The following is a 42,837-nucleotide window of genomic DNA, read 5'->3' on the forward strand; positions in this document are numbered from 1 at the left end:
TATATAAATACAAGTTGACTTTTTAACATCTAAGTCGCTGCTATGCAGAACAAAACATGGCCGCTACTTGCTGTCTATCTTTGTTTTAAACTTTGCACGTGGCAGGAAAAGAAACTGACCGCCTCTATGCATGGCCAGTTGCTCTGGTCTCCTCCCCTAAAAAATTGGTTTTTATGTCATTTTTTCAATTTGTATTTATATATCATTTGAATAATGGAGTGATAAATATGAAAAATGAACTGACAAAAGAAATGAATCTAGAAAAAATAAATTTATTAGAGGTCACGAAACATATTACAGAAAATCATAAAAATTTTGTTGTTTCCAATGTAAATAACCATTGTTTGCGCATTGCTGTTTTTACAGGAGAATATGAATGGCATTTTCATTCAAATTCAGATGAGTTATTTATGGTAGTAGAAGGAGAGCTATTGATTGATTTTCAAAATCAAGAAACGATTACTTTGAAGCCAAATGATACGTTACGAATTCCAGCGGGAACGATTCACCGGACAAGAGCATTAAAACGTACTGTAAATCTTTGTTTTGAAGATTTGGGGGCGGATACAGTTATTGTGGAATAGATCTCAACTTTCAGATCACTGATATGCAATGAAGTGATTGAAAAATATAAATACTAATTTAGAGAAAAATTTAGGGAAATTGTTAATTGAGGAAGAAATTTACGTGGTATAATATGGATTTAGCGTTGCTGATTTCAATATATATAAATCCAAATTAAAAACCTGACATAAACCCCTTTTCTTTTTAGATGGCCCTGAGCGTCTGGCCATACTTGGAACGGTCATGGACCTTTTCTGCCATAGGCAATGTTAAAACAAAGCGAGCAAATGAGTGCAAGTTACTTTTTATAACAGCAACTTGGATGTTGAAAAATCAAAATGGATCTATATATAATTCATAATTAAGGATGACATATACAATGAGAGAAAATAGAATGGGCAGGACGTTTTTTAGATTTGCATTTACTGCTGCATGTACAGCTATGTTAAGTGCGTGTGGAAATGATGGGATAGACGGGACATGGGAACTGTCTCAAGAGAAACAAAAGCAATGTCCGGTATACTATAAATTTGAAACGGTTACAAAAAAGGAAGAGAAAAAGGACGTTATTTATCATTTGGTAGAGATGTATACAACTGACCAGAAAAAAGAAGATAAATATAAAGGGACATATAAACAAGAGAATAAAGGAGATTCATATATTCTTGACTACGGAAATTCCTTCATCTCAAAACAGCAAATGAAAAGAGACGGAAACGATTTAGAAGTGATTTTCAGCGATGTAAATAAACGATGTACATATAAGAAAAGTGCATGATAAAGGCGAGGGAACGAAAGGAAGTTGAATGAACTCGATTTAAAGTACAGTAAGGAAAGAGTAATCACGTTGGATTATATGAAAGACGTTCTGTTGACATGAAACGACGAGAAAATGTACGTAGAGACAATTTTCCGGGAAATAGGTAATAGAGAAGAATACTTATATTGGTACTCTGTTCAAGGAGAAATGGCGCCTTCTGTTGATGTGAGGACAGAAGTAGTGATGATTCTGGAAAATGTACAAGCTGCTATGAAATAAGGGAGCAGAATGTAGAGAAAAGCACATCGACTTTTGATGTGCTTTTCTTTATGAATCCATTTAAATTTTTCGACATATAGATTGCGACTATGGAGAAAAAAGGAGTCTACACTTGCTTTCTCCCTTTGTGTTACTTTGCATGTGGCAGGGAAGGGCACTAACCGCTTCTATGCATAGCCAGATGCTCTCGCCCACCGAAAAAGAATAGTTTTATGTCGGTTTTTAATTTAGATTTATATATTTGAAAAAATTTTTATAAAGTTTGTATACATTTTCCATGTTCGAACGTTAAGTATATAGAAAGGAGCGAATGATGAATTATGATACATACGAAGTACTGTTATTAGAAAAATCAAAAGTAGTATATCACTATTTACGAAAGCTTGGCGTTGAAACAAAAGAAGCTGAAGATATTGTGCAAGATACATTGTATAAGGCACTGCTATTTATGGAAGATATTCCGCTAGATCGATTGACTCCATGGCTGTTTCGCGTTGCTATTAATCACCACCGCGATATATATAGAAAAATAAAACATTTAAATCCGATTGCGCTTGAATCAGCTGTACTCATAGGTCAAAAATCACTAGAGGACGTCATGCTAACGAAAGAACTACAAGGGGAAGTACAAGAAATTTTAGAAACGATGAACCAAGATTACAAACACATGTTACTACTAAAGTATGAATACGAGCTCTCCTATAAAGAAATTGCAAATCTATTAGGAATGAAAGAAGATACGGTCAAAACAAATTTATATAGGGCGCGAAATCAATTTAAAGAATTGTATAGGAGGAAAGTAGATGGGGCGTAAAGATTTTGATTTAAATATGGATGATAAGCAGATGAAAGCTTTGATGAAAAAAGCGAAGCGGAAGCATTTGTTACGAAACTGGATTATATCGATTTGTGCTACGATTATTGTTCTTGTTGGGACTTTTAGTATTATAGTTTATTTTACACAAGAAAATTATACAAAAATGGGCCGGAAAGTAAATGCATTACATACTGTACAAGGACCGAATATGAGATTTTATGGACATACGAAATTAAGTATGGGGTTATTGAGTGGTACGATGCTGTATAGCTCTTACAAGAATATAGCTGGTCAACCGGTTAAATGGATTGATGAAATATATGAGTATTCTATATGGGGAGTTCGTGAGGTGAATCATAATGGCAATACAAGTTTAGATGAAGAAATTCCAAATAAGAAAGATGACTTTGAAACAATGCCAGACTATAACATACAAACGATGCAAAGAGAAATGCGCTTTTATTTACCGTTTATGCAATATATAAACTATGTAAATGACTTAGAGAAAATGGGAGAAATAAAAAATAAAGTCGCTGAAGTGGCATTGTCTTTTGATAAAGCGTATACAGCGGAGCAAGTTGTCCAAATGTTACCGAAGGATGTAAAACCAGTTTGGTTTTGGGTAGATACATACGATGAGAAAAAAAGAAATTCTTATGTAGGGATGATAGATTCGAAGAATAGAGTTGTAAATGCTGAAATGTCTACCGCCGTATTTGGATTTGAAGGAAGTCATGAAAAGAAGAGTGAAGAAATAGAAAGAGATTTAATGAGAAATAGTAAAGAGTTTCTTAGAGAAATGAAATGGTTAGCTGAGGATAATAGTGAAAGTGATTATTTTAGTAAATATTATAAAGAAGTAAAAAATATTCCTCAAAAAGACCTACCCATCTACGGTGTAGTCGTAACAGGAACAACGGAATCACTCAAACAACTGCAAGGAGCACCTTATGTGAAAGCGGCTGTGCGAGGCGTGATGGTTGATAAGCAATAAAGGAGAGAGCGTTATGATGAAAGGGATATATGGAATTGTTTGTACGATCATATGTTTAATTTGCCTGTCTTGGTATACAGAGCGGTATCATGAAGGAGTTATCAGTGAATTTATAAGTGGGTTTTGCATGTCGATAGCTGTTTTTATGAATTTCATATCAATCATTCTTGTACTAATCCAATTAAAAATAAGCGAAAGAAAAGAAGGTACTTTTTAAAGCACCTTCTTTTTGTATTATATAAATCTAACTTGACTTTTCAATACAAAAGTCGCCGCCATGCCAAACAAAAAGTAACCTGCTACTTTCGTTCTCTCTTTGTTTGAACATCGCATGTGGCAGGAAAGGACCCTGTCCGCTTCTATGCACGGCCAGATGCTCTCGCCCTCCTCTAAAAGACAGAGGTTTTATACTGTTTTTTTAACTTGCATATAGGACTATATTTATTTCACAAACTGCAATTCTTTCGGGAACTTCGTTAAAATTTCTACGCCCTCTTTTGTAACGTAAACATCATCTTCAATACGAACGCCGCCTATGTTTGGTACGTAAATACCTGGTTCGATTGTGAAGACCATGCCTTCTCGAAGCGGTGAGTTGTTACCTTCTTTTACGTCTGGGAATTCGTGAACGCTAATGCCAAGTCCATGACCAAGGCGGTGCGGGAAGAAGTCGCCGTAGCCAGCATCTGCGATCACAGAACGAGCTGCACGGTCGATTTCACTAAATGTTGCACCTGGTTTACATGATTCAACGGCATTTAATTGACCTTTTAATACAGTTTCATAAATGCGTTTTTGTTCGTCCGAAATTTCGCCAAATGCAACTGTACGTGTAATATCAGAGCAGTAACCGTCAATAATTACACCTAAGTCAAATAGGACGAAGTCACCGCGCTGCATTTTGTTTGCGCCAGGAACGCCATGCGGAAGTGCAGAGTTTGCACCTGTTAGTACCATTGTGTCAAATGACATTTTGTGAATGCCTTTTTTCTTTAATTCATGCTCGATTGTTGCAAGTACTTCAAGTTCACTGCGATTCTCTTGAATGGCATTTACCCCAATTTCAACTGCATAATCAGCCATCGCAGCAGCTTCGCGTAAAATCGCAAGCTCTTTTTCGTCTTTAATTAAGCGGAGTTCACGTACTTTTTCTTCAGCAGATCTGAAAGTTGCTTTTGGGAATAATTGTGATAAGAGCTCGTAGCGTTCTACGTTTAAATGTTCTTTTTCAATTGCTACTGCACCTGCATCAATGCCACGTGCTTCCATTGCTTTTGCGATCATATCCCATGGATTGTCTGTATCTGTATACCCAATGATTTCATGAGTCCAGCCAGCGCCTCTCGCATGTCCTTCTTCCATTTTTGGGCAAATTAACATTGGTTCTTTTTCTTGGAATACAAATAAGCCAAGTAGCCTTTCGTGCGGTTCACAGTGGAAATTCGTCATATAGAAGACGCTCGGTGTAGAAGTTAAGAATGCAGCTTCTGTATTTTGTTCTTGCAGCCATTCTGTTAATTTTTCTAATCTAGTATTCATAGATTGGCACCTCCGAAATTTTCATTACATGTATAACTTTACATCGAGTGAAAGGATCCTGACAAGCGAATCGATGTTTGAAAAGACAGGAAATTATGAAATCGTGTAGAATAAGAGGTGGAATGAAAACAAAGGAGGAATAGGCAGATGAAAGTATCCTATCACGGTCATTCTGTTGTAAAAATTGAAACGAATGGAAAGGTTATTTTAATCGATCCATTTATTACAGGAAATCCGAAAACAGATTTAAAAGTTGAGGATGTAACAGTAGATGCGATTATCCTATCTCATGGTCATGGCGATCATGTTGGAGATACAGTAACACTCGCGAAGAAACATAATGCGGTTGTCGTTGCACCGTTTGAACTTGCGACATTTTTAGGCTGGAAAGGTGTTCAAACACATCCAATGCATATCGGTGGTTCCCACACGTTTGATTTTGGAACAGTGAAGTTTACACAAGCATTTCACGGTTCTAGCTATGTGGATGAAGAGAATCAAACCATTACATATACAGGAATGCCAGCTGGAATAGTCTTTATGGCAGAAGGAAAAACAATTTATCACGCTGGAGACACAGCACTGTTTTCTGATATGAAATTAATTGGCTCTCGTCATGCGATTGACGTGGCATTTTTACCAATTGGCGATAACTTTACAATGGGACCAGAAGATGCCGCGCTCGCAGCTGAATGGATCGGAGCAAAAGTTGTTGTGCCGATGCACTATAATACATTCCCAGTTATCGAACAAGATCCGCATCAATTTGTCGAGAAACTAACCAGCAATGTAGGAAAAGTATTAGAAGCTGGGGAAGGCATTGAATTGTAAAAAAGAAACCTTCATTTTGCACGGCAAAGTGAAGGTTTTTATGTGTGAGAAGGGTATAATGTAAATGTTATATCATTTTTAGACTGTGGTGTGTCTGTTTCTATTTTTGTAGTTTCGTTTAACGCTATCGCTACTTTCTTCCCATCCACAAATGCTAATAATATCGCACCGATTAAATTTAAAGCTTTTTTCATATCATATCGCTCCGTTTCTCTTATTTCTTGATTTCATTGTACGATAAGGAAATTACATTATTGTAAGAAACTTGTATGGTTTTGTTATAAAAAAAATAGTACAGATATAGAAACATGCAGTGTAACAGTTTTGGAAATATAGTATACTAAAAATACAACACATGAAGAATTTAGGGAAAAGAAAGTATGGTGAAATTAGTTGGCTACGAAACACAACCAAATTTTGGAGTATATCAACAGTTTGCCAATTGGGCATAAAATTTCTGTGCGCCAAATTGCAAAAGAGCTCGGTGTGAGTGAAGGAACAGCGTATCGGGCAATTAAAGATGCGGAAAATAAAGGATACGTAAGTACAATTGAACGGGTCGGGACAATTCGTATTGAACAAAAAAAGAAAGAAAATATTGAAAAGCTAACATTTGCGGAAGTTGTTAACATTGTTGATGGTCAAGTACTTGGCGGAAGAGAAGGTTTACATAAAACGTTAAATAAATTCGTAATTGGGGCAATGAAGCTAGAAGCGATGATGCGCTATACAGAAGCCGGAAATTTACTTATTATCGGAAACCGTACACAAGCACATCAATTAGCGCTTGAAGAGGGAGCAGCTGTACTCATTACAGGTGGATTTGATACGGAAGAACATGTGAAGAAATTAGCAGACGAGCTAAAGCTTCCAATTATTTCAAGTAGCTATGATACATTTACAGTAGCCACGCTTATTAACCGTGCTATTTATGATCAGCTTATTAAAAAAGAAATTGTTCTTGCTGAAGATATTTTAACACCAATTGAAGAGACGATATGTTTACAGCCGAATGATACAGTAGAAAAATGGCATATGTATAATGAAGAAACGATGCATGGACGTTATCCGATTGTAGATGAGGCAAATAAAGTACTCGGCATTGTAACATCAAAAGATATGATTGGTGTAGCAAAAGACACACCAATTGAAAAAGTAATGACAAAACAGCCGATTACTGTAAACGGAAAAATGTCTGTTGCCGCAGCGGCGCGTATGATGGTGTGGGAAGGAATTGAACTTCTTCCTGTTGTTGACGATAGCAATACATTGCAAGGCATTATTAGTCGTCAAGATGTGCTTCAAGCGCTTCAAATGATTCAGCGTCAGCCGCAAGTTGGAGAAACGATTGATGATATTGTAACAAATCAATTTGTGAATCAGAAGGAAGCGAAACAAGATCACTCATATCATTTTTCCGTTACTCCGCAAATGACAAATTCGATTGGAACTTTGTCGTACGGCGTATTTACAACAATTGTGACAGAAGCGACCAATCGTGTCCTGCGCGCGCTGAAAAAAGGTGACATAATTGTTGAAAACTTAACCATTTACTTTGTAAAACCGGTTCAAATTGACAACATTGTATCCGTCCATCCAAAAGTATTAGAAATTGGACGTAAATTTGGCAAGGTTGAAATAGAAGTACGTTATGAAGGTAGTGTGGTTGGAAAAGCATTACTTATGGTGCAATTGATTGATCGGTAAGAAGAGGAAGCTGTCGTATAAATAAATTGCGACATCGTTAATCTATAGAAGAAAAGCGTTCATCCTTTCAGCAAATATTGCTGAAAGGATGAACGCTTTTTTACATCTCACCTCATCATTTTTGTAACTGCTCAGCTTCCTCAATCGCGAGCGGTAAGAAATATTTATATTGGCGAATGCCGTTGTAGATACTAGCACCCCCAACGATTACGAATAAAACGCCAACGATAATACGAGCTGTTGAAATTTCTAGAAAGAATTGATTTACGCCAAATAAGGCAACGAATACTCCAAGTGCAATGGAAGATTTTCCTGCAAGCCATCCTTTCTCCATCGAGCGGTTTGTACGAAAATATTTTGTTTTGTAGAAGAGATATAACATAAATGTAATGATAATACAAAAGACTAATACTGGCATGACCCCAATCCCCCATCTATTTGTATGTTCTTTCTTTATTGTAATCCAATTCTCCACCTGTATGAAGTGTTTTGAGCTATAATAGGAATAAATTGGCCGAAAAGGAGATTTTACATATGCATGAGAAAATTTTAGGAGCAATTAAGCAATTTGATACAATTATTATCCATCGCCACGTTCGTCCAGATCCAGATGCATTAGGTTCACAGTGCGGACTTGGTACGATGCTGCAAGAGTCATTCCCAGAGAAAAAGATTTATATGGTAGGGTACAATGAACCATCTTTAGCGTACTTACGTGTAATGGATGAAATTGATGATGCAACGTATGAAGAGGCACTTGTCATTGTTTGTGATACAGCAAACCAAGAGCGTGTTTGCGATCAGCGTTATGCAAAAGGAAAGCAGTTAATTAAAATTGACCATCATCCGAATGAAGATCCATACGGTGATATTGTTTGGGTAGATACAACATCTAGTTCTACAAGTGAACTGATTTATGAATTTTATTTATATGGTAAGGATAAAGGATTAACGTTATCAAAAGAAGCGACGCGTCTTATTTTAGCTGGTATAGTTGGTGATACAGGACGTTTCTTATTCCCAAGCACATCTGCAAAAACACTTCGTTATGCATCTGAGCTTGTAGGAATGGGCGTTGAATTCCCAGCATTATATGATGAAATGTATAAAACGAATGAGCGTATTGCACGTTTAAATGGTTACATCTTACAAAACTTTACGATGACTGAAGAAGGCGCAGCATACGTTAAGCTAACAAAAGAAGTATTAGAGCAATTTGGTGTGCTTCCGAATCAGGCTTCAGGAGTTGTTGGAGCTCTTGGAAATATTGAAGGATTAAAAGCGTGGGTTTTATTCTTAGAGGAAGAAGATGTGATTCGTGTTCGCCTTCGTTCAAAAGGTCCGGTTATTAATACGTTAGCAATGCGATATAACGGCGGTGGGCATCCGATGGCGTCCGGAGCAAAAGCTTTTTCTTGGGAAGAAGCAGATCGTATTTTTGCAGACTTACGTGAATTATGTAAATAAGAAGAAGAAAGGTAGAGGCAGCTCTACCTTTCTTGTTTTATTTTGACGCTAATTTCCAGGATGGTATCAAATGAAACAGTTTCGATTTCAAATCGATAGACACGGTCGTAATATTTATATACTTTATTTTCAATAACCTTCTTTAGTAGTTCTTTATTGTTTGCGACGCTTTGAATGTTTTGAGTAAGCAAGTGACGGAGATCATCGCGAATAGAAGTTTGTAATGTTTCCACTGTTAGCGTGTCTAAATTGTATTTTTCGTAATTTGCAATCTCAATTTCAATTTCTTGAATGGTTAACAGTTTTTTGTTTTTTTCATTTTCTTTTTTTTGATCTTCCGTGAGTACACGTAAATCTTCGGTTAGTTTTTCTATTTGTGCTTCTTGTGTTTCAAGTGTTTTAGTTTGCTCTTCTTGAAACACGCCATATATGTACAAAAAAATAATCCAACTTAAAATACCACCAACCGCCGCACCGCCTAAAAATAATTTCCAGCGATTAGAGAGTGAACTTGGAACTTTCATACGTGATCCTGTGTAATCCATTTAATAATCGTGAATCCAGTTTGCATACCGCCGGTGGCAAAGAAAATAAGGAGAATTTGTTTCACAATATCTTTTGTATCTCCTCCAAAAAAGCTGCGTTCAAAGCTATAAAATGTATCGAAAGTTCCGCCAATGGCAGCGACGAGAGCCCAAATTCGTAAATTCTCTGCAAATTGTGTAATCATTGTGAGCGGTGGTTTTCCCACTAAAAAAGCACCAATTCCGCCAATTAATGACCCGCCAATCATAACACCAAGAGCAATAAAATAACTTGTAATGAGAAGAGAGAAAAAGCTTTGGTTCACTTCCATCATCATTCCCCTTTCTTTTTCATCCCGCATTAACGCGCAGTAATACTCCCACCTCAAAATTCAGCGAAAGCATTGTCCAGCTCCAGCGGCTAGAATGTTCGGTGGCTTCGCTTCTTCCTACGAGGTAAAAAGCACCTCTGTGTCAGAAGCTCCATCCCCCTCACATTCTGAGCGAGCCGCTTCCGCTTTTCTAAAGAAGTTAGGTGGGAGATAAACTGCTGTCATGCGCCCGATTGGTGAGGGCTAATAATCAGTGGGGATGAAGGAAACTTCCCACGGATTAAAGTTTCACTGTATGTATATGGACAAAGAAGGGGAAGTATGTTTTGATTTCACGTATAATAGGAAGTAGTCAAATAGATAAAGAGAGGGTATAAAAGTGAAGTTTGTGCATTTACAATGTCAAACCGTTTATAGTTTATTGAAAAGTGCTTGTAAAATAGATGAGCTTGTTTATCAAGCGAAAGAACTTGGATTTTCAGCATTAGCAATTACAGATGAAAATACGATGTATGGTGTGATCCCGTTTTATAAGGCTTGTAAAAAAGCGGGGATTCAGCCGATTATTGGTTTAACAGCTTCCATATGGAATGAAGAAGAGGAGCAGTCTTATCCGCTTGTTTTACTGGCTGAAAACGAAACTGGGTATCGGAATTTACTTAAAATTTCTAGCAGCATTATGACAAAGTCAAAAGAGGGTATTCCAAAGAAATGGCTTACGCGTTATGCAGGGGGATTAATTGCGATTTCTCCAGGGAAAGGTGGGGAAATTGAAAAGCTTTTATTGCAAGGAAAACATGAGGCTGCTGCGGAAGTAGCAAATATATATAAAAATATATTTGCCAGCTTTTATATAAGTGTACAGCACCATGCCGTGCAAGAGGAATTGTTGCTTCAAGAAGAGCTTCTACCATTTGCGCAGCAACTTGAGATTCCGCTTGTAGCAACAAATGATATTCGTTATGTAAAACAAAATGATGCAATTGTGCAGGAGTGCTTATTATCTGTTCATAATGGGACAAAAATGACTGATTCGGACAGACCACGCCTGCAGACTGATCAATACTATATGAAATCAGCATCTGAAATGGAGGCGTTATTTGCTTCTATGCCAGAAGCGATTCAAAACACATTACGTATTGCGGAGTGCTGCCGTGTAGAAATACCGTTTCATACAAATCAATTGCCGAAGTTTCCAGTACCAACAAATGAATCGTCTGATCAATTTTTACGCCGCCTTTGTGAAGAAGGATTAAAGAAGCGTTATGAAACGGTGACAGATGTGCATAAAGTGCGTTTAAATCATGAGCTAAATACCATTTCTCGTATGGGATTTAGTGATTATTTTCTTATCGTATGGGACTTTATGAAATACGCTCACGAGCAGTGCATTTTAACAGGACCAGGCCGTGGTTCGGCAGCAGGTTCACTTGTATCTTACGTGCTGGAAATTACAGACATCGATCCGATTCAATATAATTTACTATTTGAACGTTTCTTAAATCCAGAGCGCGTTACACTCCCTGATATCGATATTGATTTTCCAGATATTCGCCGCGATGAAATGATTCGTTATGTGAAAAATAAGTACGGTGAACTACGCGTGGCTCAAATTGTAACGTTTGGAACACTTGCAGCAAAAGCGGCAATTCGTGATATTGCAAGAGTAATGGGACTGCCGCCAAATGAAATTGATATTTTTTCAAAACATATTCCATCTAAAGTTGGGATTACGTTGGAAGAAGCTTACGCAGAATCACCATCATTACAAAGTTATCTACAAAGTAACTTAATTTTTCAAAGGGTATTTGATATTGCAAAGCGTGTAGAAGGGTTGCCGCGTCATACGTCTATTCATGCAGCTGGAGTGATTATGAGTGAAGAGCCGCTTACAAATAGTGTTGCCGTTCAAGGCGGCCATGATGATGTATACGTCACGCAATATTCAGCGGAAGTATTAGAAGAACTTGGTCTGTTAAAAATGGACTTTCTTGGTCTGCGTAATTTAACATTGCTTGAAAATATTCGCATGTTTATTGCGAAGACAACAGGGACAAGTTTAGATATAAGGAAATTGCCTCTCCAAGATGCAAATACATTTGCACTCCTCGGGCGAGGTGATACGACAGGAATCTTTCAGCTCGAATCAAGTGGAATGCGGAATGTTCTGCGTTCGCTAAAACCAAATGAATTTGAAGATATTGTTGCGGTTAACGCATTATATCGCCCAGGACCGATGGAGCAAATACCAGTTTTTATTGATTCTAAACATGAAAAACGTGCCATTCATTATTTGCATCCTGATTTGAAACCAATTTTAGAAAATACGTATGGTGTTATCGTTTATCAAGAGCAAATTATGCAAATTGCCTCCCGTTTAGCAGGATTTTCTCTTGGCGAGGCGGACTTATTACGCCGCGCCGTAAGTAAGAAAAATCGTGATATTTTAGACGAAGAGCGCACGCACTTCGTGAAAGGGTGCTTGCAAAATGGATATAATGAAGAAACTGCCCAGCAAATTTATGATTTAATTGTTCGATTTGCCAATTATGGATTCAACCGAAGTCATGCAGTTGCTTATAGTATGATTGGATATCAGCTTGCTTATTTAAAAGCAAATTATCCGCTTCAGTTTATGACAGCATTATTATCAAGCGCAATTGGAAATGAAGAGAAGATTGTACAATATGTTCGGGAAACGAAGCGAAAAGGGTTCCGCGTTTTGCCACCGTCCCTTCATAAGAGCAGTCATGAGTTTCAAGTGGAAGGAAATGCAATTCGGTATAGTTTACTTGCGATTCGCAATGTAGGGATGGCGACGGTAAATGCTGTAATGGAAGAAAGAAATAAAAAGCCGTTTCAAGATTTATTTGAGTTTTGTTTGCGCATGCCGGCAAAATTTGTGACAGAGCGCAATTTAGAAACGATGATTTGGGCCGGTTGTTTTGATGATTTTAACGTTTCGCGTTCTGCCTTATTTAATAGTATTAAAGGTGCGTTAGAATACGCGAGCTTAGCAAGGGAAATTGGTGAGGAGCTTGTGCCAAAGTCAGAGTATGCCGGGGAAGCAGAGTTAACTTTTATCGAGCAGTTAAATAAGGAAAAAGAAGCGCTAGGCTTTTATTTAACAAGTTATCCAACTGCACAGTACGCAAAGCTTGTTAAGGAATTAGAAATCCCGACACTTGCAGGGGCGATGAAGCAGCAAAGAAAAGTGCAACGGGTCATTGTATATTTGACAAATATAAAAGTAATTCGGACGAAGAAATTACAAAAGATGGCGTTTATCACGTTCTGTGATCAAAATCATGAAATGGAAGGGGTTGTATTTCCTGAAACGTATATCCATTTTGCGGAGCGATTACAAGAAGGGAAAATTGTTTTAATAGAAGGGACAATTGAAAAGCGAAACAATAAGCTCCAATGGATTGTAAATGGATTGTATCCGTTAGAGGAGATGGATACTTACGAGGAAATGAAAGACGCTTCTATTTACGTGAAAATACCATCACAGTATGAAAAAAGGCTGTTAAGCAGTGTCACGAAAATATTGTTTAACTATTCAGGTTTTGCGAAAGTACTAATTTATTATGAAAAAGAGCATAAGATGGTACAATTATCTCGTAACTTATCCATTCATCCAAGTGAAGAATGTTTACAAGCGCTATATGACATAGTCGGCAAGGAAAATGTCGTTGTAAAAATATAATGGACAATTTCCTATCATTTCGATTATAGTAGTAATAGCGTTCGTGGTCAGACCACTTTGGAGAATGTATAATATAATGCAGCAAGAAAATATGAGGAGAGTGGATCGTTTGTCAACACTACGTGAAGAAGCACTTCACATGCATAGAGTGCATCAAGGAAAACTAGAAACAGTATCAAAAGTAAAGGTAGAAAATGCAAAAGATTTAAGTCTTGCGTATTCTCCAGGGGTTGCAGAACCATGTAAAGTTATTTATGACGATAAGAGCAAGGTATACGAATATACAATGAAGGGCAATATGGTAGCAGTTGTAACAGATGGAACGGCTGTATTAGGTCTTGGAAACATTGGACCGGAAGCATCACTTCCTGTTATGGAAGGTAAAGCTGTATTATTCAAGAGCTTTGCTGGTGTAGATGCATTTCCAATTGCTTTAAATACAAATGATGTAGATAAAATTGTTGAAACTGTAAAATTAATGGAGCCAACTTTTGGCGGCGTAAACTTAGAAGATATTGCAGCACCAAACTGCTTTATTATTGAAGAGCGTTTGAAAAAAGAAACAAATATTCCTGTATTCCACGATGACCAGCACGGAACAGCAATTGTAACAGTAGCGGGTCTTGTGAATGCATTAAAGCTAGTTGGGAAGAAAATGTCTGATATTAAAGTTGTTGCAAACGGTGCTGGAGCAGCGGGTATTGCAATTATTAAACTTTTATATCGCTACGGTGTACGCGACATGATTATGTGCGATACGAAAGGTGCGATTTTTGAAGGACGCTCTATCGGTATGAATCCTGTGAAAAATGAAGTTGCAAAATACACGAATAAAAATCGTGTAGAAGGTTCATTAGCAGAAGTGATTCAAGATGCAGATGTGTTCATCGGTGTATCTGCAGAAGGCGCATTAACAGAAGAAATGGTTCGTTCTATGAACAAAGATGCAATTATCTTTGCGATGGCGAATCCAAATCCAGAAATTATGCCAGACATGGCAAAAGCAGCTGGAGCGGCAGTTGTTGGTACGGGGCGTTCGGATTTCCCAAACCAAGTAAACAATGTGTTAGCTTTCCCAGGTATTTTCCGCGGTGCTCTTGATGTCCATGCAACGCAAATTAACGAAGAAATGAAAGTGGCAGCAGTACAAGCTATTGCTGAACTTGTATCAGAAGAAGAGTTAAATGCTAATTATATTATTCCAGCTCCATTCGATGCACGCGTAGCACCGCAAGTAGCAGCGTATGTTGCAAAGTCGGCGATGGAAACAGGTGTTGCTCGCCGTCAAGTTGATCCGCAGGAAATAGCTGAAAGAACGAGAAATCTAGCGATTATCGGCAAAGAATAAGCGAGGAATGTTCATTGACATCATCACAAACAAAAGTATATCTAGAAATAGTGAAAAAAATTCGTTTGATCATACAAGAAGATGGATTGAAGGCGGGCAACCGCCTTCCATCTGAACGTGAGCTAAGTGCACGTTTAAATGTCGGACGCTCATCTGTTCGTGAAGCGCTCAGATCGTTAGAACTAGTAGGTCTAATTGAAACGCGGCGCGGTGAAGGGACATTCATTCGAAACTTTTATGAAAACGGTCTGGTGCAATTAATTGCACCGTTCGTATTACAAGATGAAAAGACACGGCGGGATTTGTTACAAATGAAAGGATTGCTTGAGAAAGACGCGATTCGAGTCTTATGTCAAACACAGGCAGAAAGCAGCTTAAAGGCACTTCGGAAAATTTTTTCTGATGAACAATCATCGATCGCAGTATTTCATCAAACCTTTTTAAAAACGCTTGTAGAACAAGTCGATAATTATTTAATGTATCGTGTTTGGATGATTGTACGTGACTACGCTTCAACGCTTTCTTGTGATGTTCATTTAAACGCGCGAGAGTTACATGAAAAACTATATATAGCATTACAGAATAAACAAGAACAAATAGCATTAGAGTTTTACGATGAGATAATGGAAAATATACAGTTTCATTTGTGAGTTTATCTTGCTTAAACATGTATGAATAAGCAAGATAAATGTTTACTTTATACAAAATTTGTCGAAATAACCATGACACGTTCTGACACAAATTCTGCAAGATAACGTTTAAAGTTAAACGTAAAGAGACGGGTTATAAGGCAAATTGAGAAAATAAGGCTAACACCAATTGATTTAGGTGTTAGCCCCATTTTCTTACTCGTTAACCTTAGCTCTTTTATCACCTAAAGGAGGGTCAAACTTTGCTACGAGATTTATTCCTAAAGAAGAAAAAGTATGCTGCAATTCCTTCAGAGCAGGTACGAAAAGATGTACCGGACGGTGTCATGACAAAATGTCCGAAATGTAAAAAAATCATGTATACGAAAGAACTTCTGAAAAATTTAAAAGTATGTGTTAACTGTGGCTATCATCACCCGATGAATGCATGGGAGCGTCTTGAAAGTTTGTTAGATGAAAATTCATTTCGTGAATATGACAAAGAAATGATTTCGGCAAACCCGCTTCAATTCCCTGGCTACGAGGAGAAACTTGAAAGTGATCGTAAAAAAACCGGATTAAATGAAGCGGTTGTGACAGGAGAAGGAACAATCGAAGATATGCTTGTTGTTGTTGCGGTTATGGATTCAAGGTTTCGAATGGGAAGCATGGGCTCTGTTGTAGGTGAAAAAATTGCGCGTGCTGTTGAAAAAGCATATGAAATGAAAGCGCCGTTTCTTATTTTTACTGCATCAGGCGGAGCTCGTATGCAAGAGGGTATTTTAAGCTTAATGCAAATGGCGAAGACAAGTATAGCTTTGAAAAAACATAGCAATGCAGGTGGTTTATTCATTTCAATTATGACGCATCCAACGACAGGCGGGGTTTCCGCGAGCTTTGCTTCACTTGGTGATTATAATTTAGCGGAACCTGGTGCACTAATTGGATTTGCTGGTCGTCGTGTAATTGAACAGACGGTTCGCGAGAAATTGCCAGAGGATTTCCAAACGGCAGAGTTCTTATTGGACCATGGACAATTAGATGCAGTTGTGCATCGCGATGATATGAGAGACACGCTCCGTAAGATTTTAGAAGTTCATCAAGGGGAGGAAGTGGCGTCATGGCAGAATTAGAATTTGAAAAACCAGTTGTTGAGCTAAGAAGTAAAATTAGTGAGTTAAAAGAGTATACGAAAAACAGCCAGATGGACTTCAGTGAAGAGATTCGTATCTTGGAAGGGAAATTAGAGCACTTAGAAGAAGAAATATACGGTAACTTGAAAGTGTGGGACCGTGTTCAAATTGCTCGTCATGCCGAAAGGCCGACAACACTAGATTATATTCAGAGCTTATTTACTGATTTCTTTGAATGTCACGGAGATCGATTATTTGGTGATGACGCAGCAATTGTTGGCGGGATTGCGAAATATAACGGAATGCCTGTTACAGTAATCGGTCATCAACGCGGGAAAGATACGAAAGAAAATATTCGCCGTAATTTCGGAATGCCTCATCCAGAAGGATATCGTAAGGCATTGCGTCTTATGAAGCAAGCTGAAAAATTTAATCGTCCCATCATCTGTTTTGTTGACACAAAGGGTGCATATCCAGGAAAAGCAGCTGAAGAGCGTGGGCAAAGTGAAGCAATTGCACGCAATTTATTTGAAATGGCTGGACTCACTGTACCTGTTATTTGTATCGTAATTGGTGAAGGTGGAAGTGGCGGTGCGTTAGGACTCGGTGTAGGTAACTATGTACACATGCTAGAAAACTCCACATATTCGGTTATTTCGCCTGAAGGAGCAGCGACAATTCTTTGGAAAGATGCTACGAAATCAAAAGAAGCTGCAGAAACGATGAAAATTACAGCAGCTAATTTGAAAGAATTAGGTGTTATTGATGAAATTATTCCAGAGGCTCGCGGCGGTGCACATCGCGACGTAGTGAAGCAGGCGGAATATATAAGTCGTACATTGCAGAAGACATTCCAACAATTAGAAGGCATTTCGAAAGAGCAACTAGTCGAAAATCGCTACGAAAAATTTATGAAAATTGGACAAGTTTCGTTTTCAAACGCTTCCATTGGGGTAAAATAGAAAAAGCGTGCGTTCCATCTCGCGAATGCACGTTTTTCTTATGAAAAAGACACATCTTCTCCATTGTCATTTTGTATTTCTTCATGTTATTTTATTATAAGGCAAATAATCTTTATGAGGTGAGTACTAATGAAACGTATTGGTGTTTTAACAAGTGGTGGAGATTCACCTGGAATGAACGCTGCTATTCGTGCTGTTGTTCGTAAAGCAATATATCATGATTTAGAGGTGTATGGTATTTATCATGGATACGCAGGATTAATTTCTGGTCATATTGAGAAATTAGAATTAGGTTCTGTAGGTGATATTATTCATCGCGGTGGAACAAAATTATATACAGCAAGATGTCCTGAGTTTAAAGAACTAGAAGGACAATTAAAAGGGATTGAGCAATTAAAGAAATTTGGTATTGAAGGACTTGTTGTTATTGGTGGGGATGGTTCTTACCAAGGTGCGAAAAAATTAACAGAGCATGGTTTCCCATGTGTTGGTGTACCTGGTACAATCGATAATGATATTCCTGGTACGGATTTCACAATTGGTTTTGATACAGCTTTAAATACTGTTATCGATGCAATTGATAAAATTCGTGATACAGCTACATCCCATGAACGTACATATGTAATTGAAGTAATGGGTCGCCATGCAGGTGACATCGCATTATGGGCTGGTTTAGCAGACGGTGCAGAAACAATTTTAATTCCAGAAGAAACTTATGACATGGAAGATGTAATTGCTCGTCTAAAACGCGGTAGTGAACGCGGAAAGAAACATAGTATCATCGTCGTAGCTGAAGGTGTTGGCAGTGCGATTGAAATTGGTAAACAAATCGAAGAAGCGACTAATTTTGATACACGTGTTACAGTATTAGGTCACGTGCAACGCGGAGGATCTCCAAGTGCGATGGATCGCGTATTAGCGAGTCGTCTTGGTGCAAGAGCAGTTGAGCTTTTATTAAAAGGACAAGGTGGCCGCTGCGTAGGTATTCAAAAAAACCAACTTGTTGATCATGATATTATTGAAGCATTAGCGAAAAAACATGAAATTGATGCAGAAATGTATCAATTATCAAAAGAATTATCCATCTAATTGGTGTAATATAAAGTTAATGGTAACGTTTTCATAAATATTCGGAGGTGCGGTATGCGCAAAACTAAAATTGTATGTACAATCGGTCCCGCTAGTGAAAGTATTGAGAAGTTAGAACAATTAATCGGAGCAGGTATGAACGTTTGTCGTTTAAACTTCTCTCATGGTAGTCATGAGGAGCATGGATTACGCATTAAAACGATTCGTGAGGCTGCAAAGAAAACAGGGAAAACTGTAGCGATCTTACTTGATACAAAAGGTCCGGAAATTCGTACACATGACTTTGTAGACGGACAAGCTGAACTAAAAACAGGTGCAGAAGTTGTTATTTCTACAGAGCAAGTGTTAGGAACTGCTGAAAAGTTCTCTGTAACTTATGCAGGACTTTATGACGATGTAGACCCAGGTTCTCGCATTCTAATTGATGACGGTCTTATTGAGTTAGAAGTAATTGAAAAAGGAAACGGCGATATCCGCACAAAAGTGTTAAACAGCGGTATGGTAAAAAATAAAAAAGGTGTAAACGTACCAAACGTAAGTATTAAGCTTCCTGGTATTACGGAAAAAGATATTCAAGATATCGTCTTCGGTATCGAGCAAGGCGTTGACTTTATTGCAGCTTCTTTCGTACGTAAAGCATCTGACGTATTAGAAATTCGTGAGCTATTAGAAGCACACGGTGCAGGGTACATTCAAATTATTCCAAAAATCGAGAACCAAGAAGGTATCGATAATATCGACTCTATCTTAGAAGTTTCTGACGGTTTAATGGTAGCACGCGGTGACATGGGTGTAGAAATTCCACCAGAAGAAGTACCGTTAGTACAAAAGCGTCTAATCAAAAAATGTAATGTATTAGGAAAGCCAGTTATCACTGCAACGCAAATGTTAGACTCTATGCAACGTAACCCTCGTCCGACGCGTGCGGAAGCAAGTGACGTAGCAAACGCTATTTTCGATGGTACAGATGCAATCATGCTTTCTGGTGAAACAGCAGCAGGCTTATATCCAGTTGAAGCAGTGAAAATGATGGCGAATATTGCACTTCGTGTCGAAAAATCACTACAATATGAAGATATGTTCCAAAAACGTCTTAAAGAGCAATCTTACTCAATCACAGATGCAATTAGCCAATCTGTTGCACATACAGCGCTTGCACTTGATGTAGCGGCAATCGTAGCTCCTACAGAAAGTGGTTATACTGCAAAAATGATTTCTAAATATCGTCCGAAATCTCCAATTGTAGCTGTAACATCTAATGAGCAAGTATGTCGTCGTCTTGCCCTATCTTGGGGTGTACAAGCGTTTATGGCCGAGGAAAAAGCGAAATCTACAGATGAAATGTTAGAAACAGCGATTCAAACAGCTATGGATGCAGAGATGATCGGTCTTGGTGATACAGTTGTAATTACTGCTGGTGTACCACTTGCTGAAACTGGCACAACAAACTTAATGAAAATTCATGTTGTTGGCGAACAAATCGCTAAAGGACAAGGAATTGGTCGTAAAACGGCAAAAGGTAAAGTTGTTGTAGCTAAAACAGCTGAGGAAGCAATAGCGAACGTAACAGAAGGTTCTATTCTTGTTACAGTAAGCACTGATAAAGATATGATTCCTGCGATTGAAAAAGCAGCAGCACTTGTTGTAGAAGAAGGCGGATTAACAAGCCATGCAGCGGTTGTTGGTGTATCGATCGGCATTCCAGTTATCGTTGGTGTAACAACTGCAACTGCTACGCTAAAAAGTGGCCAAGAAGTAACAGTTGATGCAGCGCGTGGAATTGTATATAATGGACATGCGGAAGTGCTATAAGTAATAATATGAGGGGAAGGATGCGAATCCTTCTCTTTTTTTTACAAAAAAATAATATAAAAACCCCTTTCTTTATAGGGGGGGCGAGAGCGTCTGGTCATGCATAGAAGCGGTTAGGGCCTTTTTCTACCACATGCGAAGTTTAAAACAAAGGGAGAGAGCGAGAGTTGGTCCTGTTGTGTTCTGCATAGCAGCGGCTTATAAAGAAAGCGGAGTATACTGTTTAGACATGAGGGTCTACAGGTTGGAGCTAGACAAAGATGTTGAAAAATTAAAATGGATCTAGACCTCGCCGCCTTTCTTTGTTTTAAAACTTTGCGCGTGGCAGGATCGGGCCTTGACCGCTCTTGTACATAGCCAGTCCCTCTCGCCCGTTTTAAAAATGCTTTTAATGGATTTATATAGAGGGAGAGGTGAGTGGAATGAAGGTGTTTCTCTTTTTATTTATTTTAATTCCAGCATTAGAAATTACGGTGCTGATTGGATCGAGTCAGTGGATTGGGCTATGGTCGACATTTTGTGTTATTATGCTAACGAGTATAATTGGAGCATATATAGCAAAGCGGCAAGGATTAGCTGTATGGAGAGATATTCAATATCGGCTTAGTAGAGGTGAGCTTCCAGGAGATGCGGTATTGGATGCAATTTGTATTTTTGCTGGTGGTATACTTTTAATGATTCCTGGTTATATAACAGATTGTGTAGGAATGGTTTTACTGATTCCAGTAGCGAGGAAACCAGTGAAATATATGATTATCAAATGGATGGAACGAAAAATAAATCGAAACAATACAATTATTGTGCAAAAATAACGCTTGAGAGAGAAAAACTCTTCAAGCGTTATTTTTTGTCGGAAATACAGATGAATATTTATTCACTTGTAGGAAATGAAGAAAAGTAGAGTATTTTTATTCATTTTTATAAATAAAAAAACGAGGAGGGGCTTCTCCTTGTTTTAGGTGTTTTTTATATAGTGAGGATAACTAGTCAGCCAAACATTTCATTTAAAAGTTTTGTAGGAGGCATAATTTCAGTGGAAATATACCATTATCACCTCTAGAGAGTCTCAGTCTAGCAGGAAAAGGGACTGACCGCTTCTATGCACTGCCAGTCCCTCTCGCCCATTTTAAAAAATGCTTTTCTGCTTTTTTTCATAAAGCGACTAAGTAGTTACTAGTGAGTCCCTTTACCCCTTTATAAACTTCCAAAGGTCTTTAAATACATTTGCTTTATGCAATGTATTTAATAAAACGAGTGTGACAGGACCGATAATTAATCCTAAAAAACCAAATAGTTTAAATCCGATAAACAAAGAAAATAATGTTGGCAGTGGATCAAGTCCTATGTTAGATGATAATACTTTTGGTTCCATTAATTGACGCTGCACAATGACAACGATATATAAAATAAGTAAACCGAGTGCGAAGGCAGTATTTCCTGTAAAAAATACATAAATGATCCATGGAACGAAAACAGCACCTGTTCCTAAGTATGGAAGCAAATCCACAACGCCTGTAATAAGGGCAATCGTAATTGCATACGGTACACGTAAAATTAAAAGGCCAATTAGAACGATAATGGTCGTCATGGATATGAGAGTAAATTGTGCTTTTACAAATCCAAACAAAGCTTTTCGTAAATCAACAAAAATTGTTTTTCCATAACCGTGTAATCGATTAGGTAAAAATTTTTCTATTTTACGGGCAAGGTGGTGCCAGTCATAGCTAATAAAGAAAGTAGCTAACAAGACGAATACAAGAACAGTTAAGGTGGTCGGAAGAGCGCTAATGAAGTTTGTTAATCCGCTAATAATAGCTGTCAAAATGGATTTCATTTGTTGCGTTGCTTCTGCACCGAGATTTTGAATGTTTGTTGTAATTGTACTTTGTTGTGTTGCACCAAGATGGTTAAACTTAGCGATCAAATCGTTGTAGAGTGGCATAATATTGGTAAGCGCAAATTCCTGTAAATATTGAACGAGAGACGGGAATTTTTCTGGTACGATTTGTAACAAGTATGTTGCTGCGGAAATAGCTTCTGTTACGAGATACGTAACGAGCCCAACGATAGCACCAAACACAAGAATGAGGCTAATTAGGACAGATAAAGCACGAGGAAATCGCAGTTTTCGATCGAGAAAGTTTACAACTGGATTGATCAAATATGCAATTGCAAAAGCAATAATAAATGGATAGACAAGACCTGCTATATACAAAAGTGCACATATTCCTAATATAGTTGCTGCAATAACAAAGAGAAGTCGAAGTGCTATGTAGAGTGAATTTCGATTCAAAGGTGTTTTCCCTCCTCTATAAAAATGTTACGTATGAGCGAGGCTTGTGTAATTATTCACTTGAAAGTATACATCAAATGATGAGGTGCTTTCATGCCTCTTTTGTAAATGGTATGATGTAATATAGATTATTTCTTTCTTATTTTACCTTGTTCTTATAAGAAAGAAAAGGAAAGGACTCACTTTTGATATAATATGGAAACGATTCGCTATTTGAAGGGTAAATTCCTTTTTTATTTCAAAAAAGGGTCCCATATATAAATCCAACTTGACTTTCCAGCACACAAGACGCCGCCATGCCAAGCAAAAAGTAACTGGCTCCTTGTGTTTAAAACCTGGCACGTGGCAAAAAAGGCCTGACCGCTTCTATGTATGGCCAGACGCTCTTGACTATCTAAAAAAGAAAAGGTTTTTAATTTGGATTCGTATATTCAAATACCCTTCATTATTTTCAAAAAGGATGTGACATCATGATTAGTCAGTCGACTTTATTTTTATTCATACTTCTTCTTATTGGACTTATCGCAAAAAATCAATCTTTAACAGTAGCGGTTGGCGTTTTACTTTTGCTGAAGTGGACGTTTTTAGGAGATAAGATTTTCCCTTATTTGCAAACGAAAGGAATTAATCTCGGGGTTACCGTTATAACAATCGCGGTCCTTGTTCCAATTGCAACAGGAGAGATTGGATTTAAGCAGCTTGTAGAGGCGACAAAATCTTATTATGCTTGGATTGCTCTCGCTTCAGGTATTGCGGTGGCGCTTATTGCAAAAGGCGGCGTGCAACTTTTAGCCCATGATCCGCACATTACGACTGCTCTTGTATTTGGAACAATTCTTGCGGTAGCGCTATTTAATGGAGTGGCGGTAGGACCGTTAATTGGAGCAGGAATTGCCTATGCTGTGATGAACATTATACAGCTGTTTAAATAAAAAAATTTATTTTAATATAAATTTTTCGAATTCTATCCATTCACAAAAGTCAGATAATTGTTTATAATGTATTTAAGGCACTTCTTCGAGTTACATAACAGCATAGACCTACACCAGATAAAATAAAAATAACATGAAATAATTTTGTTAATATTGTTTTATGCTGTTTTTATAGGAAAGCTCTCCGAAATTATATTTCCACACTATGTGTCGTTTTAGGCGTGGGGGTTCGGGGAGAAGCTCACGCCCATGCTACAAAGTGTGGGAAGATAGATAGATGTAAAAATGGTAATGATTGTGCCATTGTGTATTTCACTTGTTTAAGAGGTGAACGGGTGCTCATTCACTTTTTTAAACAGTGGAACACACATTTAATTGAGAAAAAGGTATTAGGTTGGGGAGAAATTTCGCGGAAAAGGAGAGATTATAATGACTGTTATTCGAGGTTTAGAAGGGGTAGTAGCAACAACATCATCTGTAAGTTCTATTATTGATGATACATTAACTTATGTGGGATATAATATCGATGATTTAGCTGAAAATGCTACATTTGAAGAAGTTGTATATTTATTATGGCATCGTAAACTTCCAAATGAAGTAGAATTAGAGGAATTAAAAACACAGTTAGCCGAGCATGCGGCAGTGCCAAAAGATATTTTGGAATATTTACAACACACAAATTTAACAGTTGCGCATCCAATGTCAGTTTTACGTACAGCAATTTCCATGCTATCATTGTATGATGAAAGTGCTGAATTAATGGATGAGGCATCTAATTATTTGAAAGCGGTTAAATTACAGGCGCAAGTTGCAACTCTTGTTGCAGCATATGCGAGAATTCGCAAGGGGTTACCTGTTATTGAGCCTCGTAAAGATTTATCATTAGCTGCAAACTTTATATATATGTTAAATGACCGTGAGCCAAATGAAGTTGAAATTGAAGCGTTTGATAAAGCGCTTGTCCTTCATGCGGATCATGAGTTAAATGCATCTACTTTCACAGCACGTGTTTGTGTGGCTACACTTTCTGATATATATTCCGGTATTACAGCAGCAATTGGTGCTTTAAAAGGACCACTTCATGGCGGAGCGAATGAAAACGTAATGAAGATGCTAATGGAAATTGGGGAAGAAGAAAATGTAGAATCATATATTCATAATGCACTTGACAATAAAGTGAAAATTATGGGATTTGGTCATCGTGTATACCGGGGTGGTGATCCACGTGCAAAACATTTACGTGAAATGTCTAAGCGATTATGCGTGCTAACAGGACAAGAGAAGTGGTATAATATGTCTATTAAAATTGAAGAGCTTGTAACTTCAGCAAAACATCTTCCACCGAATGTAGATTTTTATTCTGCATCTGTGTACCACTGCTTAGGAATTGATCATGATCTATTTACACCAATCTTTGCAGTCAGCCGTATGTCTGGTTGGTTAGCTCATATTCTAGAACAATATGAAAATAACCGCTTAATTCGTCCACGCGCAGATTATACTGGTCCGATTAACCAACGCTATGTACCAATCGGACAAAGAATATAATGCGCTTTCATTAATCTGACTTTTTCGTAAAGATATAATGATTGAAATATTTAAACTTGAATTGTGGTTTGAACTGAGGGATTTATCCCTCAGTTTCATATATATGAAATTTCAAACATGGGGGTAATCACATTGACTACAGGAGAAAAAATTACCGTAACAAATGGCGTTATGAATGTACCTAACAATCCAATCATTCCGTTTATTGAGGGAGATGGAATTGGACCAGATATTTGGGCGGCAGCATCTCGCGTGTTAGAGGCGGCTGTTGAAAAAGCATATAATGGTGAGAAGAAAATTGTTTGGAAAGAAGTGCTTGCTGGAGAAAAAGCATTTAATCAAACAGGTGAGTGGTTACCAGAAGAAACATTAGAATTGATTCGCGAATATTTAATCGCAATTAAAGGACCGTTAACAACTCCTGTTGGTGGCGGAATTCGTTCTTTAAACGTAGCACTTCGTCAAGAATTAGACTTATACGTATGTTTACGTCCTGTTCGCTATTTTGATGGAGTTCCTTCTCCTATTAAGCGTCCAGAAGATACTGATATGGTTATTTTCCGTGAAAATACGGAAGATATCTACGCTGGTATTGAATATGCGCAAGGTTCTGAAGAAGTTCAAAAGCTTCTTGCATTTTTACAAAATGAAATGGGTGTGAAGAAAATCCGTTTCCCAGAAACTTCTGGACTTGGTATTAAACCAATTTCTGAAGAAGGTACAAAGCGTCTTGTTCGCGCTGCGATTCAATATGCAATTAATGAAAAACGTTCTTCTGTTACATTAGTTCATAAAGGTAACATTATGAAATTTACAGAAGGTGCTTTCAAAAACTGGGGTTATGAAGTAGCAGAACAAGAATTTGGTGACAAAGTATTTACTTGGGCTGAATATGATCGCATTGTTGAGAAAGAAGGAAAAGACGCTGCGAATAAAGCGATGGCAGACGCAGAAGCGGCTGGGAAAATCATCGTAAAGGATTCAATTGCAGATATTTTCTTACAACAAATCTTAACACGTCCACGCGAGTTCGACGTTGTAGCAACAATGAACTTAAATGGCGATTATATTTCTGATGCACTTGCAGCACAAGTTGGCGGCATCGGTATTGCACCTGGTGCTAACATTAACTATGTTACGGGACATGCTATTTTTGAAGCGACACACGGTACAGCTCCAAAATATGCAGGTTTAGATAAAGTAAATCCATCTTCAGTTCTTCTTTCAGGGGTATTAATGTTAGAACATTTAGGATGGAATGAAGCAGCGAATTTAATTACTAATTCTGTAGAAAAAACGATTGCTTCAAAAGTGGTAACATATGACTTCGCACGTCTAATGGAAGGTGCAACTGAAGTGAAATGTTCCGAATTTGCTGACGCTCTTATTAATAATATGGACGCAGCGGTTATTAAAAACGCATAATTCAAAGTGGGGGAGAAATTATGACAATCAAACGCAAAAAAGTTTCAGTCATCGGTGCAGGATTTACAGGGGCAACAGCAGCATTCTTATTAGCGCAAAAAGAATTAGCAGACGTTGTATTAGTGGACATTCCACAACTTGAAAATCCAACAAAAGGGAAAGCGTTAGATATGTTAGAAGCAAGCCCTGTACAAGGTTTCGATGCTAATATTATCGGTACATCCGATTACGCAGATACAGCTAATTCTGACGTTGTAATTATTACGGCTGGTATCGCTCGTAAGCCAGGTATGAGCCGTGATGATTTAGTAGCAACAAACTCTAAAATTATGAAAAGTGTAACGCAGGAAATTGCGAAATATTCCCCGAATACAATTATTATTGTATTAACAAATCCAGTTGATGCAATGACATATTCTGTATTTAAAGAAGCTGGATTCCCGAAAGAGCGCGTTATCGGTCAATCAGGTGTATTAGATACAGCTCGTTTCCGTACATTTATTGCACAAGAATTAAATCTATCTGTGAAAGATATTACAGGATTTGTTCTTGGTGGACACGGTGATGAGATGGTGCCGCTTGTTCGTTATTCTTATGCAGGTGGTATTCCGCTTGAAACATTAATTCCGAAAGAACGCCTAGATGCGATTGTTGAACGCACTCGTAAAGGCGGCGGTGAAATTGTAAATCTATTAGGAAACGGTAGTGCATACTATGCACCAGCTGCTTCTTTAGTAGAGATGGCTGAGGCGATTTTAAAAGACCAACGCCGCGTATTACCGGCTATTGCATATCTTGAAGGTGAATATGGCTATAGCGATCTTTACTTAGGTGTTCCAGTTATCCTTGGTGGTAACGGAATCGAAAAGATTATTGAATTAGATCTCCTTCCGGAAGAAAAAGAAGGATTAGATCGTTCTGTAGAATCTATACGCAGTGTAATGAAAGTTCTTGCATAAAAAGGAAAGAAAGAAAAAGATTCGGGAGCCCCGAATCTTTTTCCACTATTATAAGGATATTTTTGTAAAATAATTCGAAAGCGTTAACAAAGGGGTATCCTACACTATAAAACATAGACTTGTAGCAAATGTTCTCTTATCTTTATAAAGATTCGTATAATATACCACTTCGAGTAGGATAATGAAAATATCGATCGGAGGGATTGTATCATGTTAAAGAAAAGAAGCAAATTAGGTCGTAAAATGGATGAAATTACAGTAGGAGAAAAGTTATCCGTTACAGAGAAAATAGAAGACAAAGATTTGTTATTATATTTAGGATTAACGAATGATTCGAATCCGTTATATATTCAGCATGATTACGCATCCCAAACTCCGTATGAAAAACCAATTGTACCAACGATTATGTTAACGGGGATTGTTACAACTGCGGTTACAAAATACTTACCTGGCCCAGGAAGTCACGTCGTAAGACAAGAAATCGAATTTAAAAAGCCTGTGTATCACTACACAACGTTGCAAATTCATTTTGAAGTTGTTTCCGTTTACCCAGAAGATCATTTAATTGAAATGCAGATGGTTGCGTACAATGAACAGGAAGAAGAAGTAATAAAAGGGTTACTAAAAGTAGCACCGCCGCATCATTTAACGACGATATTTGAAAGATCTCTAGATAACTTTTAATGAAAAGTAACTACTTAGTCATTTTATGAAAAAAGGCCAAAAAGTATTTTTTAAAAATGGTCGAGAGGTACTGGCTGTGTATAGAGGCGGTCAGTTCCTTTTCCTGCCACGCGCAAAGTTTAAAACAAAGATAGACAGCAAGTAGCGGCCATGTTTTGTTCTGCATAGCAGCGACTTAGATGTTAAAAAGTCAACTTGTATTTATATATAGTACAAAAAGATAGATAGGGCATAAGATTTTGTGCCTTATCTATCTTTTTTCTTGTTATATTAATATGTATAACGCCTCTTTTATTAAGTTTTTCTTATTCTGTTTACACAATACTACGTAAAGAGGTAGGAATTTTATCCACGCGGCCATAACATAATAAATACGCCGACGATACAAACGGAAGTTCCAGCCCAGTCGAATAAGTCGGGAGTTTTCTTATCAACCCACAATCCCCAAAGCAAACTCATGACAATAAACACGCCACCGTAAGCTGCATACACTCTTCCGAAGCTTGAGAAAACTTGGAACGTAGCGATAACACCATATAAAAATAAAATAACTCCTCCGATGATCCCGATTCCAATAGAACCGCCTTCGCGCAGCCATTTCCAAATGAGGTAACCGCCGCCAATTTCAGCTAAACCTGCAAGGAAAAAGATAATAAATGCTTTAAACATAAAAGCTCCTTTCGATAAAACAAAATTAAAAAACGAAATAAAAGCCCTTTCTTTTTCGGAGGGCGAGAGCAACTGGCCATGCATAGAAGCGGTCAGTGCCTTTTTCTGCCACAGGCAAGGTTTAAAACAAAGGGAGAAAGCAAGTGCATATCACTTTTGTTTCACATAACAGCAACTTGGATGCTGAAAAAATCAAATGGATATATATAAATTAAATTTGAAACAACGACATAAAAGCCTTTTTTGGTGGGCGAGAGCATTTGGCCATGCACAGAAACCGGTCAGTGTCCTTTTCTGCACAGGCAATGTGAAAACAAAGGGAGCAAACGAGTAGCATATCACTTTTGTTTTACATAACAGTAACTTTGATGTTGAGAAACTAAAATGGACCTATATATAACTCATGTTCTTGTTTTCTTGTATAAGAGTAACATAAAGTGAGATGGCAGTCAGGAGGGACTGTTTATGGAGTGAGGAATAAAGTCGCATTTTTCACAGCACAATTGTATTGAGAGGGTTTTTGTTTTCTAGTATGATGGAAATATCGGGGAAGGATACTAGGATGAGGAAGGTTTAGAGCCTATAACTTGGAGGAATAGAATGAGCAATCGAATTTTGGTCGTAGATGATGAGGAGTTTATTTTAACTTTAATCGAATTTAATCTGCAGCAAGCGGGATTTGAGGTCATAACAGCGATGGATGGGGAAACAGCGCTGCATAAAGCGCAGACAGAACGCCCTGATCTCATTATATTAGATTTAATGCTTCCGAAGATGGATGGCATGGAAGTTTGTAAAGAACTTCGTCTAGGTCGTATCATGATTCCTATTTTAATGTTAACTGCAAAAGATGATGAATTTGATAAAGTACTAGGACTTGAGCTTGGAGCGGATGATTACATGACCAAGCCGTTTAGTCCAAGAGAAGTAGTTGCGCGTGTAAAAGCGATTTTGCGCCGTACGAAAATTAATGATGAACAAGCTCAGGAAGTAGAAGATGAAAATAGTATGATCATTGCTGAATTAAGAATTTTACCAGATTTTTATGAAGCCTATTTTAAAGGGGACAAGTTAGAACTTACGCCAAAAGAATTTGAATTACTCGTATATTTAGCGAAACATAAAGGTCGTGTGTTAACGCGTGATCAGCTGCTAAGTGCAGTGTGGAATTATGATTTTGCTGGTGATACACGTATTGTTGATGTTCACATTAGTCACTTGCGAGATAAAATCGAAAAAAACACAAAAAAACCAACTTATATTAAAACAATCCGTGGATTAGGTTATAAATTGGAGGAGCCAAAAGGAGATGAATAAATTTCGCTCAAGGCTTCTCCTTACTTTTATCGCTCTCATTGTTCTTATTATCGTTGGAACAGGGATATTGATTGAAAAAGTATTTGAAGGATTTTATGTTGATCATGTCCATGAGAGAATCGAGAAAGAAACAAAGTATATTGCTTCTGTCGTTGAGGCGGAAGGAATTGATCATGTTCTAAAGAACCCAAATGTATTTTTAAAAATAGAAGAGTATTTCGGTTTATACGTAACGTTTCTAGATGAACAAAAACAAGTTCAATATACTACTGTAAAAGAGCAGACGGTGCTACAGAAAGAAGTGATAGAAGAACTTCTTCCTGAAACGAGAAAACAAACGCATACAGTGGTGATGAAGGAAACAAATGATAAATATCCTTATTATTATGCGACTTTTATTCAAGATGCACAGGGGAAGAAAGGGTATCTCATTAGTAACGCTTCTATAGAATCTTTGAAAACTGTGCATCCGAAAATGTGGGGTTTGTTAATTGTTGGCTTTATTAGTTCTTGTCTCGTTGTTATATTTCTTGGGATGAAAATTACAGCGCACTATATTCGGCCGATTGAGTCTGTTACAAAAGTAGCTATCGAATTGGCGAAAGGGAACTATAAAGCGCGTGCGTATGAAAATCATTCGGACGAGACGGGAATGCTCAGTAAAGCAATGAACATTTTAGCGCGTAATTTACAAGAGATGACATTAGAGCAAGAAATGCAGCAGGATCGGTTGCATACACTTATTGAAAATATGGGAAGCGGTATGATTTTAATTGATAGCCGTGGTTATATTAGTCTTGTTAATCGCTCTTATAAAGAGATTTTTCATGTAACAGATGAAGAGTATTTGCAACGTTTATATTATCAAGCATTTATACATAAAGAAATTGTTGAACTCGTGGAAGAAATTTTTATGACAGAGGTTAAAGTGCGAAAACAAATGTTATTGCCTCTTGAAATTGAAAGAAAACACTTTGAAGTGTACGGTGCTCCTATTATTGGAACGAACCATGAATGGAAAGGTATTGTCCTTGTTTTTCATGATATTACCGAGCTTAAGAAGCTTGAGCAAATGCGTAAAGATTTCTTGGCGAATGTTTCGCATGAGCTGAAAACACCAATTACATCTATTAAAGGATTTTCAGAAACATTACTTGACGGAGCGATGGAAAACCAACAGTTTCGTGAGCACTTCTTACATATTATTTTGAAAGAAAGCGACCGAATGCAAGCGTTAATTGAAGACTTACTTGATTTATCGAAAATTGAGCAACAAGGGTTTCAATTAAATATGGGTGTTGTTGACTTGAAAGAGCTACTAGAAGAAGTTGGAATGATATTAAATAATAAAACTGTAGATAAAGACATTCGTTTGCATGTTGATGTGAATGAACATGTTTCTGTCATAGGTGATGCAGTGCGATTAAAACAAGTTTTTATTAATTTAATGAATAATGCAATTCTATATACGCCAGCTGGGGGAACTGTTTCTGCTAAGTTTGCTTATGATAGTGAAAACGTATATATAAAAGTGTCGGATACAGGTATTGGAATAGAAAAAGAAGAGATTCCTCGTATTTTTGAACGTTTTTACCGCGTTGATAAAGCACGCAGTCGTAATACGGGTGGTACAGGACTTGGGTTATCCATTGTGAAACATTTAGTTGAAGCGCACCATGGGATGATTACTGTAGAAAGTAAGATTGGGGTTGGAACGACATTTATTGTTACTCTTCAAAAGTATAATAAATAGACATTTACATTATATTAACAATAGCTTCATTTTATATTAATAAAGCCCTGTTACTATAATATATGAAAACCCCTTCATCCAAGGAGTAGTTTGGGACGAGGATAAGGAAACTTATTCTCGTCACTTCCCTTTTTTATGACAAAATAGTTTCTACTTATTATGTTAAATATAGTTATAAAGAAAGCCGTTGTTTTTCTTCTCTCTTTGAGTCGTGGTAATATAGAGAGAAGAAAAGGAACGGTTTTTTCTATTGTATTGAAAAATCGTTTTAACTTTTTACGGGGAGGTTGTTCCATTTGGAAAAGAAAGTTGTTTTAGTTGATGGAAATAACATTGCGTATCGCGCGTTCTTTGCGTTACCACTTTTAAATAACGATAAAGGTATACATACAAATGCCATTTATGGTTTCACGATGATGCTAATGAGAATTTTAGAAGAAGAAAAACCAACGCATATGCTCGTTGCGTTTGATGCGGGGAAAACAACGTTTCGTCATAAAACATTTAGTGAGTATAAAGGTGGCCGCCAAAAAACGCCACCAGAATTATCAGAGCAGTTTCCATTCATTCGTGAATTGTTAGATGCATTTCATGTGTCTCGCTACGAATTAGAGAACTACGAAGCGGATGACATTATGGGAACATTGGCTAAAGAAGCGAGTGAGCAAGGTATTGAAGTAAAAGTGATTTCAGGAGATAAAGATTTGCTTCAACTCGTTTCAGACAATACGCGCGTTTGTATTCCGCGTAAAGGAATTACAGAAGTAGATGAGTATACGAAAGAAACGTTATTTGAAAAATACAGCTTATCGCCACAGCAAATTATTGATATGAAAGGGTTAATGGGAGATCAATCAGATAATATCCCAGGTGTCCCTGGTGTTGGCGAGAAGACAGCTATTAAATTGTTAACACAATTTGAAACAGTAGAGGCTGTATATGAAAACTTAGACAAAGTGAGCGGTAAGAAATTAAAAGAGAAGCTTGAAGAGAATAAAGAACAAGCATTAATGAGTAAAGAGTTAGCAACAATTATTACCGATGTACCAGTTACAATTCATATAGAAGATATTGCTTATAACGGATATGAGAATAGCGATGTAATCCCGATGTTCGAGAACTTAGGGTTCCATTCTCTCTTAACGAAGCTCGGTGCACCAGTTGTAGAAACGCCTGCAGCTGAGCTAGATGATATTTCATTTGAAATGGTAGAAGAAGTAACTGAGGAAATATTGCAGCAGGATAGCGCAATCATTGTAGAAGTGCAAGAAGATAATTATCACGAAGCGGATATTCAAGGGTTTGGTATTCAAAACGAAAATGGATGTTACTTTGTTCCGGCTAATATTGCTTTATCATCACAAGCTTTTACGGACTGGTTAGCGAATCCAGAAATGAAGAAGTATACATTTGATGCAAAGCGTGCAATTGTTTCGTTAAAGTGGAAAGGCTATGAAATAAAGGGAATTGATTTTGATTTATTAATTGCAGCATATTTACTTGACCCAGCAGAGACAGATAAAGATTTCCGTGCTGTTGCGAAAATGAAAGATATGCATGCTGTGCAATCAGATGAGGAAGTATACGGAAAAGGTGCGAAACGTGCTGTACCAGAGCAGGAAGTTGTCGCGGAACACGTAGCACGAAAAGTGCATGTGTTATATGATGTACAGCAATCGTTTGTTGAAGAGTTAAAAAATAATGAGCAGTACGAATTATTTACTGAACTGGAAATGCCGCTTTGCCGTGTATTAGCTGATATGGAATGTAAGGGCGTTATGGTTGATACAAATCGTCTCCGCAGGATGGGGGATGAATTAGCTACGCAGTTAAAGCAAATGGAAGACGAAATTTATGAGCTGGCAGGAACAGAATTTAATATTAATTCGCCGAAGCAGCTTGGTGTCATCTTATTTGAAACTTTAAACTTGCCGGTTATTAAGAAGACAAAAACAGGTTATTCTACATCGGCTGATGTGTTAGAAAAATTAATGGAGCATCATGAAATTATTCCGAAAATCTTGCATTATCGCCAGTTAGGGAAATTAAATTCTACGTACATAGAAGGATTATTAAAAGTTGTGTATACAGATTCGTCTAAAATTCATACGCGCTTTAACCAAGTGTTAACACAAACAGGGCGTTTAAGCTCAACGGAACCTAACTTACAAAACATTCCGATTCGTTTAGAGGAAGGAAGAAAAATCCGTCAGGCGTTTATTCCGTCAGAAAAAGATTGGGTTATGTTTGCAGCGGATTATTCTCAAATCGAATTACGTGTATTAGCTCATATTTCGAAAGATCACGGTTTAATTGAAGCGTTCCAACACGATATGGATATTCACACAAAAACAGCGATGGATGTGTTTGGTGTTGAAAAAGGCGATGTAACCTCTAATATGAGACGTCAGGCGAAAGCGGTAAACTTCGGAATTGTATATGGAATTAGTGACTACGGTTTATCACAAAACCTAGGTATTACGCGAAAAGCAGCAGCTGATTTCATTCAAAAGTATTTAGAGAGTTTTCCAGGAGTCAAAGAATATATGAGTGATATTGTGCAAGATGCGAAACAAAAAGGCTATGTATCGACATTGCTAAATCGTCGTCGTTATATCCCGGAAATTACGAGTCGTAATTTTAATGTGCGTGGCTTTGCAGAGCGGACTGCAATGAATACACCGATTCAAGGAAGTGCTGCTGATATTATCAAAAAAGCAATGATTATTATGGCGGATCGATTAGAAGAAGAAGGGTTACAAGCACGTCTTCTTCTGCAAGTGCACGATGAACTTATTTTCGAAGTGCCGCAAGAAGAGGTAGAGAAGTTAGAGAAGCTTGTACCTGAAGTGATGGAGCATGCGATTGAGCTTTCCGTTCCATTAAAGGTTGATTATTCATACGGTCCAACGTGGTATGACGCAAAGTAAGGAAGTGATAGTATGCCAGAATTACCAGAGGTAGAAAATGTAAGGCGAACGCTAGAAGGGCTCGTCAAAGGAAAGACAATCGAAGAGGTGATTGTAACATATCCCAATTTGGTGAAAGAGCCAGATGATGCCGAACTTTTCAAAGAGATGCTGCGCGGCGAAACGATTGAAGAGGTCAGACGCCGCGGCAAGTTTCTTCTTATATATGTAACCCGTTATGTCATTGTGTCTCATTTACGAATGGAAGGGAAGTATATGCAATGCGATAGTGAGGATCCAGTTGATAAGCATACACACGTCCGTTTTCGTTTTACAGACGGTACAGAACTTCGTTACAAAGATGTACGGAAATTTGGCACGATGCATCTATTTGAAAAGGGTACAGAGTTTACAGTTATGCCGCTTGCAGACTTAGGGCCGGAGCCCTTTTCAACTGAATTAACCTCTGCATATTTACGAGGAAAATTGCAAAAAACGGCTCGGAAAGTAAAGGTTGCCTTACTGGATCAACGTATTTTAGTGGGTCTTGGTAATATATATGTAGATGAAGTGTTATTTCGTTCACGTATTCATCCAGAGCGAGAAGCGTCTTCTTTAACGAGTGAAGAACTTGAAACATTGTATAAAGAAATCGTTGCAACTTTATCGGAAGCAGTAGAGCGCGGTGGAAGTACAATTCGTACGTATGTGAATTCACAAGGGCAGATTGGTTCATTTCAAGAGCGTCTTTACGTATATGGAAGAAAAGGTGAGCCATGTGTAACATGTGGCACTTTACTTAAAAAAACAGTTGTTGGCGGGCGTGGTACACATTATTGCCCGGCTTGTCAGCCGAAAAGTTAAACAAACGAAACATTGGTAAAAAAATTTACTGCCCGTAAAAGTCCGATTGGGGAGGGTTTCCACCAGTGGAGGATAAAAACACCTCGCTGATGGAAGTTTCAATTTATTTTTCACAATAACATCGGATAGGCTTCTGTCATATATATAAGCAAAGCTATATATAGGGAAGGAGCTTATCGATGTATCATTATTTCTCTCTTATTTTATTAGCTTTTACGTTAAGTTTAGATAGCTGCAGTGTAGGGCTCACGTACGGGCTCCGGAATGTTCGTATTCCACTGAAATCAATTATCGTAATCGGGATTTGTTCAGCTGTTGTGATGATACTTTCAATGGGAATCGGACATATGATTGCTCAAATTTTTTCACCGGTGGTGGCGAAAAGAATTGGAGGATTCGTTCTTGTAGTAATCGGTGCGTGGGTGTTGTATCAATTTTTTCAAAGTGATAAAAAAGAGGATGCAATGCAAGAAGAAAAAGTATGGAACTTAGAAATTGCGTCTCTCGGTCTTGTCATTCAAATTTTACGAAAACCGACTGTTGCTGATTTTGATAAGTCTGGGATTATTTCGGGAATAGAAGCACTTCTCCTTGGTATGGCACTTTCATTAGATTCATTTGGAGCTGGGATTGGTGCCTCTTTACTTGGGTATTCCCAATTTCTGATGGCAGGATTAGTTGCGGTAATGAGCTCGCTATTTTTGTTCATCGGAATGAAAGTAGGGACCGTATTATCAAATATGCGATGGCTACAAAAATTCACGTTTTTACCAGGTGTATTACTTATTATTATTGGAATTTGGAAAATGTAAAAGACGTGAAACGATTGTTTCACGTCTTTTACTATAAGGGGGATTATGATGACAGTTGTAATTGGATTAACAGGCGGCATTGCTAGTGGAAAAAGTACGGTATCAAAAATGTTTCAAGGTTTTCACATTCCAGTCATTGATGCAGATATTATTGCAAGGGAAGTTGTGGAGCCTGGTAAGGAAGCGTATAACGAAATTGTAAAAGCATTTGGAAAAGAAGTGCTTGAGGAAAATGGAGAGTTAAATCGCCCAAAACTTGGCAGCATTGTATTCCATAATGAAGAAAAACGGTTGCTGTTAAATGGTATTGTGCATCCAGCTGTACGAAAGGAAATGAATGCACAAAAGGATAGATACATAAGAGAAAATGCGCAAGCGGTTGTGCTCGATATTCCACTCTTATTTGAGAGTAAATTAACAAGTCTTGTCGATCAAATTTTACTTGTTTATGTGGACGGTAAAACGCAAATGACAAGGTTAATGGAACGCAACAATTTTACAGAAGAAGAGGCAAAAGCAAGAATTGCTTCGCAAATGTCATTGCAAGAAAAAATAGCATTAGCAGATAAAATGATTAATAATAATGGCACAATAGAAGAGACGGAAGCGCAATTAAGGAATATTTTAATGGAATGGAACATTATTAAATAAAAAAATTGAAAATAATGAAATTGTTTAGTGACATATCTTCTTTTTGTGCTATACTATTATTGGGGTTAGAGATAAATAGTATAACGCAATCAAGGGGGACAACATATTATGATTCGTGTGGCAATTAATGGATTTGGACGTATTGGGAGAATGGTGTTTCGTCAGGCAGTAAAAGAAAGCGCATTCGAAATTGTAGCGATTAATGCGAGCTACCCATCTGAAACGTTAGCACATTTAATTAAATATGATACAGTTCACGGTAAATTTGATGGTACAGTAGAAGCGTTTGAAGATCATTTATTAGTAGATGGTAAAATGATTCGCCTTTTAAACAACCGCGATCCAAAAGAATTGCCTTGGAAAGAAATGGAAGTAGATGTTGTGATAGAAGCGACAGGCAAATTTAATTCTAAAGAAAAAGCAAGTCTTCACGTAGAAGCTGGTGCGAAAAACGTTATTTTAACTGCACCAGGAAAAAATGAAGACGTAACAATTGTTGTTGGTGTAAACGACGAACAACTTGATATTACAAAACATACCGTTATTTCAAATGCATCTTGTACAACAAACTGTTTAGCACCTGTTGTAAAGGTGTTAGATGAGCAGTTTGGAATTGAAAACGGTTTAATGACAACAGTTCATGCATATACAAATGACCAAAAAAATATTGATAATCCACATAAAGATTTACGTAGAGCACGCGCTTGCGGGCAGTCTATCATTCCAACAACGACAGGGGCTGCGAAAGCGTTAGCAAAAGTTCTTCCACATTTAAATGGAAAACTTCATGGTATGGCACTTCGCGTTCCGACGCCAAATGTATCTCTTGTTGACTTAGTTGTAGATGTAAAACGCGACGTAACAGTAGAAGAGATTAATGAAGCATTTATGAATGTTGCGAATGGTGCATTAAAAGGGATTGTTGCATTTAGCGATGAGCCGCTTGTTTCTATCGATTTTAATACAAATACTCATTCTGCGATTATTGATGGTTTATCTACAATGGTAATGGGCGATCGAAAAGTAAAAGTACTTGCTTGGTACGATAACGAATGGGGCTATTCTCGTCGTGTTGTAGACCTTGTAAAGCTTGTTGTAGATCAATTTGCGAAACAAGAAAACGTACAACATATTTAATAGGTGAGAAAAGGGCAGGCGTTAGCCTGTCCTTTTCTCTTTTCATAATAGAAAAATATTACATATTTTTTTAGTGTAAATCACCTAGAACAGCTGTGATTACTGTGATTTGGAATCGTTTCTACTTTTTTAGAAAAATAACAGGGAAAGATGTCATCTGAAAAAATAAAAAACTGTTGTTGCAAAATGAAAATAAACAAAGTATACTAACACTCGTAAACTTAAGAGCTGAGGTACGTAGTCACTACTTAAAGGGTTAGGACCTCTCTGGACTAACTTTCCCCCGTGGTAGTGGAGCAAGCCAAATTGCAAATTAGTTTTCAATTCGAACAGTTAGATTAAATTTATGAGGGGGAACTGTAGAATGGATACTATGGACACTATGGGTCGTCACGTAATCGCGGAACTTTGGGATTGCGATTTCGACAAACTTAATGATATGCCTTATATTGAAAGGTTATTTGTGGATGCAGCACTTCGAGCAGGCGCTGAAGTACGTGAGGTTGCTTTCCATAAATTTGCACCACAAGGTGTAAGTGGAGTTGTAATTATTTCTGAATCTCACTTAACAATTCATAGCTTTCCAGAGCATGGTTATGCAAGTATTGATGTATATACTTGTGGTGATCGTATTGATCCAAATGTTGCAGCGGAGTACATCGCTGAAGGTTTAGGAGCGAAGACGAGAGAAAGTATTGAACTTCCTCGTGGTACAGGTAGCTTCGAAATTAAGCAAAGAGAGACAAAAGCTCTTTAAAAAAGAAGATAATTGATTTAAAATGTAAAGAGGTGTATAATGCACCTCTTTTTAGTATTTCTATATCTATTTTATAAGAAGAAATTTATTGATACATAAGTATATTTGATTAAGTGTTTATAATATAGAAGAGAAAATTCTTGTTTATAATGTTTTAGTTTTGTTAAGATAAAATTAAATTGTAAAGGAGTGAATGGATTGCGTTGTCCATCCTGTTTTCACAATGGTACGAGAGTATTGGATTCGCGTCCGGTTGACGAAGGACGATCAATTCGCAGAAGAAGAGAGTGCGAAAGCTGTTTCAATCGCTTTACAACATTTGAACGCGTCGAAGAGCCGCCGCTTATTGTTGTAAAGAAAGAAGGGACGCGGGAAGAATTTAACAAAGAGAAAATTTTGCGCGGTTTAATTAAAGCGTGTGAAAAGCGGCCTGTAACGTTAAAACAATTAGAAGAAATCACGCAACATGTAGAACGGGAATTGCGTAATTTAGGAATGTCAGAAGTAAAAAGCGATATGATTGGTGAAATGGTCATGGAAGCGCTTCGTGATATTGATGATGTTGCATATGTGCGTTTTGCATCTGTTTACCGACAATTTAAAGATTTGAACGTATTTATTGAAGAGTTGAAAGATATTCTTCAAAAAGAACGAAAATAAAAGAGCTAGAAGCGTAAGCTATTAGCTCTTTTTTCACTAATATATAAATACAAATTGAAAAAAACGACATAAAGCCTCTTTCTTTTAGAGGAGGACGAGAGCATCTGGCCGTGCATAGAAGCAGTTAGGTCCTTTTCCTGCACATGCGAGGTTTACAAACAAATCAAGCAAGTAGCAGGCATGTTGTATTCAGCATAGCCGTGACTTATATGTTGAAAAATCAAAATGGATTTATCCCGCTATCTCCGCCTCGAAATTCAGAGAAAAACGAAGAAGATAAGAGGAACTAACCGTGAGAACGAATGACAGAAAGGATTTGCAAGGATGGAAAGACAGTTATGGATGGAACTGTTGCCAATTGATCGTTATAAAGTAAGTGCAAGAGGGCTGCTCAGCAACTATGATCGTAAAGTGCTGACAATGTTATATCAACCACTCATTGGTAGTAAAGCTTTTAGCCTATATATGACATTGTGGGGAGAGTTAGAGCAGGACCGTTTATTTGGAAAAGAAAATACACATCATTCTATTATGGTAACGATGCAAATGCAGCTCCCGGATATTTATGAAGAACGTCTAAAACTAGAGGCGATAGGACTTTTAAATGTGTATGTGAAAAAGGAAAAAGATATTCGCATGTTTATTTATGAGTTACAGCCACCGCTTATGCCCAAACAGTTTTTTGATGATATTGTATTAAGTATTTTTTTATATAACCGCTTAAGCAAGGCGAAATATAACCAAGTGAAGCAGTATTTCTTAGAAGAAGAATTTGACTTTGTTTCATATGAAAATGTAACACGATCCTTTAATGATGTGTTTGGTTCTTTTAATCCAGGACAAGTTGAGCATGTGAAAGAAGAATTGTTTATACCAAACAGAGCTGTAATGCCGAGCAGAGCAGAGGGGAATGTACCTCAAATTTGGAATGATTTCTTTGATTTTTCATTATTTGTAGAAGGATTATCAGCGCTTGTGCCGCGCAAAGCAATTACGGATCAAATGCGTGAATGTGTGATTATATTAGCTTATGTATACGGTATTGATCCGTTATCTATGCAAAATATTGTTCTTGGTGCTGTTACGGAGCATAATACAATTGATATGGAACGATTGCGAAAAGGTGCGCGTGATTGGTACCAATTTGAGAATGGACAGGCGCTTCCTAAGTTTAGTGAGCGGGCGCAGCCATTGCATGCGCGGACGATGAAGGAGAAAGAACCGACAACACAAGAAGAGATGCTTATTAAACAGTTAGAGGAAATTTCACCAAGAGAGTTATTAAAAGAAATTTCGGGCGGGGCTGAACCGACGAAGGCTGATTTGCAAATTATTGAAGATGTGATGTTGAAGCAGAAATTAACGCCAGGTGTTGTAAATGTGCTTATTTATTATGTAATGCTGCGTTCTGATATGAAGTTGGCGAAATCGTATGTAGAGAAAATTGCCGGACACTGGGCTCGTAAAAAAATTACAACCGTAATGGAAGCGATAGGGCTTGCGAAAGAGGAAAATCGTCAATATCAAGAATGGGCAGAAATAAAGAAAAAAGGAAAGACAACGAAGAAAACGGTTCGTAAAGAACTTGTACCAGACTGGTTAAAGGAACAAACAGAAGATAGCGAGCCATCGCATCGTAGTGAAGAGCAGGGAAAATTAGAAGAAGAGCGTAAAAAGTTAGAGGAAGAGCTGAAAAAGTATAAGCGAAACTAACAAAGGCGAGCTCCTTTTGAGGTGAAGAAATGGAACCAATTCAAAATACATTTGCGAAGTTAATGCAAAATAAAAATTTTAAGAATAGATATGAAGTATTAAAAGAAGAGGTAATGGCGCATCCTCGTGTGAAAGCATTTATAGAAGAACATCAAGGCGAAGTAACAATGTCAATGGTTGAGCGCAGCCTTGTGAAGCTATATGAGTACATTGGGCAAAGCGTTGGATGTAAAGATTGTCCAAACTTAGAATCATGTAAAAACATGATTCAAGGATACGAACCGAAGCTCATTATTCAAGGGAAGATGATTGATATTCAATACGATCGCTGCGTAAGAAAAGTGGCTTATGATGAACGGAAAAAGCATGAGAAACTGATTCAAAGTGTGTATATGCCAAGTGATATTTTGCAAGCTTCGATGGAAAATTTAGATCCATCTGATTTAGAACCGCGTATTCAAGCGATTCGTGCTGCAAATGAATTTTTAAGTGAATATGAGGTAGGGAAAAAAGTGCAAGCACTCTATTTCTACGGATCATTTGGAGTAGGGAAAACATATCTTTTAGGGGCGATTGCCAATGAACTAGCACTACGTAAAATTAGTTCTATGATTGTCTACTTGCCAGAATTTTTGCGTGAGATTAAAAGCTCATTGCAAAATAATACAATTAGCGAAAAAATTGATGCGGTAAAACGTGTTCCGGTACTCATGTTAGATGATATTGGGGCGGAAGCAATGTCAAGCTTTGTACGCGATGATGTACTTGGAGCGATTTTACAGTTCCGGATGCTGGAGAACTTACCAACGTTTTTCACATCTAACTTTGATTTTAAACAACTCGAGCATCATTTAACGTATACACAGCGCGGAGAAGAAGAAGAAATGAAAGCAGCTCGCATTATGGAGCGTATTAAATATTTAGCGAAGCCGATTCCGATTGGTGGAAAAAACCGTAGGCATACGTAAAGAGCAAGCAGTGAGGAGGCCACTGAAAAAGTCTTCATAGAAAAAACGAAAGCTTCCTCGATGAAATCGAGGAAGCTTTCGTTTTTTTCATGTATAATAGTTGTAATAATTCTAGGTGGTGTCTCGGATGATTTCAAAACAACAATCTCTTAACCTTAGCCCATTCATGGCGATTTACGATATCGTCATACCAAAAGATAATATGCTCCGTCAATTTAATGAAATGGTAGATTTTTCTTTTGTTTTAGAGGAACTGAAAAGTAAATATTGTCTCGATAATGGCCGCAACG

General features: G+C 37.6%; 39 protein-coding genes and 1 pseudogene. 33 read left to right on the forward strand and 7 right to left on the reverse strand.

The genetic code is table 11. From position 1 onward, the window contains the following. Positions 1 to 227 precede the first annotated feature (227 nt). From H280_RS0117335 to H280_RS0117355, 5 genes are all read left to right on the forward strand, one after another. Entirely contained in the window at positions 228 to 584 is a 357-nt protein-coding gene (locus H280_RS0117335) for a cupin domain-containing protein (RefSeq protein WP_020062399.1), read from the forward strand. Positions 585 to 1,006: 422 nt separating this feature from the next. Continuing rightward, positions 1,007 to 1,342, forward strand: coding sequence for a hypothetical protein (locus tag H280_RS23795; RefSeq protein WP_034303935.1), 336 nt, complete (start codon positions 1,007 to 1,009; stop codon positions 1,340 to 1,342). A 114-nt stretch (positions 1,343 to 1,456) separates the two neighbouring features. Further along, complete coding sequence (locus H280_RS27040; protein ID WP_020062401.1) at positions 1,457 to 1,603, forward strand: DUF6176 family protein; 147 nt, start codon at positions 1,457 to 1,459, stop codon at positions 1,601 to 1,603. 313 nt (positions 1,604 to 1,916) lie between these two features. After that, positions 1,917 to 2,417 (forward strand): RNA polymerase sigma factor, encoded by a 501-nt coding sequence (locus H280_RS0117350; protein ID WP_020062402.1) that lies wholly within the window; start codon positions 1,917 to 1,919, stop codon positions 2,415 to 2,417. Beyond that, positions 2,407 to 3,414, forward strand: a complete 1,008-nt coding sequence (locus H280_RS0117355; protein WP_020062403.1) for an anti-sigma factor — start codon at positions 2,407 to 2,409, stop codon at positions 3,412 to 3,414. The genes H280_RS0117350 and H280_RS0117355 overlap by 11 nt, the downstream gene beginning before the upstream one ends. A 441-nt stretch (positions 3,415 to 3,855) precedes the next feature. On the opposite strand, the gene pepQ is transcribed toward H280_RS0117355, so the two are convergent. Next, on the reverse strand, positions 3,856 to 4,953 hold the full coding sequence (gene pepQ, locus H280_RS0117365) for a Xaa-Pro dipeptidase (protein WP_020062405.1): 1,098 nt from the start codon (positions 4,951 to 4,953) through the stop codon (positions 3,856 to 3,858). 147 nt (positions 4,954 to 5,100) lie between these two features. Between pepQ and H280_RS0117370 the strand changes: the two genes are divergently transcribed. Beyond that, entirely contained in the window at positions 5,101 to 5,784 is a 684-nt protein-coding gene (locus tag H280_RS0117370; RefSeq protein WP_020062406.1) for a metal-dependent hydrolase, read from the forward strand. 38 nt (positions 5,785 to 5,822) lie between these two features. On the opposite strand, the gene H280_RS26175 is transcribed toward H280_RS0117370, so the two are convergent. Then, positions 5,823 to 5,978 carry a hypothetical protein gene (locus H280_RS26175; RefSeq protein WP_020062407.1) on the reverse strand — a complete coding sequence of 52 codons (156 nt, stop codon included), beginning with the start codon at positions 5,976 to 5,978 and terminating at the stop codon, positions 5,823 to 5,825. 199 nt (positions 5,979 to 6,177) lie between these two features. Between H280_RS26175 and H280_RS0117380 the strand changes: the two genes are divergently transcribed. Further along, entirely contained in the window at positions 6,178 to 7,491 is a 1,314-nt protein-coding gene (locus tag H280_RS0117380; RefSeq protein WP_028411286.1) for a DRTGG domain-containing protein, read from the forward strand. A 115-nt stretch (positions 7,492 to 7,606) separates the two neighbouring features. On the opposite strand, the gene H280_RS0117385 is transcribed toward H280_RS0117380, so the two are convergent. Beyond that, positions 7,607 to 7,909: a YtpI family protein gene (locus H280_RS0117385; protein WP_020062409.1), complete on the reverse strand. Its 303-nt coding sequence runs from the start codon at positions 7,907 to 7,909 to the stop codon at positions 7,607 to 7,609. A 116-nt stretch (positions 7,910 to 8,025) separates the two neighbouring features. On the opposite strand from H280_RS0117385, the gene H280_RS0117390 reads away from it, so the two are divergent. Then, on the forward strand, positions 8,026 to 8,958 hold the full coding sequence (locus H280_RS0117390; RefSeq protein WP_020062410.1) for a DHH family phosphoesterase: 933 nt from the start codon (positions 8,026 to 8,028) through the stop codon (positions 8,956 to 8,958). A gap of 23 nt (positions 8,959 to 8,981) precedes the next feature. Here the strand turns inward: H280_RS0117390 and ytrI are convergent, their stop codons facing one another. Further along, positions 8,982 to 9,482, reverse strand: a complete 501-nt coding sequence (gene ytrI, locus H280_RS0117395; RefSeq protein WP_020062411.1) for a sporulation membrane protein YtrI — start codon at positions 9,480 to 9,482, stop codon at positions 8,982 to 8,984. Beyond that, positions 9,479 to 9,844 carry a YtrH family sporulation protein gene (locus H280_RS0117400; protein WP_269208757.1) on the reverse strand — a complete coding sequence of 122 codons (366 nt, stop codon included), beginning with the start codon at positions 9,842 to 9,844 and terminating at the stop codon, positions 9,479 to 9,481. The genes ytrI and H280_RS0117400 overlap by 4 nt, the downstream gene beginning before the upstream one ends. 349 nt (positions 9,845 to 10,193) lie before the next feature. On the opposite strand from H280_RS0117400, the gene dnaE reads away from it, so the two are divergent. The 8 genes from dnaE (at position 10,194) to H280_RS0117440 (ending at position 21,308) form a co-directional block, all read left to right on the forward strand. Then, positions 10,194 to 13,523, forward strand: a complete 3,330-nt coding sequence (dnaE, locus tag H280_RS0117405) for a DNA polymerase III subunit alpha (RefSeq protein WP_020062413.1) — start codon at positions 10,194 to 10,196, stop codon at positions 13,521 to 13,523. Between the two features lie 91 nt (positions 13,524 to 13,614). Next, the gene (locus H280_RS0117410) at positions 13,615 to 14,871 is read left to right on the forward strand and encodes an NAD(P)-dependent malic enzyme (RefSeq protein WP_196810743.1); all 1,257 of its coding nucleotides are present in this window, start codon (positions 13,615 to 13,617) and stop codon (positions 14,869 to 14,871) included. A 14-nt stretch (positions 14,872 to 14,885) separates the two neighbouring features. Then, positions 14,886 to 15,521 carry a FadR/GntR family transcriptional regulator gene (locus H280_RS0117415; protein WP_020062415.1) on the forward strand — a complete coding sequence of 212 codons (636 nt, stop codon included), beginning with the start codon at positions 14,886 to 14,888 and terminating at the stop codon, positions 15,519 to 15,521. A gap of 242 nt (positions 15,522 to 15,763) precedes the next feature. Further along, the gene (gene accD, locus H280_RS0117420) at positions 15,764 to 16,633 is read left to right on the forward strand and encodes an acetyl-CoA carboxylase, carboxyltransferase subunit beta (protein WP_020062416.1); all 870 of its coding nucleotides are present in this window, start codon (positions 15,764 to 15,766) and stop codon (positions 16,631 to 16,633) included. After that, positions 16,621 to 17,595, forward strand: coding sequence for an acetyl-CoA carboxylase carboxyl transferase subunit alpha (gene accA / locus H280_RS0117425; protein WP_020062417.1), 975 nt, complete (start codon positions 16,621 to 16,623; stop codon positions 17,593 to 17,595). The genes accD and accA overlap by 13 nt, the downstream gene beginning before the upstream one ends. Positions 17,596 to 17,724: 129 nt before the next feature. Then, the gene (gene pfkA, locus H280_RS0117430; protein ID WP_020062418.1) at positions 17,725 to 18,684 is read left to right on the forward strand and encodes a 6-phosphofructokinase; all 960 of its coding nucleotides are present in this window, start codon (positions 17,725 to 17,727) and stop codon (positions 18,682 to 18,684) included. A gap of 54 nt (positions 18,685 to 18,738) precedes the next feature. Further along, on the forward strand, positions 18,739 to 20,496 hold the full coding sequence (gene pyk, locus H280_RS0117435) for a pyruvate kinase (RefSeq protein WP_020062419.1): 1,758 nt from the start codon (positions 18,739 to 18,741) through the stop codon (positions 20,494 to 20,496). A gap of 422 nt (positions 20,497 to 20,918) precedes the next feature. Continuing rightward, positions 20,919 to 21,308, forward strand: coding sequence for an FxsA family protein (locus tag H280_RS0117440; RefSeq protein WP_020062420.1), 390 nt, complete (start codon positions 20,919 to 20,921; stop codon positions 21,306 to 21,308). Between the two features lie 374 nt (positions 21,309 to 21,682). Here the strand turns inward: H280_RS0117440 and ytvI are convergent, their stop codons facing one another. Then, positions 21,683 to 22,789: a sporulation integral membrane protein YtvI gene (ytvI, locus tag H280_RS0117445; RefSeq protein WP_020062421.1), complete on the reverse strand. Its 1,107-nt coding sequence runs from the start codon at positions 22,787 to 22,789 to the stop codon at positions 21,683 to 21,685. Positions 22,790 to 23,259: 470 nt separating this feature from the next. On the opposite strand from ytvI, the gene H280_RS0117450 reads away from it, so the two are divergent. The 5 genes from H280_RS0117450 (at position 23,260) to H280_RS0117470 (ending at position 28,337) form a co-directional block, all read left to right on the forward strand. Beyond that, a complete protein-coding gene (locus H280_RS0117450; protein ID WP_020062422.1) occupies positions 23,260 to 23,721 on the forward strand; it encodes a DUF441 domain-containing protein in 462 nt (153 codons plus the stop codon). A gap of 429 nt (positions 23,722 to 24,150) precedes the next feature. Beyond that, positions 24,151 to 25,269 carry a citrate synthase gene (gene citZ, locus H280_RS0117455; RefSeq protein ID WP_020062423.1) on the forward strand — a complete coding sequence of 373 codons (1,119 nt, stop codon included), beginning with the start codon at positions 24,151 to 24,153 and terminating at the stop codon, positions 25,267 to 25,269. 132 nt (positions 25,270 to 25,401) lie between these two features. After that, the gene (gene icd, locus H280_RS0117460) at positions 25,402 to 26,694 is read left to right on the forward strand and encodes an NADP-dependent isocitrate dehydrogenase (RefSeq protein ID WP_020062424.1); all 1,293 of its coding nucleotides are present in this window, start codon (positions 25,402 to 25,404) and stop codon (positions 26,692 to 26,694) included. A gap of 20 nt (positions 26,695 to 26,714) precedes the next feature. Then, positions 26,715 to 27,653, forward strand: a complete 939-nt coding sequence (gene mdh, locus H280_RS0117465) for a malate dehydrogenase (protein WP_020062425.1) — start codon at positions 26,715 to 26,717, stop codon at positions 27,651 to 27,653. 210 nt (positions 27,654 to 27,863) lie between these two features. Beyond that, complete coding sequence (locus H280_RS0117470; protein WP_020062426.1) at positions 27,864 to 28,337, forward strand: MaoC/PaaZ C-terminal domain-containing protein; 474 nt, start codon at positions 27,864 to 27,866, stop codon at positions 28,335 to 28,337. 345 nt (positions 28,338 to 28,682) lie between these two features. Here the strand turns inward: H280_RS0117470 and H280_RS0117475 are convergent, their stop codons facing one another. Further along, complete coding sequence (locus H280_RS0117475; protein ID WP_020062427.1) at positions 28,683 to 29,006, reverse strand: YnfA family protein; 324 nt, start codon at positions 29,004 to 29,006, stop codon at positions 28,683 to 28,685. A gap of 600 nt (positions 29,007 to 29,606) precedes the next feature. Here H280_RS0117475 and H280_RS0117480 point away from each other — a divergent pair. The 12 genes and pseudogenes from H280_RS0117480 to H280_RS25845 form a co-directional block, all read left to right on the forward strand. After that, positions 29,607 to 30,323: a response regulator transcription factor gene (locus H280_RS0117480; protein ID WP_020062428.1), complete on the forward strand. Its 717-nt coding sequence runs from the start codon at positions 29,607 to 29,609 to the stop codon at positions 30,321 to 30,323. After that, positions 30,316 to 32,076 carry a two-component system histidine kinase PnpS gene (gene pnpS / locus H280_RS0117485; protein ID WP_020062429.1) on the forward strand — a complete coding sequence of 587 codons (1,761 nt, stop codon included), beginning with the start codon at positions 30,316 to 30,318 and terminating at the stop codon, positions 32,074 to 32,076. The genes H280_RS0117480 and pnpS overlap by 8 nt, the downstream gene beginning before the upstream one ends. Positions 32,077 to 32,372: 296 nt before the next feature. Continuing rightward, positions 32,373 to 35,006 carry a DNA polymerase I gene (gene polA, locus H280_RS0117490; protein ID WP_020062430.1) on the forward strand — a complete coding sequence of 878 codons (2,634 nt, stop codon included), beginning with the start codon at positions 32,373 to 32,375 and terminating at the stop codon, positions 35,004 to 35,006. 12 nt (positions 35,007 to 35,018) lie between these two features. Continuing rightward, positions 35,019 to 35,849, forward strand: a complete 831-nt coding sequence (gene mutM, locus H280_RS0117495; protein ID WP_020062431.1) for a DNA-formamidopyrimidine glycosylase — start codon at positions 35,019 to 35,021, stop codon at positions 35,847 to 35,849. A gap of 179 nt (positions 35,850 to 36,028) precedes the next feature. Beyond that, entirely contained in the window at positions 36,029 to 36,661 is a 633-nt protein-coding gene (gene ytaF, locus H280_RS0117500) for a sporulation membrane protein YtaF (RefSeq protein ID WP_020062432.1), read from the forward strand. Between the two features lie 48 nt (positions 36,662 to 36,709). Next, positions 36,710 to 37,312 carry a dephospho-CoA kinase gene (coaE, locus tag H280_RS0117505; RefSeq protein ID WP_020062433.1) on the forward strand — a complete coding sequence of 201 codons (603 nt, stop codon included), beginning with the start codon at positions 36,710 to 36,712 and terminating at the stop codon, positions 37,310 to 37,312. 108 nt (positions 37,313 to 37,420) lie between these two features. Further along, on the forward strand, positions 37,421 to 38,449 hold the full coding sequence (locus tag H280_RS0117510; protein ID WP_020062434.1) for a glyceraldehyde-3-phosphate dehydrogenase: 1,029 nt from the start codon (positions 37,421 to 37,423) through the stop codon (positions 38,447 to 38,449). 373 nt (positions 38,450 to 38,822) lie between these two features. Continuing rightward, positions 38,823 to 39,206, forward strand: coding sequence for an adenosylmethionine decarboxylase (gene speD / locus H280_RS0117515; RefSeq protein ID WP_177206909.1), 384 nt, complete (start codon positions 38,823 to 38,825; stop codon positions 39,204 to 39,206). A gap of 198 nt (positions 39,207 to 39,404) precedes the next feature. After that, positions 39,405 to 39,866, forward strand: a complete 462-nt coding sequence (nrdR, locus tag H280_RS0117520) for a transcriptional regulator NrdR (protein WP_020062436.1) — start codon at positions 39,405 to 39,407, stop codon at positions 39,864 to 39,866. A gap of 324 nt (positions 39,867 to 40,190) precedes the next feature. Further along, positions 40,191 to 41,579 carry a replication initiation and membrane attachment family protein gene (locus H280_RS0117525; RefSeq protein ID WP_020062437.1) on the forward strand — a complete coding sequence of 463 codons (1,389 nt, stop codon included), beginning with the start codon at positions 40,191 to 40,193 and terminating at the stop codon, positions 41,577 to 41,579. Positions 41,580 to 41,608: 29 nt separating this feature from the next. Then, positions 41,609 to 42,547 (forward strand): primosomal protein DnaI, encoded by a 939-nt coding sequence (gene dnaI, locus H280_RS0117530; protein WP_020062438.1) that lies wholly within the window; start codon positions 41,609 to 41,611, stop codon positions 42,545 to 42,547. Between the two features lie 127 nt (positions 42,548 to 42,674). Next, positions 42,675 to 42,837, forward strand: a pseudogene (locus tag H280_RS25845) (IS5/IS1182 family transposase); the annotation flags it as partial.

This window comes from Bacillus sp. 123MFChir2, assembly GCF_000383235.1.
Classification (GTDB): domain Bacteria; phylum Bacillota; class Bacilli; order Bacillales; family Bacillaceae_G; genus Bacillus_A.

Excerpts from the sequence above, each read along its gene's own strand:
- H280_RS0117335 (WP_020062399.1), top strand. The coding sequence starts at position 228 with ATGAAAAATGAACTGACAAAAGAAATGAATCTAGAAAAAATAAATTTA.
- H280_RS23795 (WP_034303935.1), top strand. The coding sequence starts at position 1,007 with ATGTTAAGTGCGTGTGGAAATGATGGGATAGACGGGACATGGGAACTG.
- H280_RS27040 (WP_020062401.1), top strand. The coding sequence starts at position 1,457 with ATGTACGTAGAGACAATTTTCCGGGAAATAGGTAATAGAGAAGAATAC.
- H280_RS0117350 (WP_020062402.1), top strand. The coding sequence starts at position 1,917 with ATGAATTATGATACATACGAAGTACTGTTATTAGAAAAATCAAAAGTA.
- H280_RS0117355 (WP_020062403.1), top strand. The coding sequence starts at position 2,407 with ATGGGGCGTAAAGATTTTGATTTAAATATGGATGATAAGCAGATGAAA.
- pepQ (WP_020062405.1), bottom strand. The coding sequence starts at position 4,953 with ATGAATACTAGATTAGAAAAATTAACAGAATGGCTGCAAGAACAAAAT.
- H280_RS0117370 (WP_020062406.1), top strand. The coding sequence starts at position 5,101 with ATGAAAGTATCCTATCACGGTCATTCTGTTGTAAAAATTGAAACGAAT.
- H280_RS26175 (WP_020062407.1), bottom strand. The coding sequence starts at position 5,978 with ATGAAAAAAGCTTTAAATTTAATCGGTGCGATATTATTAGCATTTGTG.
- H280_RS0117385 (WP_020062409.1), bottom strand. The coding sequence starts at position 7,909 with ATGCCAGTATTAGTCTTTTGTATTATCATTACATTTATGTTATATCTC.
- H280_RS0117390 (WP_020062410.1), top strand. The coding sequence starts at position 8,026 with ATGCATGAGAAAATTTTAGGAGCAATTAAGCAATTTGATACAATTATT.
- ytrI (WP_020062411.1), bottom strand. The coding sequence starts at position 9,482 with ATGAAAGTTCCAAGTTCACTCTCTAATCGCTGGAAATTATTTTTAGGC.
- H280_RS0117400 (WP_269208757.1), bottom strand. The coding sequence starts at position 9,844 with ATGCGGGATGAAAAAGAAAGGGGAATGATGATGGAAGTGAACCAAAGC.
- H280_RS0117410 (WP_196810743.1), top strand. The coding sequence starts at position 13,615 with ATGAGGAGAGTGGATCGTTTGTCAACACTACGTGAAGAAGCACTTCAC.
- accA (WP_020062417.1), top strand. The coding sequence starts at position 16,621 with ATGGCAGAATTAGAATTTGAAAAACCAGTTGTTGAGCTAAGAAGTAAA.
- pfkA (WP_020062418.1), top strand. The coding sequence starts at position 17,725 with ATGAAACGTATTGGTGTTTTAACAAGTGGTGGAGATTCACCTGGAATG.
- pyk (WP_020062419.1), top strand. The coding sequence starts at position 18,739 with ATGCGCAAAACTAAAATTGTATGTACAATCGGTCCCGCTAGTGAAAGT.
- H280_RS0117440 (WP_020062420.1), top strand. The coding sequence starts at position 20,919 with ATGAAGGTGTTTCTCTTTTTATTTATTTTAATTCCAGCATTAGAAATT.
- H280_RS0117450 (WP_020062422.1), top strand. The coding sequence starts at position 23,260 with ATGATTAGTCAGTCGACTTTATTTTTATTCATACTTCTTCTTATTGGA.
- citZ (WP_020062423.1), top strand. The coding sequence starts at position 24,151 with ATGACTGTTATTCGAGGTTTAGAAGGGGTAGTAGCAACAACATCATCT.
- mdh (WP_020062425.1), top strand. The coding sequence starts at position 26,715 with ATGACAATCAAACGCAAAAAAGTTTCAGTCATCGGTGCAGGATTTACA.
- H280_RS0117470 (WP_020062426.1), top strand. The coding sequence starts at position 27,864 with ATGTTAAAGAAAAGAAGCAAATTAGGTCGTAAAATGGATGAAATTACA.
- H280_RS0117475 (WP_020062427.1), bottom strand. The coding sequence starts at position 29,006 with ATGTTTAAAGCATTTATTATCTTTTTCCTTGCAGGTTTAGCTGAAATT.
- H280_RS0117480 (WP_020062428.1), top strand. The coding sequence starts at position 29,607 with ATGAGCAATCGAATTTTGGTCGTAGATGATGAGGAGTTTATTTTAACT.
- pnpS (WP_020062429.1), top strand. The coding sequence starts at position 30,316 with ATGAATAAATTTCGCTCAAGGCTTCTCCTTACTTTTATCGCTCTCATT.
- mutM (WP_020062431.1), top strand. The coding sequence starts at position 35,019 with ATGCCAGAATTACCAGAGGTAGAAAATGTAAGGCGAACGCTAGAAGGG.
- ytaF (WP_020062432.1), top strand. The coding sequence starts at position 36,029 with ATGTATCATTATTTCTCTCTTATTTTATTAGCTTTTACGTTAAGTTTA.
- coaE (WP_020062433.1), top strand. The coding sequence starts at position 36,710 with ATGACAGTTGTAATTGGATTAACAGGCGGCATTGCTAGTGGAAAAAGT.
- H280_RS0117510 (WP_020062434.1), top strand. The coding sequence starts at position 37,421 with ATGATTCGTGTGGCAATTAATGGATTTGGACGTATTGGGAGAATGGTG.
- speD (WP_177206909.1), top strand. The coding sequence starts at position 38,823 with ATGGACACTATGGGTCGTCACGTAATCGCGGAACTTTGGGATTGCGAT.
- H280_RS0117525 (WP_020062437.1), top strand. The coding sequence starts at position 40,191 with ATGGAAAGACAGTTATGGATGGAACTGTTGCCAATTGATCGTTATAAA.
- dnaI (WP_020062438.1), top strand. The coding sequence starts at position 41,609 with ATGGAACCAATTCAAAATACATTTGCGAAGTTAATGCAAAATAAAAAT.